General features: G+C 42.9%; 46 protein-coding genes, 2 tRNA genes and 1 pseudogene (2 of these 49 cut by a window edge). 21 read left to right on the top strand and 28 right to left on the bottom strand.

From position 1 onward, the window contains the following. From IQ209_RS04565 to IQ209_RS04545, 5 genes are all read right to left on the bottom strand, one after another. On the bottom strand, positions 1-33 hold the beginning of the coding sequence (locus tag IQ209_RS04565; RefSeq protein WP_193849412.1) for a hemin ABC transporter substrate-binding protein. 786 nt of this gene lie to the left of the window's left edge; the window shows 33 of its 819 coding nt (coding positions 1-33); it begins with the start codon at positions 31-33; the stop codon falls past the left edge of the window. Next, positions 30-1,103, bottom strand: a complete 1,074-nt coding sequence (locus tag IQ209_RS04560) for a ChuX/HutX family heme-like substrate-binding protein (protein WP_193849410.1) — start codon at positions 1,101-1,103, stop codon at positions 30-32. The genes IQ209_RS04565 and IQ209_RS04560 overlap by 4 nt, the downstream gene beginning before the upstream one ends. Before the next feature lie 74 nt (positions 1,104-1,177). Continuing rightward, complete coding sequence (locus IQ209_RS04555) at positions 1,178-3,217, bottom strand: TonB-dependent hemoglobin/transferrin/lactoferrin family receptor (RefSeq protein ID WP_193849408.1); 2,040 nt, start codon at positions 3,215-3,217, stop codon at positions 1,178-1,180. A 299-nt stretch (positions 3,218-3,516) separates the two neighbouring features. Further along, positions 3,517-4,563 carry a 3-deoxy-7-phosphoheptulonate synthase gene (locus IQ209_RS04550; RefSeq protein ID WP_193849406.1) on the bottom strand — a complete coding sequence of 349 codons (1,047 nt, stop codon included), beginning with the start codon at positions 4,561-4,563 and terminating at the stop codon, positions 3,517-3,519. A 157-nt stretch (positions 4,564-4,720) separates the two neighbouring features. Continuing rightward, complete coding sequence (locus tag IQ209_RS04545; protein ID WP_193849404.1) at positions 4,721-5,584, bottom strand: pyruvate, water dikinase regulatory protein; 864 nt, start codon at positions 5,582-5,584, stop codon at positions 4,721-4,723. A gap of 262 nt (positions 5,585-5,846) precedes the next feature. On the opposite strand from IQ209_RS04545, the gene ppsA reads away from it, so the two are divergent. Further along, complete coding sequence (gene ppsA / locus IQ209_RS04540; protein ID WP_193849402.1) at positions 5,847-8,225, top strand: phosphoenolpyruvate synthase; 2,379 nt, start codon at positions 5,847-5,849, stop codon at positions 8,223-8,225. 421 nt (positions 8,226-8,646) lie between these two features. Here ppsA and ydiK read toward each other — a convergent pair whose 3' ends face one another. Beyond that, complete coding sequence (gene ydiK / locus IQ209_RS04535) at positions 8,647-9,756, bottom strand: AI-2E family transporter YdiK (RefSeq protein ID WP_193849400.1); 1,110 nt, start codon at positions 9,754-9,756, stop codon at positions 8,647-8,649. A 211-nt stretch (positions 9,757-9,967) separates the two neighbouring features. Here ydiK and IQ209_RS04530 point away from each other — a divergent pair, with 211 nt between their 5' ends. From IQ209_RS04530 to IQ209_RS04520, 3 genes are all read left to right on the top strand, one after another. Continuing rightward, positions 9,968-13,039 carry an FAD-binding and (Fe-S)-binding domain-containing protein gene (locus IQ209_RS04530; RefSeq protein WP_193849398.1) on the top strand — a complete coding sequence of 1,024 codons (3,072 nt, stop codon included), beginning with the start codon at positions 9,968-9,970 and terminating at the stop codon, positions 13,037-13,039. Continuing rightward, entirely contained in the window at positions 13,036-13,449 is a 414-nt protein-coding gene (locus IQ209_RS04525; RefSeq protein WP_193849396.1) for a hotdog fold thioesterase, read from the top strand. The genes IQ209_RS04530 and IQ209_RS04525 overlap by 4 nt, the downstream gene beginning before the upstream one ends. A 163-nt stretch (positions 13,450-13,612) precedes the next feature. After that, positions 13,613-14,671 (top strand): L,D-transpeptidase family protein, encoded by a 1,059-nt coding sequence (locus tag IQ209_RS04520; RefSeq protein WP_193849394.1) that lies wholly within the window; start codon positions 13,613-13,615, stop codon positions 14,669-14,671. A gap of 92 nt (positions 14,672-14,763) precedes the next feature. Here the strand turns inward: IQ209_RS04520 and IQ209_RS04515 are convergent, their stop codons facing one another. The 5 genes from IQ209_RS04515 to IQ209_RS04495 form a co-directional block, all read right to left on the bottom strand. Next, a complete protein-coding gene (locus IQ209_RS04515) occupies positions 14,764-15,000 on the bottom strand; it encodes a major outer membrane lipoprotein (RefSeq protein ID WP_047770169.1) in 237 nt (78 codons plus the stop codon). A gap of 405 nt (positions 15,001-15,405) precedes the next feature. After that, positions 15,406-16,815 carry a pyruvate kinase PykF gene (pykF, locus tag IQ209_RS04510; RefSeq protein ID WP_193849392.1) on the bottom strand — a complete coding sequence of 470 codons (1,410 nt, stop codon included), beginning with the start codon at positions 16,813-16,815 and terminating at the stop codon, positions 15,406-15,408. A 519-nt stretch (positions 16,816-17,334) separates the two neighbouring features. Continuing rightward, positions 17,335-17,411 (bottom strand) — tRNA-Val (locus IQ209_RS04505). A 34-nt stretch (positions 17,412-17,445) separates the two neighbouring features. Beyond that, positions 17,446-17,522: transfer RNA gene (locus IQ209_RS04500), tRNA-Val, on the bottom strand. 160 nt (positions 17,523-17,682) lie between these two features. Further along, on the bottom strand, positions 17,683-19,056 hold the full coding sequence (locus IQ209_RS04495) for an MATE family efflux transporter (RefSeq protein ID WP_193849390.1): 1,374 nt from the start codon (positions 19,054-19,056) through the stop codon (positions 17,683-17,685). A gap of 307 nt (positions 19,057-19,363) precedes the next feature. Between IQ209_RS04495 and IQ209_RS04490 the strand changes: the two genes are divergently transcribed. After that, on the top strand, positions 19,364-20,008 hold the full coding sequence (locus IQ209_RS04490) for a riboflavin synthase subunit alpha (protein WP_193849389.1): 645 nt from the start codon (positions 19,364-19,366) through the stop codon (positions 20,006-20,008). Positions 20,009-20,087: 79 nt separating this feature from the next. Here the strand turns inward: IQ209_RS04490 and cfa are convergent, their stop codons facing one another. After that, the gene (cfa, locus tag IQ209_RS04485) at positions 20,088-21,239 is read right to left on the bottom strand and encodes a cyclopropane fatty acyl phospholipid synthase (protein ID WP_193849387.1); all 1,152 of its coding nucleotides are present in this window, start codon (positions 21,237-21,239) and stop codon (positions 20,088-20,090) included. A 311-nt stretch (positions 21,240-21,550) separates the two neighbouring features. Then, positions 21,551-22,738, bottom strand: a complete 1,188-nt coding sequence (gene punC, locus IQ209_RS04480; protein ID WP_193849461.1) for a purine nucleoside transporter PunC — start codon at positions 22,736-22,738, stop codon at positions 21,551-21,553. A 123-nt stretch (positions 22,739-22,861) separates the two neighbouring features. On the opposite strand from punC, the gene punR reads away from it, so the two are divergent. Next, positions 22,862-23,770 (top strand): DNA-binding transcriptional activator PunR, encoded by a 909-nt coding sequence (gene punR, locus IQ209_RS04475; RefSeq protein ID WP_193849385.1) that lies wholly within the window; start codon positions 22,862-22,864, stop codon positions 23,768-23,770. Positions 23,771-23,773: 3 nt separating this feature from the next. Here the strand turns inward: punR and purR are convergent, their stop codons facing one another. Both purR and sodB read right to left on the bottom strand, forming a co-directional pair. Continuing rightward, a complete protein-coding gene (purR, locus tag IQ209_RS04470) occupies positions 23,774-24,799 on the bottom strand; it encodes an HTH-type transcriptional repressor PurR (RefSeq protein ID WP_193849383.1) in 1,026 nt (341 codons plus the stop codon). Between the two features lie 500 nt (positions 24,800-25,299). Beyond that, positions 25,300-25,878 (bottom strand): superoxide dismutase [Fe], encoded by a 579-nt coding sequence (sodB, locus tag IQ209_RS04465; protein WP_193849381.1) that lies wholly within the window; start codon positions 25,876-25,878, stop codon positions 25,300-25,302. Between the two features lie 362 nt (positions 25,879-26,240). Between sodB and IQ209_RS04460 the strand changes: the two genes are divergently transcribed. Beyond that, the gene (locus IQ209_RS04460; RefSeq protein WP_193849378.1) at positions 26,241-26,621 is read left to right on the top strand and encodes a Grx4 family monothiol glutaredoxin; all 381 of its coding nucleotides are present in this window, start codon (positions 26,241-26,243) and stop codon (positions 26,619-26,621) included. A 71-nt stretch (positions 26,622-26,692) separates the two neighbouring features. Here the strand turns inward: IQ209_RS04460 and rnt are convergent, their stop codons facing one another. Beyond that, positions 26,693-27,343 (bottom strand): ribonuclease T, encoded by a 651-nt coding sequence (gene rnt / locus IQ209_RS04455; protein WP_193849376.1) that lies wholly within the window; start codon positions 27,341-27,343, stop codon positions 26,693-26,695. A gap of 179 nt (positions 27,344-27,522) precedes the next feature. Beyond that, positions 27,523-27,930, bottom strand: a complete 408-nt coding sequence (gene gloA / locus IQ209_RS04450; RefSeq protein WP_193849374.1) for a lactoylglutathione lyase — start codon at positions 27,928-27,930, stop codon at positions 27,523-27,525. Positions 27,931-28,169: 239 nt separating this feature from the next. Between gloA and IQ209_RS04445 the strand changes: the two genes are divergently transcribed. After that, positions 28,170-28,409: a DUF1289 domain-containing protein gene (locus IQ209_RS04445; RefSeq protein ID WP_193849372.1), complete on the top strand. Its 240-nt coding sequence runs from the start codon at positions 28,170-28,172 to the stop codon at positions 28,407-28,409. 678 nt (positions 28,410-29,087) lie between these two features. After that, the gene (gene slyA, locus IQ209_RS04440; RefSeq protein ID WP_099132866.1) at positions 29,088-29,525 is read left to right on the top strand and encodes a transcriptional regulator SlyA; all 438 of its coding nucleotides are present in this window, start codon (positions 29,088-29,090) and stop codon (positions 29,523-29,525) included. A gap of 83 nt (positions 29,526-29,608) precedes the next feature. Here slyA and IQ209_RS04435 read toward each other — a convergent pair whose 3' ends face one another. Then, on the bottom strand, positions 29,609-30,082 hold the full coding sequence (locus IQ209_RS04435) for a glycine zipper 2TM domain-containing protein (protein ID WP_193849370.1): 474 nt from the start codon (positions 30,080-30,082) through the stop codon (positions 29,609-29,611). Between the two features lie 370 nt (positions 30,083-30,452). On the opposite strand from IQ209_RS04435, the gene anmK reads away from it, so the two are divergent. The 4 genes from anmK (at position 30,453) to pdxY (ending at position 34,800) form a co-directional block, all read left to right on the top strand. Beyond that, complete coding sequence (gene anmK, locus IQ209_RS04430; protein WP_193849368.1) at positions 30,453-31,562, top strand: anhydro-N-acetylmuramic acid kinase; 1,110 nt, start codon at positions 30,453-30,455, stop codon at positions 31,560-31,562. Positions 31,563-31,665: 103 nt separating this feature from the next. Continuing rightward, positions 31,666-32,319, top strand: a complete 654-nt coding sequence (pdxH, locus tag IQ209_RS04425; protein WP_193849366.1) for a pyridoxamine 5'-phosphate oxidase — start codon at positions 31,666-31,668, stop codon at positions 32,317-32,319. Positions 32,320-32,544: 225 nt separating this feature from the next. After that, on the top strand, positions 32,545-33,816 hold the full coding sequence (tyrS, locus tag IQ209_RS04420) for a tyrosine--tRNA ligase (protein WP_193849364.1): 1,272 nt from the start codon (positions 32,545-32,547) through the stop codon (positions 33,814-33,816). Positions 33,817-33,921: 105 nt separating this feature from the next. Then, complete coding sequence (gene pdxY / locus IQ209_RS04415; protein ID WP_193849362.1) at positions 33,922-34,800, top strand: pyridoxal kinase PdxY; 879 nt, start codon at positions 33,922-33,924, stop codon at positions 34,798-34,800. A 57-nt stretch (positions 34,801-34,857) separates the two neighbouring features. Here the strand turns inward: pdxY and fabI are convergent, their stop codons facing one another. The 7 genes from fabI to pspF form a co-directional block, all read right to left on the bottom strand. Continuing rightward, entirely contained in the window at positions 34,858-35,646 is a 789-nt protein-coding gene (gene fabI, locus IQ209_RS04410; RefSeq protein WP_189760283.1) for an enoyl-ACP reductase FabI, read from the bottom strand. A 207-nt stretch (positions 35,647-35,853) separates the two neighbouring features. Next, positions 35,854-36,663, bottom strand: coding sequence for a putrescine export ABC transporter ATP-binding protein SapF (gene sapF, locus IQ209_RS04405; RefSeq protein ID WP_193849360.1), 810 nt, complete (start codon positions 36,661-36,663; stop codon positions 35,854-35,856). Further along, entirely contained in the window at positions 36,664-37,656 is a 993-nt protein-coding gene (gene sapD / locus IQ209_RS04400) for a putrescine export ABC transporter ATP-binding protein SapD (RefSeq protein WP_193849358.1), read from the bottom strand. Next, positions 37,656-38,543 carry a putrescine export ABC transporter permease SapC gene (sapC, locus tag IQ209_RS04395; RefSeq protein ID WP_193849356.1) on the bottom strand — a complete coding sequence of 296 codons (888 nt, stop codon included), beginning with the start codon at positions 38,541-38,543 and terminating at the stop codon, positions 37,656-37,658. The genes sapD and sapC overlap by 1 nt, the downstream gene beginning before the upstream one ends. Further along, positions 38,530-39,495 (bottom strand): putrescine export ABC transporter permease SapB, encoded by a 966-nt coding sequence (gene sapB / locus IQ209_RS04390; RefSeq protein ID WP_193849354.1) that lies wholly within the window; start codon positions 39,493-39,495, stop codon positions 38,530-38,532. The genes sapC and sapB overlap by 14 nt, the downstream gene beginning before the upstream one ends. Next, on the bottom strand, positions 39,492-41,231 hold the full coding sequence (sapA, locus tag IQ209_RS04385) for an ABC transporter substrate-binding protein SapA (RefSeq protein ID WP_193849352.1): 1,740 nt from the start codon (positions 41,229-41,231) through the stop codon (positions 39,492-39,494). Before sapA ends, sapB begins: the two co-directional genes overlap by 4 nt. 265 nt (positions 41,232-41,496) lie before the next feature. Beyond that, positions 41,497-42,504, bottom strand: coding sequence for a phage shock protein operon transcriptional activator (pspF, locus tag IQ209_RS04380; RefSeq protein ID WP_193849350.1), 1,008 nt, complete (start codon positions 42,502-42,504; stop codon positions 41,497-41,499). 216 nt (positions 42,505-42,720) lie between these two features. On the opposite strand from pspF, the gene pspA reads away from it, so the two are divergent. The 6 genes from pspA to tyrR all read left to right on the top strand — a co-directional run bounded on the left by pspA (position 42,721) and on the right by tyrR (position 48,339). Beyond that, positions 42,721-43,392, top strand: coding sequence for a phage shock protein PspA (pspA, locus tag IQ209_RS04375; protein ID WP_193849348.1), 672 nt, complete (start codon positions 42,721-42,723; stop codon positions 43,390-43,392). A gap of 32 nt (positions 43,393-43,424) precedes the next feature. Then, a complete protein-coding gene (gene pspB / locus IQ209_RS04370) occupies positions 43,425-43,652 on the top strand; it encodes an envelope stress response membrane protein PspB (RefSeq protein WP_193849345.1) in 228 nt (75 codons plus the stop codon). Continuing rightward, positions 43,652-44,014 (top strand): envelope stress response membrane protein PspC, encoded by a 363-nt coding sequence (gene pspC, locus IQ209_RS04365; protein ID WP_193849343.1) that lies wholly within the window; start codon positions 43,652-43,654, stop codon positions 44,012-44,014. The genes pspB and pspC overlap by 1 nt, the downstream gene beginning before the upstream one ends. A gap of 119 nt (positions 44,015-44,133) precedes the next feature. After that, positions 44,134-45,531 carry a YcjX family protein gene (locus tag IQ209_RS04360; RefSeq protein ID WP_193849341.1) on the top strand — a complete coding sequence of 466 codons (1,398 nt, stop codon included), beginning with the start codon at positions 44,134-44,136 and terminating at the stop codon, positions 45,529-45,531. Then, positions 45,528-46,604 (top strand): YcjF family protein, encoded by a 1,077-nt coding sequence (locus IQ209_RS04355; RefSeq protein ID WP_193849339.1) that lies wholly within the window; start codon positions 45,528-45,530, stop codon positions 46,602-46,604. Before IQ209_RS04360 ends, IQ209_RS04355 begins: the two co-directional genes overlap by 4 nt. Before the next feature lie 154 nt (positions 46,605-46,758). Beyond that, positions 46,759-48,339, top strand: coding sequence for a transcriptional regulator TyrR (gene tyrR, locus IQ209_RS04350; RefSeq protein WP_193849337.1), 1,581 nt, complete (start codon positions 46,759-46,761; stop codon positions 48,337-48,339). Positions 48,340-48,601: 262 nt separating this feature from the next. Here tyrR and tpx read toward each other — a convergent pair whose 3' ends face one another. Next, positions 48,602-49,105, bottom strand: a complete 504-nt coding sequence (gene tpx, locus IQ209_RS04345; protein WP_193849335.1) for a thiol peroxidase — start codon at positions 49,103-49,105, stop codon at positions 48,602-48,604. Between the two features lie 264 nt (positions 49,106-49,369). On the opposite strand from tpx, the pseudogene IQ209_RS18705 reads away from it, so the two are divergent. After that, positions 49,370-49,456 (top strand): annotated as a pseudogene (locus tag IQ209_RS18705) (peptide ABC transporter substrate-binding protein); the annotation flags it as partial. Between the two features lie 32 nt (positions 49,457-49,488). Next, a complete protein-coding gene (gene zntB, locus IQ209_RS04340; protein ID WP_193849333.1) occupies positions 49,489-50,472 on the top strand; it encodes a zinc transporter ZntB in 984 nt (327 codons plus the stop codon). Between the two features lie 211 nt (positions 50,473-50,683). Here the strand turns inward: zntB and ttcA are convergent, their stop codons facing one another. Both ttcA and IQ209_RS18215 read right to left on the bottom strand, forming a co-directional pair. After that, a complete protein-coding gene (ttcA, locus tag IQ209_RS04335; protein ID WP_189761323.1) occupies positions 50,684-51,577 on the bottom strand; it encodes a tRNA 2-thiocytidine(32) synthetase TtcA in 894 nt (297 codons plus the stop codon). A 271-nt stretch (positions 51,578-51,848) separates the two neighbouring features. Beyond that, positions 51,849-57,671 carry the 3' portion of a non-ribosomal peptide synthetase gene (locus IQ209_RS18215; RefSeq protein WP_228005720.1) on the bottom strand. The gene runs 5,895 nt beyond the window's last position, so 5,823 of the gene's 11,718 nt are visible here — the last part of the coding sequence; its start codon lies off the right edge, out of view; the stop codon is at positions 51,849-51,851.

The raw sequence follows: 57,671 nt of genomic DNA, 5'->3' as shown, positions 1-57,671 counted from the left end.
GGCAAGCATAAATGTTAGAAGCCATTTTTTCATGCTACACAAGTTTCCTGTTCTGGTTGCAGTTTAGGTAAAGCAGCAATTTGTTCACGCCATTGGGCTTGCTCAGGCGTACCTTCAGTGCGTTGGCCGTACAACTGTGCGATTTGGTTGCCATCGGCATCAAACAACTCAAGGCTGGTGACGAAGCCACAATCGGTGGGCTTACGGGTAACCCAGCTTTCTGTGACGGCACTTTCAATCAGGTGCAAAGTGAAATTGCGGTTGAAAATGTTGAGCCATTTTTGGGAAGAGTTTTCTTCCTGATACGGCATCAAACGTTCCAATTTCCCCGTGAAAATTTGGACACAACCCCGGTTTCCGACAAAGATCATGATTTCGTTTTGATCTTTATAAGCAACTTCAACAAGTTGAGTGAGTGCTGAATTATCCACGCGATAAGCCAAATCATCTTTAACGGCATTAAAAATCTGCTGGCGGTTAAGATTGTGGCGTTTCATCATGATGAAGAATTGATGAACATCCGTCATGGCACGCCATTCTTTATCTAACTGTACTTTCAGTTGTTCCGTAACTTCTGCATGTTCAGGCACTTCTTCTGGCTGAATTTCCAGCGCTGGATTTTCACTAGCTTGGTATTTTTCGATCAGTGCATCCCATGCAGCCATATCGGTGTTGCTGGTGGCATAGACTTTATGCAACGCATCGCCTTGGCGATCAAAGAATTGAATGCTATGACGCACACTATTCTTGGCGGGTTCAACCAAAGAGAAAACACTGCTCCAGTGTTCGAAGAATAGACGCAAGTCAAGCTCACGTGGGTTAAGGATCAAACCAACATGTGGGCTAAATTTGGTATTTTCGTAGCGTCCAATATGTTCATGAACGGCAAAGTCATTACGGGTAATCGCCTTAGTTTCGCCAACTGTTGCCAGTTCTTGAAGCAGGGTAGGAGCGTCAATATTCAAACGTTTTGCATCGATACCGACACGGCTATGCAATAACTCGCCTTCGCTGACATTAAGGTAAGCAGCCAAATCGCGTGCATATTTAGCTTTGTTTTCTGCCTTGGCTTGTAGGTAACGTTCATAAAGTGACTGATTCACAGTTGCTAGCTCCTTAAAAAAACGGTGTTTAAACAGTGTTATTCTAAAATCGAGATAATAATTTGTTTGTTCTTCTACCACTGGTAGCTGACAAGCAGTTTGGCATTACGGCCATGCTGTGGTGCTCCCACTGATGAGTAATAGGCTTTATCAAAAGCGTTACCCAATACAACGGAGGTAGTTAGCCCTTTTAATGTTCCAGTGCCATGATAGCTAACGTAGAAGTCATTAACGCCATAACCTGCGTATTGAGAAATTTTCCGGCTTTGTTCACTCCTATTGGTGCCATGTACCCCTTTAATTTTGGTATGCTGGGTGAATTTACCGATCCATCCAATAGAGAAATCTGTGTCAGATAATGGAATATCTAAGGTACTGGTTAGGGTATCAGGGGTCAGTGCTTCTATAGATGCCCCTGTTTCTTCGTTCTTACCCGTTGTCCGGTTGTAAGCGAGATCCCAACTGAACCAATCAGAATCATACGTCATAGAAACATCCCAACCCCAAATTTTAGCTTTTGGGATATTGGAAGATGTCGTAAACCTCATATCAGGTGTCATAGTGAGAGATATGTAATCTTTCGCTTGAGTATCAAAATAACTGGCTTTAAATTTCAGTCCATCATTGTTGGCAAACAGTTCATCGAAACGCAACCCGAAACCGTATTCCTGAGTTTCATTACTTTCAGGACGTAGGTTTGGATTGGGTTTCCAGTAGTTTCCAGGAAAATGCATGGAATCGTTATACATTTCACCCATGGTCGGAGAACGGAATGCTTGAGAATAAGAGGCAAATAGCATTGACCAATCTGTAGGGGTAATACTAACGGCGCCTTTTGATGACCATTTGTCGGCACTAATATCATCATATTTGCTATTTGTGGCTTTGTAATTGTCGTAACGTGTACCCACAATAAATGAGACAGGTAAATCACGCAGGGTCATTTCATCTTGAACCCAGCCAGATGCAAAACGGATATCGGCATTGGGAAAGCCCATTACAATACTGCTACTTGGCTTTTGTTTTTGTTTATAGGCTTCACCACCATAAGTAAATTGGTGGGCAGCAAAGGCAGTACTTCCCAAATGGGAACGGTTTTCAAGTTTTATACCATAAGTTTCTTGTTTACGACCTTCAAAAACCTTGTCTTTGCTTCTGTTATTAATATTGATATCGGAATAATAAATATCTGCTTTGGCGTTTAACCAACTATATTGGGCTGGGTTTAATTGATAAGACAATTGAGCATCACGTTGTGCTGTGGTGCGGTCTACTCGTTTGTTTCTCCCGTCATAGGTACCTTGTGGATTTTTAGGCTCATGTGCCTCATTGCGGTAATAACGCAAGTTGCCACTGAGCTTTTGGTTGTCATCTATTTTCCAGGAGCCTTTTACCAACGCATTGCCACTGAATTCATCGTTATTTTCTGTTATGCCTTTACCGAAACGGATATTACCCGCGTCACGGGTGCCAAATGCAACTAAACCATCAAACTGTTCGGTTTTACCGAATGCAGCGCCCCCAAATCCCAGACTGTGGTCACCGCTCCCTGCGCGGCTAAAAACACGAAAACCCGTATTTTTGCCTTCTTCCAGTAAATCAGCAGCATCTACTGTTTGATAGGCAATAACACCCCCCAAAGCCCCACTGCCATAAAGGAGTGCTGATGGGCCACGGACAACTTCCACTTGCTTAATCAAAGCGGGATCGAGGAAGACACCATTAAGGTGTCCGGTATCAGTTCCTTGTCGAATACCATCAACAAGGGTCAAAACCCCTTTTTGGGTATAACCCCGAATGCTGATATCTTGTCCATTGGCGCGGCCAATACCCGCGACACTAACGCCCGGAATATTGCGTAGTAAATCATTTGCGTTGCCTGCAACCTGATTGCTGGCCGAATTGCCTTCAATGACTGTCACCATCATAGGGGCTTCAAAACTGTCACGTTGGTTGCCAGTGGCATAGACAGTTACCGTGTCTTTGGAAGATTTCTCTTGCTTGGAATGTACTGTTTCCGAAGGTACTGCTGTGGCATACGCAGAAGATAAACTCGTGAAGATGAGTACACTTAATGTAGACAATTTCAGGCTTGGTGATTTAATTAAAGTCATGCAAGTCAATTTCCATAGTGAAATAGTGCGTTCTTATGAACACAATTAACTGATATATCACTGTTATTTAGCAGTGAGTTTGTTAGATTTTTTATTGTGTCAGAGTTGACCATCAATGCATTTGATTTTATTGAACAATAATTATTCTGATATTGAGAATAATTATCGTTTCAATAGTGGTTAACTTCAAGCTATTTTTTCTATACCTGAAATTTTAAGTTAATATTTTGATTCTAAAGGATTTAAATTTATAGCGATTGGCTCCCGATAGTCAGTGGGAGCCAAAATAAGGAAAGGATTCAGGAACGATTTCTCATGGCTTCATCAAGAATATTGATAAATTCTTCCGTGTCTTGCCAGCCAAGACATGGATCGGTAATAGATTGGCCGTAGGTCAAAGATCCTCCCTTAATAACTTTTTGCGTTCCCTCAATTAAAAAGCTTTCAGCCATAACACCAGCAATCGCTGTTGAGCCAAATTGGATCTGTTCACCAATATTTCTTGCTATATCCAATTGGCGACGATGAATTTTCTGGCAATTAGCATGGCTACAATCCACAATTAAGCGTTCAGGTAAGTGAAATTCATGTAATTTGTGGCAAGTTGCTGCAATATCTTCAGCACTGTAATTCGGTTTTTTCCCACCACGCATAATAATATGTCCATAGGGGTTGCCGCTGGTTTGATAAATCGTCATCTGACCGTTTTTATCTGGGGACAAAAACAGATGCCTGGCTCGTACTGCACGTATTGCATCAATAGCGATAAGCGTATTGCCATCTGTCCCGTTTTTAAAACCTACTGGACATGACAAGGCAGAAGCCATTTCTCGGTGAATTTGGCTCTCTGTTGTTCTGGCGCCGATTGCCCCCCAACTGATTAAATCGGCAATGTATTGACCCGTAACCATATCCAGAAATTCTGTGGCTGTCGGAACACCTAATTCATTGATATCAATTAACAGTTTGCGGGCAAGAGAGAGCCCTTTATTAATCTGGCAAGAGCCGTCTAACAGGGGATCTGAAATCAAGCCTTTCCAGCCAACAACGGTTCTTGGTTTCTCGAAATAAGTTCGCATCACAATTTCGAGATTTTGCTGGTATTTTTCGCGCAGGATGCGTAAGCGAGAGGCATAATCAAGAGCTGCATCAACATCATGAATGGAGCAAGGGCCAATAATAACCAATAGACGTTGATCTTCGCCTGTCAGGATGGATTCAATACGCTTTCGTGACAATGTCACATTTTGTAAGATTTTGTCTGATATAGGATATTGTTCTGCAAGTGCTTTAGGTGTGATCAGGCTATCAATGCGGTGGGTTCTTAACTCATCTGTTTTGTACATATACTTTCTTTCTCGGATTTTACTTTATATTGTGACAGAGTCTGGAATAACTGGGGAATCACAATAACTCAACCCCCAGCAAATTCAACAGACAATCATGATAATTACGCGAGAAAGTGTCGTGAGTAAATATTGTTAAGTATGTTGCGTTTTGAAATCAGAACATACGGCGTTTTAATCCCATGCTGTCAATAATTTTGGCCGAAATTTCTTCGACAGAATAATTAGTGGTATTCAGGTAATTGATCTTATTTTTTCGGAATAAAGCCTCAACTTCAGCAATTTCAACCCGACATTGTCGTAACGAAGCATAACGGCTATTTTCACGCCGCTCTTCACGGATAGCAGCAAGCCTTTCTGGGCTAATTGTCAGACCAAATAATTTATGCTGAAAGGATTTTAAAGCGGCGGGTAACTGCAAATTATCCATATCATCTGCGGTAAAAGGATAGTTTGCAGCCTGAATACCAAATTGCATGGCAAGATAGAGGCTGGTTGGTGTTTTTCCACACCGTGATACGCCAAGAATAATGACTTGAGCCTGATCAAGATTACGTAATGAAATACCATCATCGTGGGCGAGAGTGTAATCAATGGCAGCAATACGTGCATCATATTGCCCCAGATTTTTTTTCGATAAGCCGTGAGTTCGGTGTAATTCTGGTTTGGGTTTCAGGCCAATTTCTTGCTGTAATGGTGCCACTAATGTTTGAACAATATCCTGACAAAATCCGTTACTGCGGGTAATAATGCTTTTAACTTCATCTGAAATGATGGAATAAAAAACTAATGGTTTGATTTGGGTTTGCTGATATATCGCGTTTATTTGATCTTTGACTTCCTCTGCTCTGGTTTTGCTCGTCACGAAAGGTAAGGTATAGGAAGTAATCGTAATTGGAAATTGGGATAACACAGCATGGCCTAATACTTCAGCTGTGATTGCCGTTCCATCAGAAATAAAAAATACGCTGCGTTGTAGTATTTCATTTTCCGCTGTTTGGGAAGGGTGGATTTCTACCATTGTCTCTCTTCTTTTATCGTTATACGCATTAAACTCCAAGTTGCAACTGACACAACTCTATAAAATCACACGCATCTTGCAGTCAGATTGGTATATGCCCTTAAGATCCTTTCCAAATTATACCTGTAATAAAATAATATTGTTGGGTTGATCGATTCACCTTTCTATATTTGGCAAGACAATGTGCTAGGCTATTTCTTGCTGTGAAGTGCAGCTTTCATTTTCCGATTTGTACCTCCGAATGTAAAAAGGATAGTTTCTAATGTCCAATAGTGGCCTCACCTCAAGCAATGTACTCTGGTATAACCAATTAGGCATGAATGACGTTAATCGGGTTGGTGGTAAAAACGCCTCGCTTGGCGAGATGATCACCAATCTGGCTGAGCTTGGTGTGTCTGTTCCCAATGGTTTTGCTACAACTGCACAGGCATTTAATGATTTTCTGGAACAAAGTGGTGTGAACCAGCGTATTTATCAATTGCTGGATGAAACCAATGTTGATGATATCAATCAGTTGGCTAAAACTGGCGCGCAAATTCGTCAGTGGGTGATTGATACGCCATTTACGGCTCAACTTGAAAAAGATATCCGTGATGCCTATCTGCAATTGTCTGAAGGCGAGCCTGATGCTTCTTTCGCCGTGCGTTCTTCTGCCACCGCGGAAGATATGCCGGATGCTTCTTTTGCTGGACAGCAAGAAACTTTCTTGAATGTGCAAGGCATTGATGCGGTGATGGTGGCTATCAAGCACGTCTTTGCATCACTTTTTAATGATCGTGCTATTTCTTATCGTGTCCATCAGGGGTATGACCACCGTGGTGTGGCACTTTCTGCGGGTATACAACGCATGGTGCGTTCTGATTTGGCTTCCTCTGGCGTGATGTTTACGATTGATACTGAATCAGGTTTTGATCAGGTTGTGTTCATTACATCAGCTTATGGTCTGGGGGAGATGGTTGTGCAGGGAGCAGTAAACCCTGATGAATTTTATGTCCACAAACCAACGTTGAAGAACAATCGCCCTGCAATCGTGCGCCGTAATCTTGGCTCTAAAAAAATACGTATGGTTTATGCAGATAGCAAAGAGCATGGGAAGCAAGTGCGTATAGAAACGGTATCAGAGGAATTGCGCAATCGTTTCTCTTTGGCTGACAGTGAAGTGGAAGCGCTGGCCAGACAAGCTTTGCTAATTGAGAAACATTATGGCCGTCCGATGGATATCGAGTGGGCGAAAGATGGACATAATGGCAAGTTATATATTGTTCAAGCCCGTCCTGAAACTGTCCGCTCAAATCAGCAGGTAATGGAACGTTACCAACTCAATGAGCAAGGTAATGTATTGGTGGAAGGTCGAGCAATTGGGCATCGTATCGGCGTTGGAACAGTCAAGGTTATCCACAATCTAAGTGAAATGGATCGCATTCAAGTGGGAGATGTATTGGTCACTGACATGACTGATCCGGATTGGGAACCGATCATGAAAAGAGCAGCAGCGATTGTCACTAATCGTGGAGGACGTACCTGTCATGCCGCCATTATTGCTCGTGAGTTGGGTATTCCTGCCGTTGTGGGTTGTGGCGATGCGACTGAACGTTTACAAGAAGGTCAACAGGTAACGATTTCTTGTTCGGAAGGTGATACGGGTTACGTTTATCAGCATAAACTAGATTTCAGTGTTCAGAGTTCCCAAATTGATAAACTGCCGGAATTGGATGTGAAGATCATGATGAATGTAGGCAATCCTGATCGTGCATTTGATTTCGCCTGTTTGCCAAATGAAGGGATAGGCTTGGCTCGACTGGAGTTTATTATTAACCGAATGATCGGTGTGCATCCTCGTGCTCTGCTTGAATACGCCAAACAATCTCCTGAGCTGCAAGAGCAAATTAGATCGTTGATGGTGGGTTATGATGATCCTATTGAGTTTTATGTAGGGAAATTAACCGAAGGGATTGCAACGCTCGCGGCAGCATTCTGGCCCAAACGTGTGATCGTTCGCTTATCAGATTTTAAATCCAATGAATATGCGAACTTAGTGGGTGGAGACAGGTATGAACCACGGGAAGAAAACCCAATGCTGGGCTTCCGTGGGGCAGGGCGTTACATTTCTGACAGCTTCCGCCAATGTTTTGCTTTGGAGTGCGAGGCGATCAAACGGGTGCGTAATGTGATGGGATTAACTAACGTTGAGGTGATGATCCCGTTTGTGCGTACCGTTGCTCAAGCGGAAGCGGTGATAGCGGAGTTGGCCTCTCAGGATTTGAAACGCGGTGAGAATGGTTTGAAAGTCATCATGATGTGTGAAATTCCATCGAATGCGTTGTTGGCAGAGCAATTCCTTGAATATTTTGACGGCTTCTCAATTGGTTCAAATGATATGACGCAATTAGCTCTGGGATTAGATCGCGATTCTGGTGTGGTATCCGAATTATTTGATGAACGTAATGAAGCGGTGAAACAATTACTTTCCATGGCAATTCAAGCGGCTAAACGGCAGGGGAAATATGTTGGCATCTGTGGACAAGGGCCTTCGGATCATGAAGATTTTGCTCAGTGGTTAATGAAAGAAGGAATTGACAGTTTATCATTGAATCCTGATACAGTCGTGAAAACGTGGATTGCTTTGGCCGAAAATAATTAATAGCATTTAATTCAAATATAAAAGTCTGTTAAGATACTTTCAGGCTTTTATATTCTATGTTACATGATTTGGAATGCCAAAAAAAAGCCTATCATGGGCTGACAGGCAAAGACTACACACAGCAATATATATACTTCGTTGAACCCAGCTTATGGCGTTATAAGCTGAGGTGGCAATACTCTGGGAAACATTTGTTTCGATGAAGTGAATACTAATTTAATAGGTGAGTTTATTCATTAAGAATTCTCTTAATAAACAGAGATTAGAAAATAAACTTTATGAAAATAACTTTTTTGCAACAATTTTCTTGGTGGGTTTTATTTTTTACGAAAAATAACTTTATATTTTAGATGGGGTTCTGATGATATATTCACCATTTTTATAATTGCGCGAAATACTATTTTTTCGCGCAATTATTTAATTATTTGACGTGCTTTTTCCCGAAATGTTTTTCCATATCTGCCATTTTTCCTTCGGGTTTAGGAACTTCGTTCATCCATGCCAATAGTAAACTGTAAGAAACAGCCAATACAACAGGCCCAATAAATAGCCCAATAACACCCAATGAAAGGATCCCGCCGATGACACCAGTAAGAATTAATACCATCGGCAAGTCAGCGCCAAGACGGATCAGGAAAGGGCGTAGGACACCATCCATGGTGGTTAATATCAGGCTCCAGATAATTAAAATTGTTCCCCAAGTTGTTTCCCCCGTCCAATAAAGCCATGCGATAGAGGGAATGAGAACAAGCAGAGGCCCTAGCTGGGCAACACAGCATACAAACATGAATACTGTCAATATCATTGGATACGGAATGCCAGCAATTGCCAGCCCAATTCCGCCCGCAATAGCTTGAACCAACGCCGTTACCACCACGCCAAGAGCTACGGCTCGGATCGATTGGGCAGCCAGCAATACGACGGCATCACCGCGTTTATCTGCCAGTCGGATAGCAAAATGGCGGATACTCAGCATAACCTGATCACCCTTCCAATAAAGTAATACACTGAACATGACCATCAGTGCCAGATGGAAAAGAAAACGTCCTGCATTAGCGGCTTGGGTAAAAAACCATGTTGCTGCTTTACCGATGTAAGGGGGAATTTTGTTGAGCAGTATGTTACTGCCATCAGCAATTAAGTCCTGCCATTTAAGATATAAATCTTCGCCAATGACAGGGACTCGATTGAGCCATTCCAGTTGTGGAAGTTGGAAAGAGGAAGGAGATCTTGCCCATTCAATCAATGGCGCACTGTTTTCTACCAAGCTGCTGACAAGTAACGCAATCGGGATAACAAATAACAAAACCAACAGTAACGTCATGATAGAAACTGCAATCCAGCGTTTTCCCCATAATCGTTGTTGTAATTTCTCCAATAATGGCCAGGTTGCGATAACTACCATTCCTGACCAAATAAATCCCAAAATAAAGGGACTTAAGACCCAAAAGCTGGTGGTAATGAGCAATAAAATGAAGAATAGAGCGAATAACAACTTAGGTAAATCTTGGTGTGATTGTGATTTTTCCATGAAATCATTTCTCAGGTAATTAAATAGTGTTGGCAGTAACAACGGTAACTAAATATAACGTTATTTCATTGGTTACTCAAAATCGATAAATATTGTGATATGGTTGAAAGCCTGCCTGCTCAGAAGTAGAAAATTGTCTGAGTGACGTTATCCAAGATAGTATATAGATAAAGCAATGTGGATATTTATTAGAATAAGGGGCAATTAGCCAATGATCCCACGTATATCACAAGCCCCCCATGTCAGTGAACTGGCACAGAACTATTTGACTGCACTGAAAGAAGCGGGTTTTACTGGAGACACCGCTAGTAGCTATGCTGATAGGCTGACTATGGCGACAGATAACAGTATTTATCAACTGTTACCACAAGCTGTTGTATTTCCTCGTTCCAGCGCCGATGTCGTACTGCTGACAAGAATAGCAGAAGAGGAGCGTTTTAAGGCTCTGACATTTACCCCACGCGGCGGGGGAACTGGCACGAATGGGCAATCACTTAACAATGGTATTGTAGTGGACATGTCCCGCTATATGAACCGCATTCTGGAAATCAACCCAGAGCAAGGATGGGTAAGGGTAGAAGCCGGTGTTATCAAAGATCAGCTTAATCAATATCTAAAACCTTTCGGTTATTTTTTCTCTCCAGAACTTTCAACCAGTAACCGTGCTACGTTGGGTGGCATGATCAATACAGATGCTTCCGGTCAGGGATCGTTGGTTTATGGCAAAACCTCGGATCATGTACTGGGTGTACGTGCTGTTTTATTGGGAGGGGAAATGTTAGATACCCGTCCTATGAGCACAGCATTGGCGGAATCGATTGCCCAAGAAGAGAGTATAGCTGGTCGTGTTTATAAAACGGTATTGGAACGTTGCCGTGAACAACGGAAACTAATCATTGAGAAGTTCCCTAAACTCAATCGATTTCTGACGGGATACGATTTACGCCATGTATTCAGCGATGATATGCAGTCTTTTGATCTCACCCGTATTTTGACGGGATCTGAAGGTACTCTGGCCTTCATTACCGAGGCGACACTGGATATCACGCTGTTACCTAAAGTCAGGCGACTGGTAAATGTCAAATATGACTCCTTTGATTCTGCCCTACGTAATGCTCCTTTTATGGTCGAAGCCAAGGCGCTCTCAGTGGAGACGGTAGACTCTAAGGTACTTAATCTGGCGCGCGAAGATATCATCTGGCATTCCGTGAAGGAACTGATTACCGATGTGCCTGATAAGGATATGCAAGGCCTGAATATTGTCGAATTCAGTGGTAATGATGAACAGGAAATTGATCAACAATTGCAGGAACTTTGCTTACGCCTTGATGAATTGATGGAAAAAAATCAGGCGGGCATTATTGGCTATCAGATATGCCATGATTTGAGGGATATTGAGCTCATTTATGCCATGCGGAAAAAATCCGTCGGGCTGTTAGGCAACAGTAAAGGTCCAGCTAAACCCATTCCATTTGTCGAAGATACCTGTGTTCCTCCTCAACATCTTGCCGATTACATTGCTGAATTTCGCCAGCTTTTGGATAATCATAAACTGAATTATGGCATGTTTGGTCATGTAGATGCAGGTGTTTTGCACGTGCGTCCTGCGTTGGATATGTGTGATCCTCAGCAGGAAATCTTGATGAAGCAGATTTCTGATGAAGTTGTTCATTTGACGGCCAAATATGGCGGTTTGTTATGGGGAGAACATGGAAAGGGTTTTCGAGCAGAATATAGCCCTGCCTTTTTTGGTGAGGCCTTGTATAACGAACTGCGCCGAATAAAAGCGGTGTTTGATCCACTCAATCGACTCAATCCGGGGAAAATTTGTCCACCAATTGGCGTCGATGCGCCAATGATGAAAGTTGATGCAGCCAAGCGCGGGACTTACGACCGTACTATTCCTGTCAATGTAAGGACTGCATTCCGCGGCGCGATGGAATGTAATGGTAACGGATTATGCTTCAATTTTGATGTCAGAAGCCCAATGTGTCCATCAATGAAAATCAGTCAGCATCGCATACATTCCCCCAAAGGCAGGGCGACCCTGGTGAGAGAGTGGTTGCGGCTTTTGACAGAACAAGGGGTTGAACCCAAATTACTGGAGCATGGGCTGGATCAAGCGCGCCCCAGTTTGCGGGGATTGATTGAAAAGACACGTCATAGTTGGCTGGCATGGCGAGGTGAATATGATTTTTCGCATGAAGTTAAAGAGGCGATGTCAGGTTGTTTAGCCTGTAAAGCGTGTTCAACACAATGTCCGATCAAGATTGATGTCCCTTCGTTTCGTTCACGCTTTTTAGCGTTGTATCACAGCCGTTACTTGCGCCCATTGCGTGATCATATTGTGGCTAATGTTGAACACAGTACGCCATTGATGGCAAAAGCGCCGCGAGTATTTAATTTTTTCCTGAAACAACCGTGGGTACAAAAAATCAGCCAGCATACCATTGGCATGGCTGATCTGCCGTTACTCTCTTACCCGACATTGCAACAGCAGCTTGCTGGTCATTATGCAGCAAGGACAACGCTGGAACAGTTGGAAAGCTTGTCATCATTACAGCGTGACCAACATGTGCTGATTGTCCAGGATCCTTTTACAAGTTATTACGATGCGAAAGTGGTCACTGATTTTGTATTGCTGGCAGAAAAGTTGGGGTATAAGCCTGTCTTATTGCCATTTTCACCCAATGGAAAAGCACAGCACGTCAAAGGGTTCTTGAATCGATTTGCCAAAACTGCGGGAAAAACGGCTGACTTCCTTAATCGGATAGCGCGCCTGAATATTCCTATGGTCGGTGTCGATCCTGCTTTAGTTCTGTGTTATCGGGATGAATACAACGCTATTCTCGGTGAACGGAGGGGAAATTTTAAAGTTCAGTTGGTACATGAATGGCTAATCAGCATTCTGCCGGAAAAAATGTCACAAGCGAAAAACGATGATTCAATGTCCAGAGATGCCTGGTATCTGCTTGGGCACTGTACCGAAGTGACAGCATTACCTAATAGTGGCAAACAGTGGGCTGATATTTTCTGCCATTTTGGTCATCAATTGAATCATGTCAATGTCGGGTGTTGTGGCATGGCAGGTACATATGGTCACGAAAAGAAAAACCTGGAGAGATCCATTGGCATCTACAAACTTTCATGGGCTCCGACACTGAAAAATCTATCCTTAGAACATTGCCTAAGTACTGGGTATTCGTGTCGCAGTCAGGTGAAACGTATAGAAGGAAAACTGCTTAAACATCCATTACAAGCCCTATTGGAGATAATGTCGTGATTTGGAAACGTAATATAGATGTAAATACACTTAATCAATTGAATGGTGAGTGTATGGTAAAACATGTAGGGATCGAATTTACCCAGCTTGGCGATGATTTTATCGAAGGAACAATGCCAGTCGATCAACGAACTAAACAGCCATTCGGGATCTTGCATGGTGGGGCATCTGTGGTATTGGCTGAAACACTTGGCTCGATTGCAGGCTATCTCTGCTCGGAAGGAGAACAGAAAGTGGTGGGAGTAGAGATTAATGCTAACCACCTTAAATCTGTTCATGAAGGCATGGTTAAAGGGATTTGTAAACCTGTTTATCTTGGCCGTTCACATCAGGTCTGGCAGATTGATATCTATAATGATCAACAACAATTATGCTGCACGTCTCGCCTGACAACGGCAGTTTTATCTTAATATCCTACCTGTTATGTTTTTGTTCCTGTCAGTATTTTGGCTGGCGGGAACAGCCGGACGATATAAATCCCGCTTTGATTACAACGAATGAGATAGAATAGTTCTGCAAAGTAGGCTATTAATTAACCACAAACATTCAAAGCATCATTTTCAGGAAGCACGTATGAAGCGATTTTTAACTGTTATCGGCATGTTCTTGATTGGCATGTTGTCGTTAAGTGGATTGACTAATATCGCCCATGCTATCGAGTACCCATTGCCTCCTGCTAATAGCCGTCTGATTGGCGAAAATTCCGCCTATATTGTGCCTGATGATGGACGTCCGCTAGAATCCATTGCAGCCAAATACCAAATAGGATTATTGGCGATGTTGGAAGCAAATCCTGGCGTTGATCCCTATTTACCTAAACCTGGCACTGAGTTAATTATTCCATCGCAGATGTTGTTGCCGGACACTCCCCGCCAGGGAATTATTATCAATCTGGCCGAACTTAGGCTCTATTATTTCCCTGAGGGAAAAAATGTTGTCGTTGTATACCCTATTGGGATAGGTCAACTTGGACGTAACACGCCGACAATGACAACGTCAGTCAGCCAATTGATCAAGAACCCGACATGGACACCAACCGTTAATATTCGCAAGGATTACGCTAGTCGGGGAATTATTTTGCCTGCTGTAATCCCCGCAGGTCCAGATAATCCAATGGGGGATTTTGCCTTACGTTTGGCCGCTGGGCGTGGTGAATATCTGATCCATGGCACAAATGCGGATTTTGGCATTGGTATGCGTGTCAGTTCAGGATGTATTCGTTTGCGGCCTGACGATATTGAAAATTTGTTTCGGACTGTTCCACGAGGAACGCGTGTTCAGGTCATTAATGAACCAGTGAAATATGCTATAGAGCCAGATGGTAAGCGCTATGTGGAAGTTCATCAGCCACTTTCTAATAAAGAGGCTGATGATCCGCAAACAATGCCAGTTCCACGTTCTGAAGGCTTAGTGAAGTTCATTAATAATCGTGAAACAGATGAATTCCTTGTTGATCAAGCCATTATTCGTCGTTCAGGCATGCCAGTGCGGGTAAATACAGGACGGGTTACAAATAGCCAAGAGGAAAAGACGATTTTAAGACCAATTGAGGATACGATCGGCCTCGAAATTAAACCCGCTAAGATACCGCCATTACATCAACCAGGGCCAATTTATCAACCTGACGCTTAAGAAATTGGGAAAGATAGGGTGGTAAGCAAAAATAGAAATGGCGTACCACTGTACGCCATTTGTTATCAAACAATTTCTACCTACTATAAAGATTATTTCTTGTATGAACGAACTTGGTTATCAAGGCGCTGATTCGCACGAGCAGCTTCGTCTCTGGCCGATTGTACATCAGAACGAATAGAACTGAGATCACTGCTCAACTGGTCAACTTTGGAACCGAGAGTTTGAACTTGAGAAGCGAGTTGTTCAACTTTAGTTGCGCTTGAGCAACCCGCTAACAGAGTAGAAGCCAGAATTACTGCACCAAATACCACTTTAGTACGATTCATCACATTACCCTCTAGATTAAGTTAATCTCCAAGTAGCCATCTAAGTATTACACAAACTATTTTAGAAAGAGAATAAATTTTTGCTACGAAAAAAATTCAGCGTAAACAAAGTGTGAATTATCTGTTTAATTGTTTTGATAATAAAAGGATAATTGAATCAATATTGTTAAATTAATATGAATTATTGTTATGTAAAAGATCAGCAGATCTAAACATAATTGAATGAAAATAGTAAAATATTCTTGTACTGAATAACATTTTGAAAGAAGAATATTAATAGTTCACCATGATGATGGTGCACGGTAGAAATATAAAAAGCCCAATTTGCATAATACAAATATGGGCTTCTTTATGATCTCAGTACTGACCAAATTTAAACAGTGCTGTTGTTTAGCTTATTTAAGCTTACAGCACGTGAACAGAGGAAGTGTTTGTGGTGCCACTTGGCACTAATGCACCGGAAACCATGACAACGATATCTCCTTTGTGTGCCATACCACTTGCCAATGCAGCTTCTTTACCAATACGATAAAAATCATCGGTAGAGGCGATTTCTTTGACAATCTGAGTGGAAACACCTTTGACCAACAGCAATTGACGAGCAGTGATTTCATTCGTTGTCAACGCAAGGATTGAGGCATTGGGGAAATATTTGCGGATAGATCTTGCAGACTTACCACCATATGTTGCCACGACAATTAATGGAGCTTCCAATTTTTCTGCAATTTCAACCGCACCACGGCACACGGCTTCGGTAACGCGCAGCTTCTGAGTCCTGGTATGCTCAATTTTGCTGCCCATAACGCGATCTGTACGTTCACAGATTGTTGCCATGATGGAAACGGCTTCAACAGGGTATTTTCCTTTCGCACTTTCACCAGAAAGCATTACCGCATCAGTACCATCTAAAATAGCGTTAGCAACGTCGCCGGCTTCAGCGCGGGTAGGGCGTGGGTTTTTGATCATTGAATCCAGCATCTGGGTGGCAGTGATAACAACTTTACGAGCTGCATTACATTTTTCGATCATCATTTTTTGCGCGAAGATAACTTCTTCTACAGGAATCTCAACACCCAGATCACCACGGGCAACCATGATACCGTCAGACGCTTCGAGAATTTCATCGAAGTTATTCAGGCCTTCCTGGTTTTCGATTTTAGAAATGATTTGGATGTGTTCGCCGCCATGAGCTTTCAGGTGCTCACGGATTTCCAGTACATCGGAACGCTTACGGATAAAAGACGCTGCAACGAAATCCACGCCTTGCTCACAACCAAAGATCAAATCCTGTTTATCTTTTTCTGCCAGTGCAGGCAGGTTGATAGAAACATTTGGCAGGTTAACGCCTTTGTTTTCACCCAAATCACCGTTATTCAATACCTCACAGATGACTTCAGTTGCGGTAGTTTCTTTAACTGTCATGGCGATCAAACCATCATCAACCAATATGGTGTTTCCTGGTTTCAGATCTTCTGGCAGGCCGACATAAGTCACGGCGACACGCTCTCGATTGCCAATCACAGATTTATCTGTTGTAAAGGTGAAAGTTTGGCCCGCTGTAAGGGAGACGTCATTGCCATCTTCCAGCTTCATGGTGCGGATTTCAGGACCCTTAGTATCCAGTAAGATTGCGGCTTTTTTGCCAGTTTTTGCTACGACCGCGCGAATGTTTTTAATACGCTGACCATGCTCTTCGTAGTCACCGTGAGAAAAGTTCAGGCGCATCACATTCATACCAGCATTAAGCAATTCGGTCAATTTCTCTTCGGATTCTGTTTTTGGCCCGATAGTACAAACAATTTTGGTTTTTTTCATGACAATCTATCTACTGATTTAATGGATTAAAAGAGTGAATCGCTAGCTATTCACATTTATGCCCGCATCATCTGGTGTTTTGAGTTGCGCAACATAGTGAAAAACGGGTAGCAATCGAAAGTGAATAGTAGTAAGCGTCAAATGGTTTTTCAGCATGAAGTTCGGTATGTGCAGATATGCGGATTTAGTTCGACTAATCATCTGTAATTTTTTCTGGATTCGGTAAATTAATTAGCTGAAACCATTCAACTCATGACATAGGCGTATTATAGAGACTAATTTCTGTGAAATGAATCAAAAAATAGCGCTTGAACGGATTTCTATACAGAAAAGAGGAGATAGCCATGGTTCATGATTAAAGAAATCAGAGAGTTGTTGCGCAAATAAAACATCATTGAGTTTTTAGTACACAGATAGATTGGGTAACAATCAAGTTCATGAGTATAAAAGGGGATTGGAATGAAAAAAATCGGAAAAAGGTGACTCGTATAAGAAAGGCGTGAAGTGATGAATTAGATATGGTGCGTCCGAGTGGACTCGAACCACCGACCCCCACCATGTCAAGGTGGTGCTCTAACCAACTGAGCTACGGACGCACATCAAGATTCTATTTTCTGTCAACCAGATATTTGGTGCGTCCGAGTGGACTCGAACCACCGACCCCCACCATGTCAAGGTGGTGCTCTAACCAACTGAGCTACGGACGCAATCTAAATTTCTGTGGTTGACAACGGGGACGAATATTAACGAGCACTGAGCCTTCTGGCAAGGGGAAAAATGCAAATTCTTGTTCAACTGCTCGCATTTACATCTTTTAGCATGAATTCGCAGCTTTTTCCCCTTGTATTGGTAACTTAATATACTGAATTAACGAGTGGAACGTTTCAGAACATAATGGGCTGGCTGTTTTTGTGTCCATAAAATACGGTAACCCATCATGAATGCTGATGCGGTTAAACCGATAATAAACCCAATCCAAAAACCCTGTGGCCCCATCGGCTTAGTGACATAATCAGTCAATGCCAGAATATAGCCACTAGGCAGTCCTAAGAGCCAATAAGCAATAAAAGTGATAAAGAAAATAGAACGTGTATCCTTGTATCCGCGCAATACCCCTGATCCAATGACCTGAATTGCATCAGAAAGCTGGTAAATAGCAGCAAACAGCATTAAGTGGGAGGCAAGAGTAACGACCTCAGGGTTATCGTTGTACATAAACGCAATGTGTTTGCTAAACAATACCGTGAAGGTCGCTGTCATGCAGGCAGTCATTAAGCCAACAATAATACTCGTATATGCGGATATCTTAGCGCCTTCTGTTGATTGTTGTCCCAGGTTGTAGCCAACGCGAATGGTGGCGGCTATCCCCAATGACAGTGGAAACATAAACATCATGGAGCTGAAGTTGAGTGATATCTGATGCCCTGCAACGGCCACGACACCGAGTGGAGAGACCAACAGCGAGACGACAGCAAACAGAGTAACCTCAAAAAACATCGCTAAAGCGATAGGCAGGCCAAGCAGTGCAATACGTTTTTGCGTATGCCATTCAGGTCCCACAAATTTGTTGAATGTTTGGATATCTTTTTGGGAAGGAGAATGCTTCACATAGACAAGCAGCAACAGGAACATAATCCAGTAAACGGTTGCTGTTGCAACACCACAACCGACACCACCTAATGCAGGCGCACCAAATTTACCGTAAATAAAAATATAGTTAACGGGAATATTGACCAGTAGTCCAGCAAGGCCTATGACCATTGCTGGTTTGGTTTTCGATAATCCTTCACATTGACCACGTAAAACTTGATAAAACAAATAACCTGGCGCTCCCCACATGATGGCATGGATAAATTCCGTGGCTTTTTGTGCCAATATAGGATCGATGTTATGTTGTGCTTCTATAATAAATCGGCTGTTATACAGTATTGCGATGGTCAAGATAGAGAGAAATGTTGCAAGCCAAAATCCTTGCTGAATTTGGCCTGCAACATTTTTTCTCTGACCAGATCCATTCATGTGTGCCACGATTGGCGTCAAGGCGAGCAATAAACCTTGGCCAAACAGAATGGTTGGCAGCCAAATTGATGTACCAACAGCAACAGCTGACATTTCAACAGCACCAGCTTTACCTGCCATGACGGTATCGACGAAACCCATCGCAGTTTGTGAAAACTGTGCAATGACGACGGGGATCCCTAAAGCGAGCAAACTACGCGCTTCATTTAAATATTTCTGCACGTACTACACCTTTTTTGATTGAAAATTAACGAGAAAAACAAGAAATATTTTTGCGAGCAAACGATGTTAATAAAAATATATCGCTTATAAGCTGCCATATTGTATAGGACTCATTTTATTAATCCAATCATTGCACGATGTTTATAGTCAATATGATTGAAGCAACGCTCAACTGAAACTAAACTCAACCAAAATAATGCATTAAATAAAATGGTATTTAAACAGAGTCATGTTTAAACGAAATGCTGTTTAAAAGTGGTGAGTAGGTTAAACTAATCCGCTAGATGAAATTATTAAAGAGGTTCCCATGTTTACAGGTATCGTTCAGGGAAAAGCACCGATAGTTGCTATTGATGAAAAAATGCATTTTCGGACCCATGTTGTTAAATTTCCGGCTGAATTATTACCCGGAATTGAAACGGGAGCTTCTGTTTCCCACAACGGTTGTTGTCTGACTATAACTAAGATCGACGGTGATTTAATCAGTTTTGATTTAATGAAAGAAACATTACGTCTGACCAATCTTGGTGAGCTTAGGGTCGGTGACGTAGTTAATCTGGAAAGGGCCGCTAAATTTGGTGATGAAATTGGTGGGCATTTGATGTCCGGTCATGTTATTACAACAGCAGAAATTGCCAAGATCTTCACGTCTGAAAATAACCATGAAATATGGTTTCGAATTCACGATAAACAGTTAATGAAATATATCCTGCATAAAGGATTTGTGGGTATTGACGGTATTAGCCTAACAATTGGAGATGTAGTCAATAATCGCTTCTGCGTTCATTTAATTCCAGAAACATTGGAACGCACAACTTTGGGCAAAAAACGTCTTGGTGAAAAGGTTAATATTGAAATTGATCCACAAACCCAAGCGATTGTAGATACCGTTGAACGGGTGATGGCTCAGAAAGAGCAAGAAAAATTATTGTCACAGACTGAAGAACAATAAAAAATCTTTCTAGATTCGATAAAATACGAAAGCTACAGAAAAACGATTTCTGTAGCTTCAAGTATTCCGTTATGGGGAGCTATCTAGGTACTCTTAATCCTTTTTCAATGCCTCGCGGACTAAAGACTATCTGCCATAACTGTATATCTCTTGCACGGAATGCACCTGCACAGGCGTTCAGATAATAACTGAACATCCGTTTGAAGCGTGGGCTATAGTTATGCTCTATTTCATGCCAACTGGCGATAAATCGCTCATACCATGCCATCAATGTCCGGTCATAATCAGCCCCAAAATTGTGCCAATCTTCCATGACAAACTTTCCGGTAGTTGCTTTGGCAATTTTGGCGCTCGATGGTAAGCAGCCGTTGGGAAAAATATATTTGCTTATCCATGCATCGGAGCCTAATTTATCAATATTGGAACCGATGGTATGAAGAAGGAACAGACCATCAGGTTTTAAGTTATTTTTCACTATATTGAAATAATTGTCATAATTTTTAGGGCCTACGTGCTCGAACATGCCGACAGATACAACGCGATCAAACTGAAGGTTAAGGTTTCGGTAATCTTCAAGGATAATTTTTACATTTAGATCTTTGCAGCGTTCCTGTGCATACTTTTGTTGCTCGGCTGAAATTGTTACCCCTGTGACAGATACACCGTAGTTTTCTGCCGCGTAGGCGCCCAAACCTCCCCATCCACAACCGATATCCAATAAAGTCATGCCTGGAGACAGTTGTAGTTTTTCGCAAATCAGGCGCAGCTTATGAGATTGTGCTTCTTCCAGTGTGTTGGCATCTTTCCAATAACCGCAAGAATATTGCATGTGAGGATCAAGCATTCGAGTAAACAGGTCATTACCTAAATTATAATGTTCCTCACCTACAATCCAGGCACGTTTGGGAGATTGTAAATTAAATATACGAGAGATGATTATCTTGAAGATATCTTTGACATTTTTAGGAATACGATGTTCTAAACCTGCCCGCAATACTTTGTAAAAGAAAATATCAAGGCGATCACATTCCCACCAGCCATCCATATAACTCTCACCCAGCCCCAAGGAGCCTTCTTTCAATACGCGCTTATAAAAGTCAGGATTTTTAATACGTATGTCGAAAGGGCGCTTGCCATTGATATCAATATCAGTTTCCTGAAGCAATTCATGGGCGATCCTATGCCAAGGATCAGTGATTGTTTTTTTACCTTCAACGAAAGACGAACTCATATACTCTCCAACATTTGTGTGATGGAATTTTGAGGTGTCACTTTGTAGCTGATTTTTATTATATAAAACCTCGAAGGTTTATTGGAAAATAACATAGAAATTGCATTGAAAAGCACATATTGCCTATTCATCCTGAAATTAAATAGAGCGTCAATGCTCTGAAGGACCTCAAATTCCGAGTTTTTAGAATAATGAATCCGTATGAGTATATGAGTGAAATGATATTTAAACAATCACCTAAAGGTCACATAATGGCGTAACCTTTAGATAATAATGTTCTTAACTATTATTTTTTTGGAAAATCATTGTATTTATGCTTGGTGGCTTTTTTCAACATCTTGTTTTTGCAGCCAATAACCGACAGCCATTGGAACAACTGTAAGCGCCATTATTGTTGTCGTCGATAAAAGAGGGTATTCCATAAATACAGAAACGAGCATACTCGCAACAAAACAGAGGCCCAATTGCAGGGCATTTTGTAATGCAGCCGCTTTACCACTATCCTGGGGATAAACAGACAGAGCATTTGCTACTGCAATTGGATAGGATGCACCATTCATTGCTGCCATCACACAAAAAGGAATAAGAATGGCGATAAATGAAGGTTCACTTAATATGGAAATCAAACAAATAATGATCATGCTTACAGCATAGCCCACCAACAGAAATGGGAATACCGTTTCACTTTTTACTTTTTCCAGTAAGATACGGCAACCATACCCGCCAATCATAAATGCCAGAGTTTGGGGAATATAACTTAAGCCAATATCGGTAGGATCATAACCCATATCTTTCAAAATTGTGGGTGAACCCGTTAGCCAGGCAAAAAAACCGGCACTGCAAGATGCGTAGATCAATACATTTCCGTTAAAAACTGGGGAAGTTAATAACGTAAAGAAAGACACTGCCTTTTTATCAGCGTGGGTTTCGATATTAGTACGTTTATTAGTCAAGAAAAATGTTGGTATTAACAGCAATATCGTTACGATCATTAAAACAAGGAAAATGACTCTCCAGCCATTATGCGTTAATAACCATGCGCCCAACAAAGGAGCAAGAGCAGGGGAAAGAGCAACCAAGGGCATGATCATGGCAAAAACCCGTTTGGTACGTTCTGCATCATATCTGTCGACGACTAAAGCTTGCCAAGTCACCGCAGCGGAACAAACGCCAACCGCTTGCATAAATCTCAATACCAGTAACTGAATCGGACCCGTTATCCAAAGCATACCTAAACAGCTAATGGAAAACAGGGATAGGCCGATAATAAGAACGGGTTTTCTGCCTAAACGGTCAGACAATTGACCCCATAAAAGTTGTGCAAATGCAAATCCGGCAAGAAAAATGCTAAGGCTCGCACTGATAGCACTAGTTGATGTACCTAATTCTGCTTTCATTGCATCAAAAGCGGGCAGATACATATCAATGGCCAAATAGCCTAACATGCTTAAGCCCGCGAGATAAGACATAAATGGCATGGCGTTTTTATTTGTTGTCATTGTGTTAATAATTAGGTTTTGTAGTGGATAAGGAATTATTCGGCTTATTTTATATAGCATGATTTTTACTTGTGAAACGGTAATATTTGCACCATGCTGTGAAAAAAATTGAAAGGAAGATATATGTGGTCTGAATACTCTCTGGAAGTCGTTGATGCTGTTGCCAGAACAGGAAGTTTCAGCGCGGCTGCATCAGAACTTCATCGTGTGCCTTCTGCTGTCAGCTATACGGTAAAACAGCTTGAAGAATGGCTGGCAGTACCTCTGTTTGAACGTCGTCATCGTGATGTCGATTTAACGGAAGCGGGGGTAATTTTTGTCAAAGAAGCGCGTTCTGTTATCAAAAAAATGAATCACACTCGGCACCAGTGTCAACAGGTTGCCAATGGTTGGCGAGGGCAATTTAGTATTGCGGTTGATCAGGTCGTAAAACCAGAGCGAACGCTTCGGCTAATTTTGGATTTTTATCGCCATTTTCCAGATATTGAGTTACTTATCTATCCTGAAGTTTTCAATGGCGTATGGGATGCTCTGGTGGATGGACGAGTGGATATCGCCATCGGCGCGACACGAGCTTCCCCTGTTGGTGAGCGATATAGCTTCAGGGATATGGGGTTCATGCCTTGGCTGTGTGTAGCCAGTCCTGAACACGAACTGGCAGTAATATCGGGAAAATTGAATGATGACCAAATGCGACCTTATCCCAGTTTATGCCTTGAAGACACCTCACGCAGCTTACCTAAGCGTGATACATGGGCTTTGGATAATCAGCGGCGATTGATTGTTCCTGATTGGGATGTTGGATTAAGTTGCTTGATGGATGGATTGTGTGTAGGTATGGTGCCCAAACACCGTGCGCAACCGCTGATCCGTAAAGGCAAGCTGATTACACTTGAACTCGAACAACCATTGCCTGACAGCCCATGCTGCTTAACATGGTCGCAAAAAAGCCATTCACCGGCATTAAGCTGGTTACTTGATTATCTGGGGGATAGCGAAACGCTTAATGCTGAATGGCTGCAAGAAAATTAACTGTCAGCGGCGATAATCGATAAAAGGTCCATCTGCAACAGAGCGCCGTTCAACAAGGCGTGGGTGGACTTCGATAGTTTGTGCATCCTCACGTTTATTGATGATCCTGTCCAGTAACATTGAAAAGGCCATTTGCCCTAAACGCTCTTTGGGTTGATGGATAGTTGTCAATGCTGGCGTAAAATAGCGAGCATTGCGAATATTATCATAACCGATGATTGAAATGTCTTGTGGAACGCGCAATCCCAACTCATCAGCTGCACAAATCGCTCCCATAGCCATGACATCTCCACCACAAAAAACAGCAGTTGGACGATGTTTTTGATTCAGGATCTTGTACATAGCTTGATAACCGGACTCAGGTTCAAAATCACCTTGTACAATCCACTCATCCCGAATAGCGATATTGGCCTCTTTTAGTGCTTTGAGGAAACCTTGGTGGCGCCCCCCTCCTGTATTTCTTGCCAATGGCCCAGGAATAGATGCAATATCACGATGACCACGTTCAATGAGATAACGGCCAGCCAGGTAACCACCATGAAAGGCATTATCAATAATTGCATCGGTAAAATCGCCTCTGGATTCTCCCCAATCCATGACCACCATAGGAATATTACGATAGCCTTCCAACATGCTCAAAAGTTGCTCAGGGTATTCTGAACACATTACCAGCAAACCATCTACTCGCTTTTGCGCGAGCATTGCGAGATACGCTTTCTGTTTATCAAGGTTGTTATGAGAATTACATAAAATCAGGGTATAACCTTTGCTATAGCAGCTATTTTCAACCGATTCTATGATCTCAGCAAAGTATGGCGCTTCACTTGATGTTGCCAGCAATCCAATGGATTTGGTGTGGTTAACCTTTAAGCTGCGAGCAACCGCACTGGGAGAATAGTGCAATTCTTTAATAGCGACCCAAACTGCGGCCTTTGTATCTTCGGCGACGAAACGGGTTTTATTGATAACATGGGATACGGTTGTGGTTGAAACACCAGCGCGTTTGGCCACATCTTTAATCGTTGCCATGAAAAAAGGACTCCTGACCTTCTGGTCTAATTTATATACCCTTTATCTTTCTTGTCGGGTATAGCTATTTGTTAATCGTTTACCAATATATTTATATACAGGGTGATGATTGGTAATAATTTAGCGGTAAACCTTGAATTTTGTCTGATCTAGCTCAAAAGTGAAAGTAATAATCGATGCTATAAAGAGTATGGATTAAATCTTGCGGTATGATTTTTAGATAGTATGGCAAATAACCGCTTAAAATTTAGGATGTTGAGGTGTCTTAATTTTCACATTGAGGATGTTCTATGGATACAGATCTGAAATTGGGATTATTGGCCGCTAGTAGTGCATTAATCATGATTGTTTTTCTGGGGAGTCTCTGCCTGATCTGATCAAGATCTAAAAGAATTTGTAGCCCCACTTATCTTAAGGGCGGGTTTTCCAACATGCGCAATACCGCAAATAAAGGAAAAGCCCGCCCTTATTATTTCAAACTAGTATAAGAATTAATCTTATTAAGCTAAGTTTTCTTCAACAAAGTTCCAGTTGACCAGAGCCCAGAAGTGCTCCAAATATTGAGGGCGAGCATTGCGGTAATCGATATAATATGCGTGCTCCCAAACATCAACAGTCAGCACTGGCTTATCTTCGCCAGTCAATGGCGTTGCTGCATTAGAAGTGTTAACGATAGCCAGAGTACCATCAGCTTTCTTGACTAACCAAGTCCAACCAGAACCAAAGTTTTTCAGGGCTGCATCAGTGAATTGCTGTTTAAATTCAGCAAAAGAGCCGAAAGCATTGTTGATAGCCTCTGCTATTTTTCCGGTGGGTTCGCCTCCCCCATTTGGTGACAGGCTATGCCAGTAGAAAGTATGATTCCAAACTTGTGCTGCGTTATTGAAGATGCCACCTTCAGATGTTTTGATAATTTCTTCCAGAGATTTGCCAGCAAATTCAGTCTCTTTAATCAGATTATTCAGGTTTACAACATAAGCGTTGTGATGTTTGCCGTAGTGATATTCCAGAGTTTCTGCAGAAATGTGTGGTTCCAGGGCATCTTTGGCATAAGGTAATGCTGGTAATTCAAAAGACATTGCATGCTCCTTTTTAATATCGGGTTTTTGGCTCTGCAAACCATGGCTTAGACACTCACCATGGAACAGGGCAAATTTAAGCTTATTATCGTGTTACTATTTTGATAATTATCTTAACAACTTTTCTGCTAAATAACAGGGAAAAAGATGCTATAAAGCTGCGAACTGGTGCAGAACTGAACTTAACATGGATTGGATACAGTCAGTTGGAATGAAAATATCTAATGCTCATTTGTGGCAAGTCATGGCAAAAATTTGCCATATAAAGTTCACGGTAGAAAAATTAGCGTAGAAAGTGGTATTCTGAATCAATCTTTATCTTATGCTGATAAATAGCGCGTGCAGTTTTTAAGGAAGCAAAAATGACTAATATTAATACAAACACTAATACGGTTACTGATACAACGGCTGATGCAGTCATTGAAAAAATCGAACGCCAGATCAGAGAAAACCCAATTCTGTTGTACATGAAAGGTTCGCCGAAATTGCCAAGCTGTGGCTTCTCTGCACAGGCAGTTCAGGCTTTATCCGCTTGTGGTGAACGTTTTGCTTATGTGGATATTCTGCAAAATCCAGATATCCGTGCTCAATTACCTAAATATGCAAATTGGCCGACTTTTCCTCAGCTTTGGATTGATGGTGAGTTGGTGGGAGGGTGTGACATTCTTGTTGAGATGTATCAACGCGGTGAACTACAAACACTGATTAAAGAGACTGCCGATAAATATCGTGAGCAGGAATAAAGTCAGTCATTCATCTGAATAATGGTTACCTTTCATAGCCCCATACCAATTAAAGTATGGGGCTTGCTTTTTTAGGATTCGCAGCTGGCTGTATCAGCAGATGATAGCGGCCAACCACCTAGCCGTTTCCAGCGATTAACCAGTTCACAGAAAAGCAGGGCAGTTCGATCAGTATCATAAAGAGCGCTATGGGCCTGATTGCTGTCAAACGGAATTTCCGCTGTGATGCAGGCTTTGGCAAGAATTGTCTGACCAAGAACCAAGCCACTGAGTGCAGCGGTATCAAAAGTAGCGAACGGATGGAATGGATTGCGTTTCAAACCAGCACGTTCAGCAGCGGCCATGACAAAACTGTGATCAAAATTGGCATTATGAGCGACTATAATTGCACGGTTACAATTCGTGTCTTTCATGCCCTTGCGGATCATTTTAAAAATTGCGTGTAAGGCAGTATATTCACTGACAGCTCCTCGCAAGGGGTTTGTAGGATCAATGCCAGTGAAAGCGAGAGCGGCAGGATCAAGATTAGCCCCTTCAAAAGGCTCGATATGAAAATGCAGCGTATTGGCAGGTGTTAGCCAACCATCTTCATCCATTTTTAAAGTAGTTGCAGCAATTTCAAGTAAAGCGTCTGTACGCGCATTAAAACCAGCGGTTTCGACATCAATAACAACGGGATAGTAGCCACGAAAGCGCCCACTTAGCATATTTTGATTAGACATCTGATTTTCAGTTCTTAGCTTCAGGATTCTATTTTTTAACTTTGGAATAGTGGGTATTATGACAAAATTTGGTGTGTCTTGCAGAAGTAATGCATATTCGATGGGGAATTAAAGGGCAAGATGCCCTTATTTAGGTATTTAAATAATTTCTAACTATAACTCGATAGTTATTAATAGCGTTAGTTGCCTAATGCATTGCTGGCACATGAATTTTCGATGAGTTCAATCTTATAGCCATCAGGATCTTCAACGAATGCAATAACGGTTGTTCCACCTTTAACTGGCCCTGCTTCGCGAACTACTTTTCCTCCAGCAAGTTTGATGCGTTCACAAGTTGCCGCAACATCATCAACCCCTAAGGCGATATGTCCAAATGCGGTTCCCATTTCATAGTTTACAACATCCCAATTATAGGTTAGCTCAATGACTGCGCCTTGACTTTCATCGGTATAACCAACAAACGCGAGAGAATACTTATACTCTGGATTTTCGCTGGTGCGAAGTAAACGCATACCCATTACCTGGGTATAGAAATCAATCGAGCGCTGCATGTTGCCAACACGGATCATAGTGTGGAGTAAACGCATGATTACCTCTTGATCTTTATAGTTTTATTGCGAAACATAGCTTTATTACAAGAACTTAGCTCATATATGCATATGCTTGGTTAATATAACGTATATAGATCAAATAATTCAAATTATCCGGTTTGTTTACCTTTAGGTTGTTACCCTTTTATTTTGAAATGACATGGGCGAAGTTTATACTGATTAATAAATGGCCTCATAGTGGGAATGCTTGATAAGCTTGGGTGTAGGGGGATGAGATGGCTGAACAATTAGAATTTTTTGCTATTCCGAACCCTTGTCGGGGAGTTTGTGAATCTGATCCCCGTGGTTTTTGCCGAGGATGTTATCGTAGTAGGGAAGAGCGATTTATATGGATGAAATTATCGGATAGTGAAAAAAGAGAAATATTGCGGTTATGTCATCAGAGAAAACTAAGAAGTCTGAGAAAGAAGGAAGAGGAAAGCCATATTATTCCAAGACAACCCGATTTATTTTAATTCCATTCTGAATTGGCTAAAAAATATCTTTTATATGAATTATAGTTTAGGATGATCGTAAAAATAAGGAATATTACTAGCAATAAATGATATATCATTTATATTACATTTCTTTTATTTGACATAAGTCATTTCAAAATATCACTTCTGTTGTTTATCTTAATCATTTCAGTAAAAATTTCTTATTAAAGAATTACTTATTGAACAAAAAAGAAACCACTTTGTTATCTTATTGTTTTTTATGTTATTTATTTTGGTGTTATCAATTTCTGTAAGAGAAAAATGATATTAATGTAAAAATATATAGATTAGTATTTGGATGGCGGTTATTCTTATAGAACTTTAACCGAGTGGAAATGTATATATTTTGGGGGGTTGTACTTTTTTTGTTGATATTTAAACTTACAATAGTTTAGTTGAAGGATTATTTTATACAGTTTATATCGTTGGTGGATTAATGCGCGATTTTATTCGGTGCGCCGTACAATTTCGCTCTTTAGGGCGACGAAGATGTCAACTTTGAGTAACAAGCCAACGCGATACTAATTAGGTAATTAGCGAAATTGCTGACTATGCTAATGCAAGCATGATATAGAGTGCGTATCCATTATTCATATGAATAAACTGATTGGATAATTCATTGATGTTATATGAGTCTCTAATTATAAGGAGGGGTAATTGGAATTGACATTGGGATCAGATCTGGCACGTTTAGTCCGTATCTGGCGCGCTTTAATTGATCATCGTTTGAAACCGTTGAAATTAACTCAGACGCATTGGGTTACTCTATACAATATTAGTCAACTACCACCAGAGCAGTCCCAGATACAGCTCGCAAAAGCTATTGGTATTGAGCAACCCTCTTTGGTGAGAACGCTTGATCAATTAGAAGAAAAGAAACTGATTACACGCCACACATGTGCCAATGATCGACGTGCAAAAAGAATCAAATTAACCAAAGAATCGGAAAACTTTATTAGAGAAGTGGATAGTGTTATTGGTTCGACAAGAAAAGAAATTTTGGAGGGAATTACTCATGATGAGTTAATTCTGCTTGCTTCTGTAATAAAGAAAATTGAAAAAAATATTAACCAATTGCACAAACAGGTAATATAAAAACTAATCTATAATAATAAAATCGCGGCCCAGATCTTGTTACTGGTAAACCGCGATTTTTTGTCTTGCGTTATTTAAACATTTTAGAGTGGTGATACAGTCAAAGAATCTCCGCTGTTTGCGATCCTGACACGTTGCCCTCTGCTGAATACGATGCTGTCTAACTTTTGTACTATGATGATATTTTTTCCGCTGTCCATACGAATTTCTAGCTCAATACCTTTCGTTTGGTCTAAAGCACCTTCGATTCTTTGGCCAGCCATGCCGCCAGCAATAGCACCTGCAGCTGTGGCAAGCCTTTGACCGGAACCATCACCAACTGTATTACCTAGCAGTCCTCCTAAAACAGCACCACCAATGAGGCCTAACATATTAGGATCACCAGCTTGCTTACCTTTAATCGTGATGGGGCGTACAGATAGAATGGTGCCATAAGTCACAGTTTGAGCTTGCTTGGCTTGACCAATAGAGTAAGTATCACTAGACAGTGCTCCCATGTCTGCACAGCCAGACAACGTGGTTACTGCAACTGCGCCAACCAGGAAACGTTTTAACATAATCACTCCTAATTTTAATGCCCGATAGGGAAGCTTGAGAATAAACTTATCACCAAGTGTTCGGCTACTATTCTCAGTAGTAGATACTATTCTCAGTAGTAGATACTATTGTTAGCAGTAGAACTAATAAATTTGCCGGCTACTAATCATGCATATTTACATATAATAAATGTTCACGATGAACTCTGAAAGGAATAATTCCTGACCAAAAGTTTAGCATGTTTTGTGAAGAGCTTTCCAAAACTCAGATTTTATCTCTGATAATGCTTATTAAACATATATAGTCCGAATAGATGTGTTTTATAGTTTACGCAAGATTAAATGTAATCCACATGTTAAATGTTATCCATTATTTAATAGAGGAATATTTATGAAGTCAGGACGTTATATTGGTGTGATGTCTGGCACCAGCATGGATGGGGTTGATGTTATTTTGGCGGAGATTAGTGATAAAATTGTTACTCAACAAGTGAGTTATAGCCATCCTTTTCCGCAAGAGCTTAAGCAAAAATTGCTATCCATTTGTCAAGGACAGCAGACGACATTATCAATGGTCGGAAGATTTGACTATGAGCTTGGCACTCTCTTTGCGGAAGCTGTTCAAGGGCTACTGAATAAAGCAGGGCTGACTGCAAATGATATTATAGCAGTCGGATGTCATGGGCAGACCGTATGGCATGAGCCGGATGGTGAAAAACCTTTTACTATGCAAATCGGTGACAATAACCGTGTAGCAGCACTTACCAATATTACAACGGTCGGTGATTTCAGACGGCGTGACATGGCTTATGGTGGGCAAGGCGCGCCTTTAGTACCCGCATTCCATATGGCTGTATTGGGTCATCCGACAGAAAGGCGTATTATTTTAAACATTGGCGGAATAGCAAATATTTCAGCACTTCTGCCTAATTCAGCCGTTAAGGGATATGACACCGGGCCGGGCAACATGTTGATGGATGCTTGGACATGGCGGCATAATCAATTGCCTTATGATAAAGATGCACAATGGGCCAGTGAAGGAACTGTTAATGCATCTTTACTCCAGAAAATGCTTTCTGATCCTTATTTCGCACGTACGGCACCGAAGAGTACAGGGCGTGAATATTTTAATATGGCATGGTTGGAAAAACAGTTGGCTGATTTCCCTGATGTTGCACCAGTGGATGTTCAAGCCACATTAGCTGAACTAACGGCTGTAAGCATTGCTCAACAAGTGATGCTAAGTGGTGGATGTGATCGCCTTCTGGTATGTGGCGGCGGGGCGCGTAATCCATTCGTAATGAATCGGCTATCGGCTTTATTGCCGGGTACTGAAGTGACCACAACAGACAAATATGGTTTGAGTGGGGATGACATGGAAGCACTGGCATTTGCCTGGCTGGCATTCCGAACAATGTCTGGGCTGTCTGGTAATTTACCATCAGTCACAGGTGCGGATAGAGAAACGATATTAGGGGCAATTTACCCGGTTGTCAGATAATTGGTTGGATAATGGTCAGTTAACAGATGATCATTATTAGAAGACAGTTGGCTAACAGATAACAATGGTATGCTAATACTCATTAATAAATCGAGAGTTAGAAATGTCAGAAAATAATGAAACCGACATCGCAGAACTGCGCCGTGAATATATACGTGGTGGGTTAAGGCGAAAAGATCTTACCGAAGAACCGATTGAACTTTTTGAACGTTGGTTAAAACAGGCTTGTGAAGCAAAGCTTAGCGATCCGACGGCAATGTGTATTGCGACAGTCGATGAGCATGGGCAACCTTATCAACGCATCGTTTTATTAAAACATTTTGATGCTAATAACTTGATATTCTACACTAATCTTAGCAGTCGTAAGGCAAAACATCTGGCCCAGAATAATCGGATCAGTCTCCACTTTCCCTGGTATCAATTGGAACGACAGGTCAGTTTTCTCGGCAGAGCTGAGCGTTTATCTCCGGTTGAGGTTGTAAAATATTTTCATAGCCGTCCGAGGGATAGCCAAATTGCAGCCTGGGCTTCCCAACAATCCTCAAAGGTTTCAGCCAGAAGCATTTTGGAAGGGAAGTTTTTGGAGTTGAAACAGAAATTCCAAAATGGTGAAGTCCCTCTTCCTAGTTTTTGGGGCGGATTCAAGGTCAAATTTGACTCAGTTGAATTTTGGCAGGGCGGTGCCCATCGTCTTCATGATCGTTTCCTGTATCAACGTGATGGTGATAAGTGGAATGTTGACCGTTTGGCTCCTTAAATTGCAAATTACAGCCAATCAGGCAGTGATTTGCAAAGTAGGGGAAATAATTACTGTTTTTAATACTGGCACTTATATGACTGGCGTTTTATGCTATAGCACTTGATTTATCACGAGATGCTTATATACCCAATAGGTTTCAAGTTGCAGCGTAGCTAATAAGCCGGCAACGTGAAAGAAGAGTATAGAAATATAAGCAAAGTATACAAACTGATGGAGTCATTAATGTCTAGCAATAACCTGATTAAACAACTGCAAGAGCGGGGCCTTGTTGCCCAGGTAACGGATGAAGACGCGTTAGCTGAGAGACTGGCGCAAGGTCCGGTTTCTCTCTATTGTGGCTTTGATCCTACCGCTGACAGCTTGCATTTGGGCCATCTGGTTCCCTTGCTGTGTTTAAAACGATTCCAACTTGCTGGGCATAAACCTATTGCGTTGGTTGGTGGGGCAACAGGTTTGATTGGTGATCCAAGCTTTAAAGCAACCGAACGCAAATTAAATACAGGGGAAACGGTCAAAGAGTGGGTTGAGAAAATTCGTAACCAAGTTTCCCCGTTCCTTAGCTTTGATGGTGAAAATGGTGCAGAGTTAGCCAATAACTACGATTGGTTTGGTCAAATGGATGTGCTGACCTTCCTGCGTGATATCGGTAAGCATTTTTCCGTAAACCAGATGATCAACAAAGAAGCAGTAAAACAACGCCTTAATCGTGATGATGTTGGTATTTCCTACACTGAGTTTTCTTATAACCTATTGCAGTCTTATGACTTTGCAAATTTGAATGGAAAATATGGTGTTGAATTACAGATTGGTGGTTCAGATCAATGGGGTAACATTACTTCAGGTATTGATTTGACGCGTCGCTTAAACCAGAAACAAGTGTTTGGCATGACTGTGCCACTGATCACCAAGTCAGACGGAACTAAATTTGGTAAGACTGAAGGTGGAGCGGTTTGGTTGGATCCGAAGAAAACGAGTCCGTACAAATTTTACCAGTTCTGGATTAACACAGCAGATGCAGATGTTTACCGTTTCTTGAAATTCTTTACTTTCATGACCATTGAAGAAATTAATGCGCTGGAGGAAGAAGATAAGAACAGCGGTAAAGCTCCACGTGCCCAATATGTACTGGCAGAACAAGTTACTGGTCTGGTGCATGGCGAAGCAGGTCTTGCAGCAGCGAAACGTATCACTGAGAGTTTATTCTCAGGAGCGATTGCTGATTTGACCGAAGACGATTTCGCTCAATTGGCACAAGATGGAATGCCGACAATAGAACTTGAAAAAGGTGCGGATCTGCAACAAGCACTGGTCACCGCCGAATTTGTTCCTTCCCGTGGGCAGGCTCGTACCATGATCAGCTCTAATGCGGTTTCCATCAACGGTGAAAAACAATCCGAACCTATGTATGTATTTACGGATAATGATTGTTTATTTGGGCGTTATAGTTTATTACGCCGTGGTAAGAAACATTATTGCCTCATCAATTGGAAATAATTAACTGATATTATTAAGGGCAACGATAATGTTGCCCTTAATATATCTGGTGTCTTTATAAATATTATCTATTCATAAATTAAAAATAATAAACCAGGCCTTATCATGAATAATGTTCTTTCAATTCAGTCTCATGTTGTCTTTGGTCATGCCGGAAACAGTGCGGCTGTTTTTCCGATGCGTCGTATGGGAATGAACGTATGGGCATTAAATACGGTTCAATTTTCAAACCATACCCAATATCCTCAATGGCGTGGTTGTGTCATGCCGCCGGAACATTTGACTGAAATCGTACAGGGAATTGGTGAAATTAATAAACTCGCATCCTGTAATGCAGTCCTGAGTGGTTATATTGGTTCTGCGGAGCAGGGAAATTATATCCTTGATATCGTGAAGCAGGTTAAAGAAGCCAACCCTGATGCATGGTATTTCTGTGACCCTGTCATGGGACATCCAGAAAAAGGATGCATAGTTGCTCCAGGCGTTGCAGAATTTTTATGTGATAAAGCTCTGCCAGCCAGTGATGTTATTGCACCTAATTTGTTGGAGCTTGAAACATTGACGATGCGGAAAATTAGCAGCGTAGAACAAGCGATATCTGCTGCGCGTGAGTTATGTGAAAAAGGTCCCAGGATTGTATTGGTTAAGCATTTGAGTCGTGCAGGTTATCAGGCCGATTGTTTTGAAATGCTTTTGGTAACTAAAGAACATAGTTGGCACGTTAGTCGCCCATTAATTGATACAGGAGCACGTCAACCCGTTGGTGTTGGTGACTTAACGAGTGGTTTGTTTCTCGCTGATCTATTAAAAAGCCCTTCTTTGACAAATGAAGCATTACAAGCGGCCTTAGAACATGTTGCCGCTGCGGTCTACGAAGTGATGCTGGAAACGCAGAAGAGTGAGGAATATGAATTACAGATTGTTGCTGCGCAAGATAAGATAGTCACTCCAGAACATCAATTTCATGCTGTCAGAATAGACTAATAATTAAAAAACAGTCCCACCCATAATTTTATGGATGGAACTGTTTTTAACATACTATTACTTTAACTCTAACTCATTCATGGCCGCAATGCTGAAGCCACCATCAACATGCAAGATCTCACCGCTAATACCACCAGCCAGATCTGAACACAAGAAGGCAGCCGCATTACCGACATCCTCTGTTGTCACAGTGCGGCGAATAGGTGTAACCGCTTCACAGTGCGCCAGCATCTTACGGAAATCTTTGATACCAGAAGCCGCCAGAGTACGGATTGGGCCAGCAGAGATACCATTAACACGAACACCTTCAGTACCCATTGCATTTGCCATATAACGCACGTTTGCTTCCAGAGAAGCTTTCGCCAGACCCATTACGTTATAGTTAGGAATTGCACGCTCAGCACCCAAATAACTCAAGGTGAGCAGGGCAGAACCTGGATTCAGCATATTACGGCAGACTTTTGCCATTGCGACAAAACTGTATGCACTGATGTCGTGGGCAATTTTGAAACCTTCACGGTTAACAGCGTTAACATAGTCACCATCAAGCTGGTCAGCCGGCGCATAACCGATAGAGTGCACAAAACCATCGAATTTAGGCCATACTTTGCCTAATTCAACGAACAATGCGTCGATACTTTCATCTTCAGCCACGTCACATGGTAGAACGATATCTGAATTCAGTGATGCGGCGAATTCTTCGACACGAGGTTTCAACTTGTCATTTTGGTAAGTGAAAGCCAGCTCAGCTCCTTGATCGTGCATTGCCTTGGCAATTCCATAAGCAATAGACAGTTTGCTGGCGACGCCAGTAATGAGAATGCGCTTGCCGGTCATGAAACCCATAGCAGTATCCTTATTGTTCTTTAATGATCAAAATTGTTCTTTGTGATCAAACACCAAAAGTCATGGATAAACAGAAATAATAAATCTCTAACCATAACTGCGGTATTTATGGTGAATAAACGGGGATGATTCTACCATGCCGGAGGAAAATGTGGTGAGTTTCCCATTCTGTTCCGATCAGTGATTAAAATACATCCCATAAAAACATCAGGTGATATCCTGTCGCCATGCTTCAGCAGACAGGGCTTCACCAAAATGGCTGGCTATCAATTTGCGTGTAATATCATGCAGCGGAGAAGCCAGTACTTCCGCTGTATTGCCACGTTCGACAACTTCCCCTTGATGCATGACCAGAACTTGATCACTGATATGTTTCATCATACCGAGATGTTGGGTGACATAGATATATGAAATACCGTGTTTTTCCTGTAATTCCAGCATCAAGTTGATGATTTGGGAACGCATCGATACATCAAGGGACGCCAGGGCTTCGTCTGCAACAATGATTTGTGGCTGCAATATTAAAGCCCGTGCCAAAGCCACCCGCTGTTTCTGCCCTGATGCGAGCATATGTGGGTAATAATTGGCATGATCTGGCAATAAACCAACCTGGCGTAATGTTTGGTTGATACGTTTTTCCCGTTCGGAGGGAGATAACTTCGTATTCAAAATTAATGGCATATCCAGAATCTGACCAATGCGTTGACGAGGATTCAGTGAGGTGCTGGGATCTTGAAAAATCATACGAATGCGCTGGCTGCGGTAGCTATAATCCCCGTAAGACAGCTTATGACCGTTAATCAGAATTTCACCTGAACTTGGTTCAATAACCCCTGATAACATTCTCGCGAGTGTAGATTTACCTGAGCCATTTGCGCCAAGGATAGCGAGGGTTTTTTTCGGTTGCAGGGTAAAACTCACCGGTTTTACGGCGTTGAGTTGATGACGGCGAAATAATCCGGTTCGATAGCGAAATGTTTTAGTCAGGTTTTTAACTTCCAGCAATGACTCAACCACTTACGATTCCTCCATATTCAAAGGGAAATGGCAGGCGAATGCATGGCTCTTAATCACCCGTAGCCGTGGGGTTGCAATACAGGTTTTTTGTGCATAAGGGCAACGTGGCCCCAAACGGCAACCTACCGGCAAATGTTCCAGTGATGGAATAACGCCAGACAGTGTGTTTAGCCGACTTTTGTGTGGTAACGGACTGCCGAAATCAGGAATTGAACGGATCAGCGCTTGCGTATAGGGATGGTAAGGTTTTACCAGCAACTCATCCGGTGTAGCGCTTTCCACTGTCTGACCGCAATACAACACATTGATGCGTTTGACCAGTTTACTCATCATTTGCAGGTCATGACTGATTAACAGGATAGTCATGTTGTTGTTCTGATTGAGGCTCGACAGCAAACGGAATATTTGTGCCTGTGTCGTTGGTTCCATTGCATTGGTCGGTTCATCCGCAATCAGCAATCGTGGCTGGTTGGCAAGTGCAATGGCAATCATCACTTTTTGACATTCACCTTCTGTTAATTCATAAGGGTAACTGTGCATAATGTCGGAGTGATCTTTAATACCAACACGGTGCAACAACTCAATTGCACGACGTTTTCGCCAATTAACTCTCCGCCACCAACGGCCTTTATAAGTCCATCTAGGAATAGATTGAATAATCTGTTTACCAATATTTTCTGATGGATCGAGACATGACTGTGGCTCCTGAAAAATCATTGAAATATTGTGCCCAATCACCTTACGGCGTTGTCGTGGTGTCAGGCGCAATAAATCAATGTCGTTAAAACGGAAACGATCTGCGGTTACTTTGAGGTTATCTTTTGTGACGCCACAAATCGCTTTGGCAATCAAACTCTTGCCGGAGCCTGATTCGCCAGCCAAACCCAGTATTTCACCTTCTGTCAGTGAAATACTCATTCGGTCAACAGCTTTGACGGGGCCTTCCGCTGTCATGAATTCAATGGTGAGGTTTCGAATATCAAGTAATGGCATCATTCGACTCCTGCGTTAATAGCGTGGTGAAGACCATCACCCAGTAAGTTAACCAGCAAAACGCTGAGCATAATTGCTGCTCCGGGTAACATAACAGTCCAGGGGGCAGCATAGATCAATTCTAATGAATCTCCCAGCATGGTTCCCCATTCGGGAGAGGGTAGTTGTGCTCCAAGGTTGAGAAATCCCAGTGCGGCAATATCAAGAATAGCGATGGAGAGGGTTCGGGTTAATTCACTGACTATCACCGCAGTAATATTGGGGAGAACGGCATAACGTAAAATATGGTAGTTTGAAGCGCCATCCAGACGCGCTGCAATAATATATTCTTTATCCAGTTCGTCATGCACAGCAGTATAAACGGTACGTACTATTCTTGGCAGCAATGCCAGAAAAACGGCAATCATGGCATGGTGCAGGCTGGCACCAACAAAAGCAACCACAATGATAGCCAGTAGCAATGAGGGAATAGAGAGCAAGGTATCAAGAATATGGTTCATCACCGCCGATCTCAAACCATGAGTCATGCCTGCAATGCTACCGATGATTAACCCTACAATGGCTGCTGCCGCAGTAACCACCAATGCTCCCCCAAATGTGGAAGACGTGCCAATCAATAGACGGCTGAAAATATCACGACCGAGATCGTCAGTTCCAAGGAAGAAGGCGACATTACCGTGATGTGACCATGAAGGTGGCATAAGTTGGGACATGAATTGTTGGTCAAGCCGATATGGGGCGAAAATATCGCCCAACAGGCACAGTGCAATTAAAATTAACACCCCATAAAAACCTGTCATTGCTAATATATCAGCATAGAAAAACCGCCAGATAACTCTCAATGGCGACGGCATTTTTTTTTCACGGTAAAAATTATCTAACGGCATACCATTCCTTATGCTTCAAGGGATTAGCCATTGCACCAATAATATCTGTCAGAATATTAACGGAAATAACCAGTGTGCCTACCACCATGACACCCGCCGAGATTGCGGAATAATCCTGCTGGCGGATAGCGCTGATGAGCCAGCGCCCTAAACCTGGCCAGTTAAAGACTTGCTCTGTCACCATAGCTAATGTGAGCATGGTTGAAAATTGTAACCCTAATTTAGGGATGATAGGCGGCAAGGCATTATGCAATAAATGGCGACGAATGATAGTAAACCGTGATAAACCACGTGTTGCTGCCGACTTGATATAATTTTCACCTGAAACTTCTTCTGCACTATTGCGCATCAAACGGATAACTTCGGTCGTAGGCGCAACGGCCAGTGTTATAACGGGCAGAATCATATGCAGAATAACACTCATGATCATTTCATTGCGATAGGGTGACTTTGATAGCCAGGCATCAATCAGTGCAGAGCCAGTGACAGGCTCCATCCGATAGAGTAAATCAAAACGTCCTGAGACAGGCAGCCAGCCTAAATAAAGTGAAAAAAACAGAGTCAGTAACAACGCCAGCCAGAAAACAGGAATGGAAAAACCGCATAGGGAAAATGTACTGATAATGATATCGACTTTTTTATTGCGCCAGACACCCGCAATAATCCCAAGGGGGATGCCAATTAGCAATGCCATGGAAAAAGAGAGGACACACAGCTCCATCGTGGCCGGGAGAACAGTATACAGTTGTTCGATAATCCGTTCCCCATTAATTCTGGAAATACCAAAATCCCATTGGAGTAAGCTACGGAAATAGTATACGTAAGCGTCTGACAGTGATGCACCGCTCAAAGCACCATGAGGTGTGAAATACATCAGGCTGAAACTGATTAATGAAAGAAAAAACAACGTCACAACCAGAAGCAACAAACGACGCAGGATATAAATAATCATTGGCTTCCCTTTTTATTTTCATCAGGAACGGTGGCTTCCTGTTCGCGGTAAACGTTGTCAAAGGAACTATTACCAAACGGGCTGAGCACCAATCCTTGAATGTTATAACGAGAGATTTGTAAACGCATCGAATAAGCCAGAGGTAACACAGGTAATTGCTGCGCGAGAATTTCTTGTGCAACATGATAATTTTTGATGCGTGAAGCAAGTTGTTGATTTAATAAAGCCTCATGCAGGGCTTCATCAAAAGCTGAGTTACACCAACGGCTCAGATTCGTTTGCGACGCAATGGCGGCACAGCTCAATAATGGGCGGAAAAAACTATCGGGATCGTTGCTATCAGTAGACCAACCTGCCAGCGTCATATCATGGGTTTTATCCATGAGTTGGTTTTCCTGAAAACGGCCTTCGACGGGACGGATAGACATCTTAATACCCACTTGTGCCAAATCGGCCTGAATCAGCTCCGCCATTTTTAGAGGGCTTGGGTTATAGGATTGTGAAGCCGTTGGCACCCATAAAGTTAATTCCAGCCCACTTAATCCCAGCTCATTTAACATCTTGCGGGATTTTTCAGGATTGTATTCGGTGATTTCAGCACGATTATCATACGCCCATGATGCACGAGGTAAAATAGAAGCCGCCGTCTCTGCCGTACCATAGTAAATGGATTTCATCAGGCGTTGGTTATTGATGGCGTAAGCAATGGCTTGACGAACGGCTAACTGGTTCAATGGTGGTTTACTGGTATTAAAAGCGAGATAAGCGATATTCATGCCTGAACGTAATGTCTGACGCAGATTGGGATCATCATGCAAAATGTTCCACTGATTAGCATCGGGATAAGCCAGTACATCGCATTCACCCGTGAGCAATTTTGAGATCCTGCCAGTGCCGCCCGCGCCAGTGTCTATCACAACCTGTTCCATGTGCGGTTTACCTTTCCAATACTTATCATGGCGAACAAGGCGGATAAATTGGTCCATTTGATAATCTTCCAGAATGAAGGGACCCGTTCCGACAGGTTTCCAATCTATTTGCCCTTGTCGATTTATTTGCTGTAATTTTTCAGCATATTCCTGGGACAGTATAGGAGCATAGTAGGTTGCCAGGTGCCAGAGAAAAGAAGCATCGGGTGCATTAAGGCGAAATTCGACAGTATATTGGTTGATTTTCCGAATATCCTTAACTGAATCACCAAATTGCAAACTGTCAAAATAGGGATAATGGCCACCATTAACGTCATGATAATCATGTGTTTTATCGAAGACACGACGGAAACTGAAAACGACATCATCAGCATTCATTGTGCGGGTTGGTGTAAACCAATCGGTTGATTGGAAAGCAACATTATGACGCAAATAGAGGCGATAAGTTGCCCCGTTATCCCGCACTTTCCAATCAGTAGCCAGTTCAGGAATCAGACGATAGGTAAGAGGATCAACGCCCAGCAGGCGATTATAAATCTGCGCTGCAAGCGTATCTACAGTCAAGCCGCTGATAGCCATTTGTGGATTAAACGTATTCAAATTGCCATTAACGCAATAAATAAAACCGTTCTGCCGTAAGGATGCTGAAATATGAGACAGACTCTCTGAGGTACTGTTTGGCCTCGACTCTGGAATCATATGAGTCGGTTCTGGAATGGGTTCCGCAGCAGTTTCTGGAGTCGCATTCTTGGCCGCCAGAGTAGGGGCGGAAATCAATAACATAATCCAGTAAATCAAATAACGCATATAAAATGTCAGTCATAAAAAAGAGTTTGGCCATTGTAACTTAATTAACGCTTTCTGCTCAAAAACAACGGGCAGATCACGATAATGAGAAAAATTCTCAATAAAATGCTTTACAAATGTAATTGATAAGTATTATCATTCGCATGTGCTTTCAGGGAGACACCTTGCAATAGCAAGTATATCTCTCAGAAAAGGCACGACATTGCTCACATTGCTTCCAGTATTTTTATTAGCCGGCTCGGGTGCCGGCTACTTTTTTATCTGTCTACTCTATCTTGCCATTAACATCAATACGGTGTTTCTTGATTAACCCGCGGAACTGGTGGTAAGTCAAATGAAGTTTGTCAGCGGCCTTTTTCTGATTGAATTGACTTTCTGTCAGAGCCTGTATGATTAAACCCTTTTCGCTGTCATTTTGCCACTGCCTTAAATCGAGTGGTAATTTGAGAAGGGAGTCATTGCTAATCTCACTCTCAGCGGATGAGGAGGCAGATCGCTGTGATGGTGAAAAGGGATTGATGATGATCGTGTTTAATTCATTTTTACTATTACCATGCCGGTAAATAGAGCGTTCGATGACATTCTTTAATTCTCGAACATTTCCAGGCCAGTGGTAGGAAAGTAACTGTTGTTTAGCTTCGTCAGTAAATCCGGGGAAGAATGGCAATTCCAACTCACGGCACATCTGAATCGCAAAATTTTGTGCCAGTAACATAATATCCTGTTGCCGTTGGCGTAGTGGGGGGATATGAACCACGTCGAACGCGAGTCTGTCAAGCAAATCAGCCCTGAATTTCCCACGAGCAGCCATGGCAGGTAAATCTTCGTTGGTGGCACAGATCAAACGCACATCAACTTGTAATGACTGAGTACCGCCAACACGCTCCAGGTGACCATATTCAATGACACGCAGTAATTTCTCTTGTACTTGCATGGGAGCAGTAGCGAGTTCGTCAAGAAACAAGGTTCCTCCGTCGGCTCGCTCAAAGCGCCCTTGGTGTTTTGAACGGGCACCCGTGAATGCCCCCGCCTCATGACCAAATAGTTCTGAGTCAAGCAGATTTTCATTGAGTGCGGCACAGTTCAGGGAAATGAAAGGACCTTGCCAACGTGGAGAAAGATAGTGTAAACGGCGGGCAATTAACTCCTTACCTGTTCCTCGTTCCCCCAGAACTAAAACAGGTTTGTTCAACTTCGCTAATGCGGAGACTTGTTCCAAAACTTCAATAAAACAGTTTGCTTCACCTAATAGATTATCAATGAACTGGGACATGGTATTTTTCGCCAGAAATGGGTTAATTTGACTAAGCTAGCTAATTGCGATAAAAAAGCAAACAAAAATTATTTCAATAATTTCAATTAGATAATAAAAATAAAAAAGTTGGCATGTATCTTGTAATTAGTTAAATGCCTTACCGTGTATCTTATATCCGTATTTAACAATACACAGGCATAACATATTACATTCTAATGAAAGAGGTTTATAACTATGGGTATTTTTTCTCGTTTTGCTGATATCGTGAATGCCAATATCTCTTCTCTGCTGGATAAAGCAGAAGATCCACAGAAAATGATCCGCTTGATGATTCAGGAAATGGAAGACACACTGGTAGAAATCCGCTCGACCTCCGCCCGTACCCTGGCAGAGAAAAAGCAGCTTTTGCGCCGTATCAACATAGGTGAAAACCAAATTGATGGCTGGCAAGAAAAAGCTGAACTGGCACTGAGCAAGGGTAAAGAAGATTTAGCGCGTGCAGCGTTGATTGAAAAACAGAAAGTCAGTAGCTTAGTTGAAACACTAACACACGAATTATCTATTCTGGATGAGACGCTGGAACGTATTAAAGGTGAAGTGACTGAGCTGGAAAATAAATTGACAGAAGCGCGTGCGAGACAACAATCATTGGCACTGCGTCATCAGGCCGCGGCATCTTCGCGCCAGGTACGCCGTCAGTTGGATAGTGGTAAAATCGATGAGGCAATGGCGCGCTTCGAACAGTTTGAACGTCGGATAGACCATATGGAAGCGGAAGCAGAAGCTTTTGGGTTGGGTAAACAGAAATCACTCGATCAGCAATTTGCAGAATTGAAGGCAGATGATGAAATCAGTGCACAACTAGCGGCCTTGAAAGCTAAAATGAATATCAAAGATTCTCAATGATGACATATGTCATACATAACTAAGGAAAGATAATGGGCTATATATTTCTTGGGATCCCGCTGATCATTTTTGTGCTTTTTGTCTTACCCATCTGGTTGTGGCTGCATTACAGCAACCGCAGCAGCAATCGGGATCAGTTAGGGAACAGTGAAATTCAGTGTTTGGAACAGTTGACGGAGAACGCCAGACGTATGCAAGAACGGATCAAAACGTTAGAAGATATCCTTGACGCAGAGCATCCAAATTGGAGGCAGTCATAATGTCAAATCAATACCGTCGAAAACTTTACCGTCTGCCAGAGCAGGGGGTAGTTAAAGGAGTTTGTGCCGGTCTGGCAGACTATTTTGACGTACCCGCTCCGCTTATTCGTACTATCGCGGTATTATCGCTGTTCTTTGGTCTATTTGGCATAACGGTATTGGCCTATATTATCTTGACCTTTGTCATGGATCCCGCACCTGCGGGCTATTCAGCAGAGGAAAAGTATAGAGGGCCATCAGCACAGAAAATGTTGGACAAAATAGATGACCAATTGAAAGCAAGTGAAGCACGCTTACGCCAAATGGAACGCTATGTGACTTCTGATACTTACAGTGTGCGCAGCCGTTTCCGCCAGCTTTGAGCGTGTAACCAGGCAGTGGATAGCATGGGATCTGGTTTGTAACAGCGGAAATAATATGAGATTTGCCGATGTTACAGACCAGATGAGACTGATTCACGGTATTCCCATTTAGGAGAAACATGAAACGGTTGCAAAACGAACTGACAGCACTCGTTAATCGTGGAATGGACCGTCATTTGCGACTGGCGGTAACCGGATTAAGCCGCAGTGGAAAAACCGCATTTATTACTTCCTTGGTAAACCAACTTTTGCATGTTCACAGTGGAGCCAGATTACCGCTGTTTTCTGCCGTGCGTGATGGGCGTTTGCTTGGTGTGAAGCGAGTGCCACAGCGAGATTTTGGGGTGCCTCGTTTTACCTATGATGAAAACATCGCAGAATTATATGACACACTCCCTAACTGGCCGACGCCAACCCGTGGTGTAAGTGAAATACGTTTAGCGTTGCGCTATCGTTCTGAAGATTCCCTATTTCGCTACCTCAAAGAAACTTCTACCCTTTATTTAGAAATTGTCGATTATCCGGGCGAATGGTTATTGGATTTATCCATGCTGGAACAAAATTATCTGGCGTGGTCACGGCATATGCATGGATTACTGAAAGGAGAAAGAGCGAATTGGGCTAAGCCATGGTTAGCGTTATGCCAGCAATGTGATCCACTGGCGCCTGCTGATGAAAATTTACTGGACAAAATCGCTCAGGCTTATACGGACTACCTGCATCAATGTAAACAGCAAGGTTTGCATTTTATCCAACCTGGCCGTTTTATCTTACCGGGTGATCTGGCGGGAGCACCCGTGTTGCAATTTTTCCCGTGGCCGGATATTGACAGAATCGGAGAGCCACAACTGGCAAAGGCGGATAAACACACCAACATCGGTATGTTGCGTGAGCGTTTTGCTTATTACTGTGATCATATCGTTAAGGCGTTCTATAAAGAGCATTTTCTGCGTTTTGATCGGCAAATTGTGCTGGTGGATTGCTTGCAACCATTAAATAGTGGCCCGCAAGCTTTCAATGATATGCGACTTGCATTAACACAACTTATGCAGAGTTTTCATTATGGTAAACGAACACTGTTTCGTCGTTTATTTTCGCCTTGCATCGATAAATTGCTGTTTGCTGCCAGCAAAGCAGATCATATTACGTCAGATCAACATGCTAATCTCGTTTCACTCTTACAGCATTTGGTACAGGAAGCATGGCAAAATGCGGCGTTTGAAGGGATCAGTATGGATTGTGTGGGGCTTGCGTCTGTTCAGGCAACGGAGAGCGGCATTGTCATGCATAAAGGTGAAAAAATCCCTGCCATTAAAGGCAATCGCTTGTCAGATGATAAATTATTGACATTTTTTCCGGGCGAAGTGCCACAGCGCTTGCCGAATAGTGAATTCTGGCAAAAACAGGGATTTAATTTTGAATCATTTCGGCCAAAACAAACTAATATCAACACGCCGTTACCCCACATACGCATGGATAGCGTGATGGAATTTTTATTGGGAGACAAATTAACATGACCGAACCGTTGAAACCGCGAATGGATTTTGACGATCTTGCACAAACTTCGTCCGAACCATTACTAAAAGCAAAAAAAGAATTCGCTGGGCAGGAAAAAGAATTCTATCCGGTTAGGTCGGAGCGGGAAGCGGAAGAGCAGGAAAGCGAATTTGAAGGTGCAGTGAATGCTGCGCTGAAACCGAAACGCAGTTTTTGGCGAAAAGTTTTTATCAGTGCTGTCCTGTTGTTGGGGATGAGTGTTGTTGCCCAATGTGTTCAGTGGATATACCAGGCATGGCAGCAACATGACTGGATTGCACTGGGGATCGCAGCGGCAGGCAGCATGATTGTATTTGCGGGAATAGGCAGCGTGATAAAGGAATGGCGGCGCCTTTACCATTTGCGGCAGCGTACAGAAGAACGAGACACTGCGAAAACGCTATTGCAAAGTCACGGCATTGGCAAGGGAAGGCAATTTTGTGAAAAATTAGCAGAACAAGCTGGTATTGGGCGGCAACATCCGGCATTACAGCGCTGGCAGGCTGCCGTGCATGAGACTCACAATGATCGTGAAATTGTCATGCTATACAGTCAATTAGTTCAGCCTGTCTTGGATACACAAGCCAGGCAAGAAATCAGTCGCTCAGCCGCGGAATCGGCTTTGATGATCGCTGTCAGTCCATTGGCTATCGTGGATATGGCTTTTATTGCGTGGAGAAACATTCGACTCATTAATCGTATTGCAGCGCTTTATGGCATCGAGTTAGGTTATTTCAGCCGCATTCGCTTATTTCGGTTAGTATTGCTGAATATTGCCTTTGCCGGAGCCTCAGAATTAGTCAGGGAAGTGGGTATGGACTGGTTGTCACAGGACATTGCGGCTCGTCTTTCTGCACGTGCCGCACAAGGGATTGGCGCAGGATTATTGACAGCCCGTTTAGGCATCAAGGCAATGGAATTATGTCGGCCTTTACCGTGGATTGATGGAGATAAACCGAAGTTAGGGGATTTTCGTCACCAATTATTTGTTCAGCTTAAAAGTACGTTACCAATGAAAAACAAAAGTATGGCCAAAGAGACAACAGCAAAGTAACCCATTAATTGATAACTAGTCAATTAATAACAACTGTCATACCAGATTGACATCTTGTTTTTTTGTAAACTTTTGCTGACAAGGGCTTCATCTATTGGAGAGTAACGGGTAACATTCAGACAGTTAAGAACATCGTGTCAATAAGGTCAGAAAAATGCGATTGGAAGTGACTTGTCAGGATCGAATTGGGTTAACCCGCGAATTACTTGATTTACTGGTTTTACGAAATATTGACCTGAAAGGAATTGAAATTTCTCCTGCATGTCGTATTTACCTTAATTTCACTCAAATTGATTTCAATATCTTCCGTGAGTTGATGGCAGAAATTCGTCGTATCAATGGCGTCATTGATGTCAGGACGGTTGCCTTTATGCCATCAGAGAAAGAGCATAGGGCGATGTGGACACTGTTGGAATCGGTTCCTGACCCCATCTTTTCTATTGACATGAAAGGCAATGTTGAACTGGTTAACTCTGCGGCTTTGGCGTTGTTTGGTGTCAGCAAAGAAAAAATTAGCCAAAAAAACATTGGTCATCTGATTAACAATTACAATTTCCTTCGCTGGCTTGAAAGTGAGCATCATCAACACCATACAGCCCAATTATCCATCAAAGGGCAAGATTATGGGATGGATATTATTCCCATGCAATTAATGGATGAAAATCAGGGTATTAGATGTGCAGGGGCGGTAATTATGTTGCGTTTTGGTGAACACCGCTCCACATCGTCACGCAAAAAATTAACCGAAAATGGTGATAACGCTTTTGAACAGATTATTGCCGTCAGTCCTAAAATGGTTCATGTTGTTGAGCAGGCACGTAAAATGGCGATGCTTGATGTTCCTTTACTGCTTGTCGGTGAGACAGGAACGGGAAAAGATGAATTTGCTAAGGCCTGTCACTTGCGCAGTGCAAGGGGAAAACAGCCTTTTCTTGGGCTAAATTGTGCTTCCATGCCGGATGATGTTGTAGAAAGTGAGCTGTTTGGTTATGCAGCGGGAGCTTACCCCAATGCATTGGAAGGCAAAAAAGGATTCTTTGAACAGGCTAATGGCGGTACGGTTTTGTTAGATGAAATCGGTGAAATGTCGCCACAGATGCAGACTAAATTACTGCGTTTCTTGAATGATGGAACATTTCGTCGTGTAGGTGAAGAGAATGAAGTTAAGGTAAACGTCCGAATCATTTGTGCCACTCAGAAAAACTTAATTGAGTTGGTACAAAAAGGGGCGTTTCGGGAAGATCTTTATTATCGGCTGAATGTTTTAACCATCACATTACCGCCTTTGCGGGAGCGTCAGGCGGATATCATGCCATTGACGGACTATTTTGCAACACGTTTTGCGCAAGAACAGGGCTTACATAAACCTAAGTTCTCTGCTGAGTTAGAGCAATTTTTGTGTGGTTATCATTGGCCGGGTAATGTCAGACAGCTTCGCAATGCGATATATCAGGCATTGACTCAACTTGAGAGTAACAAACTCAGTCCGCAGGATATCCGGTTACCTGAACCAGAGGCTGAGGTAACATTTAATGAAGATATTCTGGTGGGTTCTTTGGATGAAATCAGCAAGCGTTTTGAACGCGCTGTGTTGACACGTCTTTATTGTCATTATCCCAGTACGCGTAAGCTGGCAAAACGGCTTGGCGTTTCTCACACGGCAATCGCTAATAAATTACGTGAATATGGCCTGAGTGGTAAGAAACACTTAGTTGAACATGAAGACGATGAATAATCGCTGAAATATTACTGCTTTTAACAATATCTTATACGCATTAAACTTCAAGTTGCAATTTACAACACGCTATGAAACTTGATTTCTCCCCGCGAAGCGGGGATAAATCACGCGCATCTTCAATTACGATTGGTATATATAAAATAAGCTGGCGACGATAAAATAATTAATTATGATTTTATCGTCGCTAGGAAATAAGTTTTAAAGACTAAGTCTTAAAAAATGCGTTGCTGTGTTAAAAAACCAAGCAATAATAAAATAATTATTTCAATGCGGTTAATGCGCTGTCATAATCAGGTTCACTGGTGATTTCATCGACCAATTGACTATAAATAACTTGGTTATTTTCATCCAAAATAACAACTGCGCGTGCAGTCAGTCCACCTAATGGACCTTCGCTTATTGCAACGCCATAATCTTCCTGAAATTTCCCGCCACGCAGTGTAGAAAGAGTGACAACATTAGACAGACCTTCAGAACCACAGAAACGAGACTGAGCAAAAGGCAAATCAGCTGAAATGCACAGCACAACAGTATTATCCAATTCGCTGGCAAGTTGGTTAAATTTACGGACAGATGTGGCACAAACACCGGTGTCAATGCTTGGGAAGATATTAAGCACCTTACGCTTACCTGCGTAATGGCTCAATGCTACATCAGCGAGATCTTTAGCGACTAGCGTGAATTCTTTTGCTGCCTGACCTGTTTGTGGAAAATCTCCGTTAACGGTGATATTACCACCTTGAAACTTGACTGTTTGTGTCATGATTTAATCCCTCTATAAAGTAAACTACGCCGCCAGTGTAAAGGAATAGTGCGATCTTGCCCACAAAAATAGATAAAATATTCAGAAATATTCATCCTTCTTTTAATTAACAATATCTTATAATTTATTTATCACAAAAATACCGTATTGAAAAAAGTCACTATACCAATCTAACTTGAAGATGCGTGTGATTTCTCCCCGCGAAGCGGGGAGAAATCAAGTTTCATAGCGTGTTGTAAATTGCAACTTGAAGTTTAATGCGTATATACCGATGGTCGATTGATCAAACCGTGGTTAAAAGGATATCCGTTCACCAATCCTGAAGGTGTCGCCTATAGTCATGAAGAGTAAGCACGAAATTTAAGTACAAACAAGGAGCAGATGTGGAAACGATCTATGGCTCGGTATTTAAAGGTTCAAATGCAATTTATGCTTGTCAATTAAATGGCAAGGGAGGCGTTACGGCGTTTGGGGAAGATTCACTCGTAACCGCAGAGCAACCAGTGTGGCAACATCTTGATTATAAAAATCCGGCTAGCCATCAATGGATTATGAATACAACCTTGCTACCGTTCCCAGTAAAGGAGGGGTTAGTGAGTGATAATATTCGTCCAAAGGTCGTGCGCACAGGTGAAGGAACTTTGATTACCTTGAGATCGGTGAACCGTAATGATAATGCGCGTCCCGATCATCTGGTTTCATTTCGCATCTATATTAATGACAAAATTATTATCTCCAGCCGGCATCGAAAAATTCATTCCATCGATCAGGTCTTGGCTGATTTGCATAACGGTGTTGGTGCGAAAAGTACAGGGAATTGGTTTGTAGAAATAGCGGGGGCCATTACTGATGAAGCCAATGACTTTATTGAAGAGCTACATGACAACCTGATTGAGTTTGAAGATGATATTTTGGAGCAGAAAGTTCCTGGTCGCGGAGAATTAGTATTATTGCGTAAACAGCTAATCGTTCTGCGCCGATATATGGCACCACAGCGAGATATTTTTATCCGTTTGGCCAGTGAAAAATTGCCTTGGATGAATGATGAAGAGCGCCGTTTAATGCAGGAGATTGCTGACCGGTTGGGCAGGGGAATCGATGATCTTGATGGTTGTATTGCCCGCACCGCAATTCTTGCTGATGAGATCACGTCCATGATGGCGGATGCCATGAACCGCCGTACTTACATGATGTCTCTATTGGCGATGGTATTCTTGCCAACTACCTTTTTGACGGGGTTATTCGGTGTTAACCTGGGGGGAATACCCGGTAATGAATATCGGTTTGGGTTCGGCTTCTTCACGCTTTTGTTGTCACTATTAATGGTGGCTTTTGCGTGGTGGCTAAGGCGAAGCAAATGGCTATAGGGTTTGAGATAAATCAATAATCGATAGCCATAATTAAGGCATCATAGGTTCCGCAGGTGAATACAACGTTGAACGTTGTACTCCATAATTGTAGTTTTTCTCATATTGAGTTTTACACAGAATAATTGCTCATTAATTATGCCGATACTTGTTTTAGTATCGGCTATTTTTTTGACAGAATTTAAACAGCCTGTATAAAAACGGCTTATTTTTAAATGTTTGTCACATCGATAAACAGTGATTCATTAATATTCGTTGACGATACCACTGCTTCGTTAAAAGCATACTCTTCCCTTTCCCCCTCACGATGCAATGGCAAGTTGACAAAATCGAAAATCGTTTTGTCTGCCAATTGGCTTGGGCTAACATTCTGAATAGACTTAAAAATATTCTCTACCCGGCCTGGTGTTTTCTTATCCCAATCTACTAACATTGCTTTGATCGCCTGTCGCTGTAAGTTTTCTTGGGAACCACATAAGTTGCAAGGAATGATTGGGAATTTTTTGCTTTCCGCATACTCAATCAGGTCTGTTTCCCTGCAATATGCCAGCGGCCTTATAACGACATTACGGCCATCGTCAGAGCGTAATTTTGGCGGCATCGCTTTCATACGTGCGCCATGGAACATATTCAGGAACAGTGTTTCAACGATGTCATCAAGATGATGTCCCAGTGCAATTTTTGTTGCCCCGATTTTTTCTGCGAAAGAATAGAGAGTACCGCGACGTAGCCTTGAGCACAATCCACAGGTAGTTTTGCCTTCAGGGATTTTTTCTTTAACTACTGAATAGGTATCTTTATCGACAATGTAGTATGGAATATCCAGGCTTTCAAAATATTGGGGTAAAATGTGCTCAGGAAAGCCAGGCTGTTTCTGATCAAGGTTCACGGCAACGACTTTGAATTTTATTGGCGCTGCTTTTTGCAGATTCAACAGAATATCTAACATCGCGAATGAATCTTTGCCACCACTGATACATGCCATTACAACATCGTTGTCTTCAATCATATTGTAATCAATAATGGCATTACCAACGTTTCTCCGCAGGCGTTTTTGGAGTTTGTTGAATTCAAGTGTTTCTTTTCTCGTATCTTTTTGATTCATTGCGACTTCTCACATTGCCGATTATATCGGCTGTAGATTTCCTATACGGATCCTTTGCAGGGGCTGGATTATACGGATTTTTCTTTTTGTTTGAAACCTGTCTGTGTCCAACAGATTTTAGCCATATGTTGAGCATTGTTGTAAAAGAGTATGGTTACCGTAGTTGTTAGCGATGAAGGCATCATTAATGGCGACTGGAAAAATACGCCATTTCTAATAATAAAGACGTAAGAAAAGATGAGGCCAGCGGCACTGGCCTCGTTAAGTTACTCTATATTGATATATCATCCTTAATTGACAATGTGTTAATTATTTCTGCACTGATACTGGAAACAGACTCAATAATATTTTCGTGATAACAATCATCAATCAACTTAATGACTAATGGTTTGATTGACCATTGTGAAATATTGTTATCTGGTGTTTTGATTATCAGTTGACTCATGGTAAGTCCTGCTTCTTCTTTATGATGTGGGTTTGCCTGACCAGCCTTAAATAAAGTGATATTTGTATGTGCTAATTTTCCGCTTAAATGACAGTTCGCTATTTCAGACTCAAAGGGTATTGCTTCTAATACTTTATTGATATAAGTTTCGTTTGCTCCCATTTCCTGTAACTTTCTGACAACCTTGTTATATGCATTTGATATATCTAATTTATTTCTGAGTTCTTTTATCTCATCATTATTAATGACGGTATCTAATAAAAACAACTGAATCTCTTTTGCACCAAGTTGTTCCAATTGAAATGCAATCTCTATCGCTAATTGTCCTCCTAATGACCAGCCTAGAATACGGATAGGTTTATCAATGGAAGTTTCGGTTAAGATTAATTGCATGTAGATCTGTGCTATCTGTCGTAATGAATCGATTTTATGCTCTGTGGAAAGATTGTAATTATCGATACCGATGCAGTTATACGTATCAGATAAAACATTTGCCAGAGGCTCATAGACTTCACTACCGCAATTAACTGCATGGATCATAAACAGTTTATTGCTTGCGGTTGATTCTGGTGTTAAAAAATTAAGTAAATTAGATGTAGCGCTACCGGCTTCCAACCATTGGGATAACAAGGAAATGCATTTGTAGCTAAATAGAATATTTAAAGGAATATCAACGTTTATTTCATTACGCATTGCTGTAGTTAATTTAATCGCTATGAGGGAATTACCACCAATGCGGAAGAAGTTATCTTCAATGCTTACCCGTTCCAAACCTAACACATCCTGCCAAATAGCACATAACTGGGCTTCCAGTGCATTACGGGGAACAATATAGTTGTCACTCTTGCCCCATACCGGTGTTGGCAGGGCGCGGCGATCCAGCTTGCCGTTGAGAGTTAACGGTACGGATTCGATACGGGTAAAGTTGGCGGGCAGCATATAGTCTGGCAAGCGGGTGGAAAGATACCGAACCAAGGTATCATCGTGCAGTACACCGTCGGTGACCAGATACGCCACCAGTATTTGATCCCCTTTGTGCTCATGGTCAATCACCACCGCCTGTTTGACCTGTGAGTGTGAAGTCAGGGCGTTTTCGATTTCTCCCAACTCAATGCGATAGCCACGGATTTTAACCTGAAAATCATTACGCCCCAGATATTCCAGCTCCCCGTTCGGCCGCCAGCGGACTAAGTCGCCGGTTTTGTACAATCGGGTATAACCACAGGCTTTATCTGCTTCTGACGCAAACGGGTTCTCAACAAAACGTTCAGCGGTGAGTTCAGGTCGGTTTAAATACCCCCGTGCCAGTCCGGCACCGCCAATATACAATTCGCCTGGTGTGCCAATAGGAGATGGATGACCTTGTTGGTCAATAACATATAGACGAACATTATTGATGGCCTTACCGATATTGTTGGCCATTTCCCCGGATTGGTAGTGCTTGCCGCTGGCACAAACGGTCACTTCGGTCGGGCCGTACGCATTCAGTACCTCGCAGTGATGACTGAAATAGTCAAGAAAATCTAAAGACGGGGCTTCTCCCGCGGTCACCAGTAACTGTAAAGAGGGCAATTCAGTGCCAATTAACATTTTTAATATGGCTGGGGGTAAGGTGGCTAATTCAATGCCTTCACGCTGGATCAGTTGTGCAATGGCCGGTGCATTGCGCTCTGTTTCGCTGCACAGATAGACCGTCAGGCCATGCAGTAAACTGACAAACAGTTCAGAAACCGAGGCATCAAAGACATAAGCCGCAAACATTAGGGCTTTTTTGCGCTTTGCGATATCAAACAATGTTGCCTGTGCTGCCACCAGATGAGCCACATTTTTATGCTCAATCATGACGCCTTTGGGCTGCCCCGTGGTGCCCGAGGTGTAGATAATATAGGCCAGATCGGCAGGATTATTGACGGATGCCAAATTTTCCACTGACTGATTTCTGGTGAGGGTTTGATCATCTGCCGCTATCCGTATCGGCGGCTCTGCCCGTGCCTGAGCATATTCCGCCAGTGCTGTCAGATACCGTTGCTGGGTGAGGAGGCACGGGCTTTGGGTATCTTGCAGAATAAACTGTACCCGCTCTGGTGGATATGCCGGGGAAATCGGTACATACGCGCCACCGGCTTTCAGCACTGCCAGAATACTGATGACCATCTCCAGACTGCGGTCAAGATAGAGGGCGATGGGGGTATTTGCTGGCATGGGGGCACAATGTTCACGAATAATCCGGGCTAACTGATTGGCCCGTTGGTTTAATTGCCGGTAGGTCAGGGTTTCCCCTTCAAATACCAGCGCTATATTATCCGGCGTCTTTGCTGCCTGTACTTCAAAGAGCTGCTGCAAGGTTTTCTCTTGCGGGTAAGGGGCATCGGTCTGGTTCCAGGTGTGCAGCAGGGTATGGCGCTCCGGGGCCGACAGGATATCAATCCCCGCCAGCGATTGTTGCGGGTCTGTCACGAAGGCGGCCAGCACCCGTTGGTAGATAGCGGCCAGCCGTGCCATGGTGGTGTCGTTAAACAGGCTGACCGCGTAATTCAGGTTGCCTGTAATAGCGGGTTGTCCCTCGGACAGAAACAGGCTCAGGTCAAACTTGGCGGGGCTGTACAGGGATTCATCTAATGTCACCGGCTGAAACGGCAGTCTGGCTTCATCTGGCCGGTGTTCCCCAACACGGTGTAAGCCAAACATAACCTGAAAAATCGGATGACGGGCGGGGTCACGCTCAATTGCCAGAGCGTCAAGCAGTTGTTCAAACGGCATGTCCTGATGCGCTTTGGCATCGGCAAGCAACTGATGAATTTGTTGAATCAGGGTGGCGACATTGTCTGTCAGCACAAGCTGTGCCCGCAAGACCAGAGAGTTGACAAACATCCCTATCAGGGATTGAGTTTGGGCGTGATGCCGGTTATCAGTTGGTGTGCCCAGTACGATATCGTTTTGGCCGGATAGTTTTGCCAGCGTGACATAAAAGCCGCTGAGCAGCACGGTATACAGGGTGGTTTCCTGATTTTTTGCCAGCATTCTGAGCTGGTCAGAGAGGGGGGCATCCAGCGTAAAATTGAAGTCCCGTCCCTGATAACTGACCTGAGCGGGTCTGGGGGCGTCTGTTGGCAAGGCCAGGGTTTCGTAGTGGGCTAAGGTCTGTCGCCAGTAAGCGAGCTGGCGTTCACGCACATCGCCCTGTAAATATTCCCGCTGCCAGGCGGCATAATCGCCATAGGTGATATCCAGAACGGGCAACCGGCTGTCACGGCCGGCTAACAAGGCTGGGTAAATCTCGGCCAGTTCACGCATAAAAATGTCGATGGCCCAGCCATCAATGGCGATATGGTGCCATAACATCAGGAAGTAATGCTTATCGGCCAGGGCATAGTGACAGAGGCGCAGACCGGGTTCGGTGGTCAAATCAAATGGCGTGGCTGTCTCAGTGCGTATGGTATCCAGAAGCGTGTCAATATCATCACAGGGCGGTATTGCCCTGATAACCAACGGCCTGTCCAGTATCTGCTGGTAATGCTGTCCACCATCATGATGGGGGTATACCGTTCTTATCACGGCATGGCGCTGCGCTAATCGGTTAATGGCGGTTTCTAACACGGGCAGACAGGCGGCATTATCCAGTTGCACCAGATAAGGGATATGGTAGGCATCGGTGCCCTGTTCAAACTGCTCGATAAATAGCATTCGCTCCTGAGCAAAGGATAAGGGATAGTGCTCCTGTTCACGGTGAGGGATAACCGTATTGACGGGTTGTCCCCTCTGGGTCACCAGACCGGCAATGGTTTTGCGTTCAAAGAGTTGTGTCAGTGAAACCTCAAGCCCAAGGGTGTGGTGAATCGCTGCCGTCAGCTTAATCGCAGTCAGGGAATTACCACCAATGCGGAAGAAGTTATCTTCAATCCCCACCCGCTCCAAACCTAACACTTCCTGCCAAATAGCACATAATTGGGCTTCCAGTGCATTACGGGGCACTATATAACTGTCCCGATTATCCCATACCGGTGCTGGCAGGGCACGGCGGTCCAGTTTACCGTTGAGGGTTAAGGGTACAGATTCAATACGGGTAAAACTGGCGGGCAGCATATAGTCCGGCAGGCGGGTGGAAAGATACCGAATCAGAGTATCATCCGACAGCTCGCCCTCGGTGACCAGATATGCCACCAGCACTTGATTCCCGTTGTGTTCATGGTCAGTCACCACCGCCTGTTTGACCTGTGGGTGTGAAGTCAGGGCGTTTTCGATTTCCCCTAATTCGATACGGTAGCCCCGGATCTTAACCTGAAAATCATTGCGTCCCAGATATTCCAGCTCCCCGTTCGGCAGCCAGCGGACTAAGTCACCGGTTTTGTACAAACGGGTATAGCCACGGGCTTTATCTGCTGCTGAGGCAAACGGATTCTCAACAAAACGCTCAGCGGTGAGTTCAGGCCGGTTTAAATACCCCCGTGCCAGTCCGGCACCGCCGATATATAACTCCCCCGTCGCACCGATAGGAGATAAGTTACCCTGTTTGTCAACGACATACAGACGGGCGTTATTAATGGCTCTGCCAATATTGCGGGCAATCTCCCCGGATTGGTAGTGCTTGCCGCTGGCACAAACGGTCACTTCGGTCGGGCCGTAAGAGTTGAATACATCGCTGTGATGGCTGAAATAGTCAAGGAAATCTAGGGATGGGGCTTCTCCTGCGGTCACCAATAACTGCAAAGAGGGGAACTCAGTGCCGATTAATAACTTCAGTATGGCAGGAGGCAGGGCGGCGATTTCAATACCTTCGCGCTGGATCAGTTGTGCAACGGCCGGGGCATTGCGCTCTGTTTCGCTGCACAGATAGACCGTCAGGCCATGCAGTAAACTGGAAAACAGTTCGAAAACGGAACCATCAAAGACATAAGCCGCAAACATTAAGGCTTTTTTTCGCTTTGTGATATCAAACAGTGCTGCCTGTGCTGCCACCAGATGGGCCACATTTTTATGTTCGATCATGACGCCTTTAGGCTGCCCCGTGGTGCCTGAGGTGTAGATAATATAGGCCAGGTCGGCAGGATTATTGACGGATGCCAAATTTTCTACTGACTGATCTCTGGTGAGAGTTTGGTCATCTGCCGCTATCCGTATCGGCGGCTTTCTCAGCGCTTGAGTATATTCTGCCAGTGCTGTCAGATAGTGTTGCTGGGTAAGGACACACGGGCTTTGGGTATCTTGCAGAATAAACTGCACCCTCTCCGGCGGATATGCCGGGGAAATAGGCACATAAGCGCCACCGGCTTTCAGTACCGCCAGAATACTGATGACCATCTCCAGACTGCGGTCAAGATAGAGGGCGATAGGGGTGTCTGCTGGCAGAGGGGCCTCTTTATATTGCTGATAATGTTCACGAATAACACGGGCTAACTGATTTGCCCGTTGATTTAACTGCCGGTAGGTCAGGGTTTCCCCTTCAAACACCAGTACCACATTATCTGGCGTCCTTTCTGCCTGTACTTCAAAAAGTTGCTGTAAGGTTTTATCTTGCGGGTAAGGGGCATCGGTCTGGTTCCAGGTGTGCAGCAGGGTATAACGCTCTGCTTCACTGAGGAACAAGATGGTGGTATGAAGCTGGTGTGGATCACCGGCCACAGCGTGTAGAATGCGTTCAAGCTGATGCAA

Source organism: Xenorhabdus sp. BG5, from assembly GCF_015163665.1.
In the GTDB taxonomy this organism is placed as follows: Bacteria; Pseudomonadota; Gammaproteobacteria; order Enterobacterales; family Enterobacteriaceae; genus Xenorhabdus.
The sequence above is the reverse complement of the archived record's forward strand: the minus strand, read 5'-3'. Positions and strand labels throughout refer to the sequence as shown.

What these genes read in the sequence shown, in the direction of transcription:
- IQ209_RS04555 (WP_193849408.1), bottom strand. Translation starts at nt 3,217, where the DNA reads ATGACTTTAATTAAATCACCAAGCCTGAAATTGTCTACATTAAGTGTA.
- IQ209_RS04550 (WP_193849406.1), bottom strand. Translation starts at nt 4,563, where the DNA reads ATGTACAAAACAGATGAGTTAAGAACCCACCGCATTGATAGCCTGATC.
- IQ209_RS04545 (WP_193849404.1), bottom strand. Translation starts at nt 5,584, where the DNA reads ATGGTAGAAATCCACCCTTCCCAAACAGCGGAAAATGAAATACTACAA.
- ppsA (WP_193849402.1), top strand. Translation starts at nt 5,847, where the DNA reads ATGTCCAATAGTGGCCTCACCTCAAGCAATGTACTCTGGTATAACCAA.
- ydiK (WP_193849400.1), bottom strand. Translation starts at nt 9,756, where the DNA reads ATGGAAAAATCACAATCACACCAAGATTTACCTAAGTTGTTATTCGCT.
- IQ209_RS04530 (WP_193849398.1), top strand. Translation starts at nt 9,968, where the DNA reads ATGATCCCACGTATATCACAAGCCCCCCATGTCAGTGAACTGGCACAG.
- IQ209_RS04520 (WP_193849394.1), top strand. Translation starts at nt 13,613, where the DNA reads ATGAAGCGATTTTTAACTGTTATCGGCATGTTCTTGATTGGCATGTTG.
- IQ209_RS04515 (WP_047770169.1), bottom strand. Translation starts at nt 15,000, where the DNA reads ATGAATCGTACTAAAGTGGTATTTGGTGCAGTAATTCTGGCTTCTACT.
- pykF (WP_193849392.1), bottom strand. Translation starts at nt 16,815, where the DNA reads ATGAAAAAAACCAAAATTGTTTGTACTATCGGGCCAAAAACAGAATCC.
- IQ209_RS04490 (WP_193849389.1), top strand. Translation starts at nt 19,364, where the DNA reads ATGTTTACAGGTATCGTTCAGGGAAAAGCACCGATAGTTGCTATTGAT.
- cfa (WP_193849387.1), bottom strand. Translation starts at nt 21,239, where the DNA reads ATGAGTTCGTCTTTCGTTGAAGGTAAAAAAACAATCACTGATCCTTGG.
- punC (WP_193849461.1), bottom strand. Translation starts at nt 22,738, where the DNA reads ATGACAACAAATAAAAACGCCATGCCATTTATGTCTTATCTCGCGGGC.
- punR (WP_193849385.1), top strand. Translation starts at nt 22,862, where the DNA reads ATGTGGTCTGAATACTCTCTGGAAGTCGTTGATGCTGTTGCCAGAACA.
- purR (WP_193849383.1), bottom strand. Translation starts at nt 24,799, where the DNA reads ATGGCAACGATTAAAGATGTGGCCAAACGCGCTGGTGTTTCAACCACA.
- sodB (WP_193849381.1), bottom strand. Translation starts at nt 25,878, where the DNA reads ATGTCTTTTGAATTACCAGCATTACCTTATGCCAAAGATGCCCTGGAA.
- IQ209_RS04460 (WP_193849378.1), top strand. Translation starts at nt 26,241, where the DNA reads ATGACTAATATTAATACAAACACTAATACGGTTACTGATACAACGGCT.
- rnt (WP_193849376.1), bottom strand. Translation starts at nt 27,343, where the DNA reads ATGTCTAATCAAAATATGCTAAGTGGGCGCTTTCGTGGCTACTATCCC.
- gloA (WP_193849374.1), bottom strand. Translation starts at nt 27,930, where the DNA reads ATGCGTTTACTCCACACTATGATCCGTGTTGGCAACATGCAGCGCTCG.
- IQ209_RS04445 (WP_193849372.1), top strand. Translation starts at nt 28,170, where the DNA reads ATGGCTGAACAATTAGAATTTTTTGCTATTCCGAACCCTTGTCGGGGA.
- IQ209_RS04435 (WP_193849370.1), bottom strand. Translation starts at nt 30,082, where the DNA reads ATGTTAAAACGTTTCCTGGTTGGCGCAGTTGCAGTAACCACGTTGTCT.
- anmK (WP_193849368.1), top strand. Translation starts at nt 30,453, where the DNA reads ATGAAGTCAGGACGTTATATTGGTGTGATGTCTGGCACCAGCATGGAT.
- pdxH (WP_193849366.1), top strand. Translation starts at nt 31,666, where the DNA reads ATGTCAGAAAATAATGAAACCGACATCGCAGAACTGCGCCGTGAATAT.
- tyrS (WP_193849364.1), top strand. Translation starts at nt 32,545, where the DNA reads ATGTCTAGCAATAACCTGATTAAACAACTGCAAGAGCGGGGCCTTGTT.
- pdxY (WP_193849362.1), top strand. Translation starts at nt 33,922, where the DNA reads ATGAATAATGTTCTTTCAATTCAGTCTCATGTTGTCTTTGGTCATGCC.
- fabI (WP_189760283.1), bottom strand. Translation starts at nt 35,646, where the DNA reads ATGGGTTTCATGACCGGCAAGCGCATTCTCATTACTGGCGTCGCCAGC.
- sapD (WP_193849358.1), bottom strand. Translation starts at nt 37,656, where the DNA reads ATGCCATTACTTGATATTCGAAACCTCACCATTGAATTCATGACAGCG.
- sapC (WP_193849356.1), bottom strand. Translation starts at nt 38,543, where the DNA reads ATGCCGTTAGATAATTTTTACCGTGAAAAAAAAATGCCGTCGCCATTG.
- sapB (WP_193849354.1), bottom strand. Translation starts at nt 39,495, where the DNA reads ATGATTATTTATATCCTGCGTCGTTTGTTGCTTCTGGTTGTGACGTTG.
- sapA (WP_193849352.1), bottom strand. Translation starts at nt 41,231, where the DNA reads ATGCGTTATTTGATTTACTGGATTATGTTATTGATTTCCGCCCCTACT.
- pspF (WP_193849350.1), bottom strand. Translation starts at nt 42,504, where the DNA reads ATGTCCCAGTTCATTGATAATCTATTAGGTGAAGCAAACTGTTTTATT.
- pspA (WP_193849348.1), top strand. Translation starts at nt 42,721, where the DNA reads ATGGGTATTTTTTCTCGTTTTGCTGATATCGTGAATGCCAATATCTCT.
- pspB (WP_193849345.1), top strand. Translation starts at nt 43,425, where the DNA reads ATGGGCTATATATTTCTTGGGATCCCGCTGATCATTTTTGTGCTTTTT.
- pspC (WP_193849343.1), top strand. Translation starts at nt 43,652, where the DNA reads ATGTCAAATCAATACCGTCGAAAACTTTACCGTCTGCCAGAGCAGGGG.
- IQ209_RS04360 (WP_193849341.1), top strand. Translation starts at nt 44,134, where the DNA reads ATGAAACGGTTGCAAAACGAACTGACAGCACTCGTTAATCGTGGAATG.
- IQ209_RS04355 (WP_193849339.1), top strand. Translation starts at nt 45,528, where the DNA reads ATGACCGAACCGTTGAAACCGCGAATGGATTTTGACGATCTTGCACAA.
- tyrR (WP_193849337.1), top strand. Translation starts at nt 46,759, where the DNA reads ATGCGATTGGAAGTGACTTGTCAGGATCGAATTGGGTTAACCCGCGAA.
- tpx (WP_193849335.1), bottom strand. Translation starts at nt 49,105, where the DNA reads ATGACACAAACAGTCAAGTTTCAAGGTGGTAATATCACCGTTAACGGA.
- ttcA (WP_189761323.1), bottom strand. Translation starts at nt 51,577, where the DNA reads ATGAATCAAAAAGATACGAGAAAAGAAACACTTGAATTCAACAAACTC.